Origin of the sequence: Polyangium fumosum (assembly GCF_005144585.1) — a bacterium.
In the GTDB taxonomy this organism is placed as follows: Bacteria; Myxococcota_A; Polyangia; order Polyangiales; family Polyangiaceae; genus Polyangium; species Polyangium fumosum.
The window spans coordinates 1-57,671 of record NZ_SSMQ01000004.1; the positions used below are offsets into that span (position 1 = coordinate 1).

Annotated in this window: 43 protein-coding genes; 22 read left to right on the top strand and 21 right to left on the bottom strand. The window is 70.1% G+C overall.

Annotated elements, in window-relative coordinates:
- From E8A74_RS53780 to E8A74_RS05190, 6 genes are all read left to right on the top strand, one after another.
- Positions 1 to 2,631: lamin tail domain-containing protein (locus tag E8A74_RS53780; RefSeq protein WP_211365293.1), on the top strand; the 2,631-nt coding region annotated here is incomplete at its 5' end.
- Positions 2,632 to 2,763: 132 nt separating this feature from the next.
- Complete coding sequence (locus tag E8A74_RS05170; protein ID WP_170228870.1) at positions 2,764 to 3,780, top strand: formylglycine-generating enzyme family protein; 1,017 nt, start codon at positions 2,764 to 2,766, stop codon at positions 3,778 to 3,780.
- A complete protein-coding gene (locus tag E8A74_RS05175) occupies positions 3,765 to 4,568 on the top strand; it encodes a formylglycine-generating enzyme family protein (protein ID WP_136927800.1) in 804 nt (267 codons plus the stop codon). Before E8A74_RS05170 ends, E8A74_RS05175 begins: the two co-directional genes overlap by 16 nt.
- Positions 4,565 to 5,551 (top strand): hypothetical protein, encoded by a 987-nt coding sequence (locus tag E8A74_RS05180; RefSeq protein WP_136927801.1) that lies wholly within the window; start codon positions 4,565 to 4,567, stop codon positions 5,549 to 5,551. The genes E8A74_RS05175 and E8A74_RS05180 overlap by 4 nt, the downstream gene beginning before the upstream one ends.
- An 82-nt stretch (positions 5,552 to 5,633) precedes the next feature.
- Positions 5,634 to 6,773: an SUMF1/EgtB/PvdO family nonheme iron enzyme gene (locus E8A74_RS05185; protein ID WP_136927802.1), complete on the top strand. Its 1,140-nt coding sequence runs from the start codon at positions 5,634 to 5,636 to the stop codon at positions 6,771 to 6,773.
- Between the two features lie 27 nt (positions 6,774 to 6,800).
- Positions 6,801 to 7,490, top strand: coding sequence for an SDR family oxidoreductase (locus E8A74_RS05190; RefSeq protein ID WP_136927803.1), 690 nt, complete (start codon positions 6,801 to 6,803; stop codon positions 7,488 to 7,490).
- Here E8A74_RS05190 and E8A74_RS05195 read toward each other — a convergent pair whose 3' ends face one another.
- The 4 genes from E8A74_RS05195 to E8A74_RS05210 all read right to left on the bottom strand — a co-directional run bounded on the left by E8A74_RS05195 (position 7,491) and on the right by E8A74_RS05210 (position 13,637).
- Complete coding sequence (locus E8A74_RS05195) at positions 7,491 to 10,457, bottom strand: hypothetical protein (RefSeq protein ID WP_136927804.1); 2,967 nt, start codon at positions 10,455 to 10,457, stop codon at positions 7,491 to 7,493.
- Between the two features lie 19 nt (positions 10,458 to 10,476).
- Positions 10,477 to 11,118: a S1 family peptidase gene (locus tag E8A74_RS05200; protein WP_170228871.1), complete on the bottom strand. Its 642-nt coding sequence runs from the start codon at positions 11,116 to 11,118 to the stop codon at positions 10,477 to 10,479.
- Positions 11,119 to 11,249: 131 nt separating this feature from the next.
- Positions 11,250 to 12,815, bottom strand: a complete 1,566-nt coding sequence (locus tag E8A74_RS05205; RefSeq protein WP_170228872.1) for a glycoside hydrolase family 1 protein — start codon at positions 12,813 to 12,815, stop codon at positions 11,250 to 11,252.
- 84 nt (positions 12,816 to 12,899) lie between these two features.
- The gene (locus E8A74_RS05210; protein WP_136927807.1) at positions 12,900 to 13,637 is read right to left on the bottom strand and encodes an SDR family oxidoreductase; all 738 of its coding nucleotides are present in this window, start codon (positions 13,635 to 13,637) and stop codon (positions 12,900 to 12,902) included.
- Between the two features lie 156 nt (positions 13,638 to 13,793).
- On the opposite strand from E8A74_RS05210, the gene E8A74_RS05215 reads away from it, so the two are divergent.
- Entirely contained in the window at positions 13,794 to 14,126 is a 333-nt protein-coding gene (locus E8A74_RS05215; protein ID WP_136927808.1) for an FKBP-type peptidyl-prolyl cis-trans isomerase, read from the top strand.
- Positions 14,127 to 14,138: 12 nt separating this feature from the next.
- Here E8A74_RS05215 and E8A74_RS05220 read toward each other — a convergent pair whose 3' ends face one another.
- The 3 genes from E8A74_RS05220 to E8A74_RS05230 are packed head-to-tail and all read right to left on the bottom strand — an operon-like array spanning position 14,139 to position 22,234.
- Complete coding sequence (locus E8A74_RS05220; RefSeq protein ID WP_136927809.1) at positions 14,139 to 18,680, bottom strand: nSTAND1 domain-containing NTPase; 4,542 nt, start codon at positions 18,678 to 18,680, stop codon at positions 14,139 to 14,141.
- Positions 18,681 to 18,729: 49 nt separating this feature from the next.
- Positions 18,730 to 18,972, bottom strand: coding sequence for a hypothetical protein (locus E8A74_RS05225; protein WP_136927810.1), 243 nt, complete (start codon positions 18,970 to 18,972; stop codon positions 18,730 to 18,732).
- 31 nt (positions 18,973 to 19,003) lie between these two features.
- On the bottom strand, positions 19,004 to 22,234 hold the full coding sequence (locus E8A74_RS05230; RefSeq protein ID WP_170228873.1) for a serine/threonine-protein kinase: 3,231 nt from the start codon (positions 22,232 to 22,234) through the stop codon (positions 19,004 to 19,006).
- Between the two features lie 333 nt (positions 22,235 to 22,567).
- On the opposite strand from E8A74_RS05230, the gene E8A74_RS05235 reads away from it, so the two are divergent.
- The 6 genes from E8A74_RS05235 to E8A74_RS05260 all read left to right on the top strand — a co-directional run bounded on the left by E8A74_RS05235 (position 22,568) and on the right by E8A74_RS05260 (position 29,221).
- Entirely contained in the window at positions 22,568 to 22,879 is a 312-nt protein-coding gene (locus E8A74_RS05235; protein WP_136927812.1) for a hypothetical protein, read from the top strand.
- A complete protein-coding gene (locus E8A74_RS05240) occupies positions 22,876 to 24,141 on the top strand; it encodes a hypothetical protein (RefSeq protein WP_136927813.1) in 1,266 nt (421 codons plus the stop codon). Before E8A74_RS05235 ends, E8A74_RS05240 begins: the two co-directional genes overlap by 4 nt.
- Before the next feature lie 34 nt (positions 24,142 to 24,175).
- Positions 24,176 to 26,494: a hypothetical protein gene (locus E8A74_RS05245; protein ID WP_136927814.1), complete on the top strand. Its 2,319-nt coding sequence runs from the start codon at positions 24,176 to 24,178 to the stop codon at positions 26,492 to 26,494.
- Positions 26,495 to 26,557: 63 nt separating this feature from the next.
- Positions 26,558 to 27,826, top strand: a complete 1,269-nt coding sequence (locus E8A74_RS05250; RefSeq protein ID WP_136927815.1) for a serine/threonine-protein kinase — start codon at positions 26,558 to 26,560, stop codon at positions 27,824 to 27,826.
- An 88-nt stretch (positions 27,827 to 27,914) separates the two neighbouring features.
- A complete protein-coding gene (locus E8A74_RS05255) occupies positions 27,915 to 28,838 on the top strand; it encodes a hypothetical protein (RefSeq protein WP_136927816.1) in 924 nt (307 codons plus the stop codon).
- Positions 28,838 to 29,221 (top strand): hypothetical protein, encoded by a 384-nt coding sequence (locus E8A74_RS05260; protein ID WP_136927817.1) that lies wholly within the window; start codon positions 28,838 to 28,840, stop codon positions 29,219 to 29,221. Before E8A74_RS05255 ends, E8A74_RS05260 begins: the two co-directional genes overlap by 1 nt.
- Positions 29,222 to 29,517: 296 nt before the next feature.
- Here E8A74_RS05260 and E8A74_RS05265 read toward each other — a convergent pair whose 3' ends face one another.
- The 4 genes from E8A74_RS05265 to E8A74_RS05280 form a co-directional block, all read right to left on the bottom strand.
- On the bottom strand, positions 29,518 to 29,967 hold the full coding sequence (locus E8A74_RS05265) for an ExbD/TolR family protein (RefSeq protein WP_136927818.1): 450 nt from the start codon (positions 29,965 to 29,967) through the stop codon (positions 29,518 to 29,520).
- Between the two features lie 20 nt (positions 29,968 to 29,987).
- The gene (locus tag E8A74_RS05270; protein WP_136927819.1) at positions 29,988 to 30,401 is read right to left on the bottom strand and encodes an ExbD/TolR family protein; all 414 of its coding nucleotides are present in this window, start codon (positions 30,399 to 30,401) and stop codon (positions 29,988 to 29,990) included.
- Between the two features lie 87 nt (positions 30,402 to 30,488).
- The gene (locus tag E8A74_RS05275; protein WP_136927820.1) at positions 30,489 to 31,202 is read right to left on the bottom strand and encodes a MotA/TolQ/ExbB proton channel family protein; all 714 of its coding nucleotides are present in this window, start codon (positions 31,200 to 31,202) and stop codon (positions 30,489 to 30,491) included.
- A gap of 93 nt (positions 31,203 to 31,295) precedes the next feature.
- Positions 31,296 to 32,060 (bottom strand): energy transducer TonB, encoded by a 765-nt coding sequence (locus E8A74_RS05280; protein ID WP_136927821.1) that lies wholly within the window; start codon positions 32,058 to 32,060, stop codon positions 31,296 to 31,298.
- Between the two features lie 461 nt (positions 32,061 to 32,521).
- Between E8A74_RS05280 and E8A74_RS05285 the strand changes: the two genes are divergently transcribed.
- Positions 32,522 to 35,773: a TonB-dependent receptor gene (locus tag E8A74_RS05285; RefSeq protein WP_232379384.1), complete on the top strand. Its 3,252-nt coding sequence runs from the start codon at positions 32,522 to 32,524 to the stop codon at positions 35,771 to 35,773.
- Positions 35,774 to 35,799: 26 nt separating this feature from the next.
- Positions 35,800 to 36,687, top strand: coding sequence for a hypothetical protein (locus E8A74_RS05290; RefSeq protein ID WP_136927823.1), 888 nt, complete (start codon positions 35,800 to 35,802; stop codon positions 36,685 to 36,687).
- A 97-nt stretch (positions 36,688 to 36,784) separates the two neighbouring features.
- Here the strand turns inward: E8A74_RS05290 and E8A74_RS05295 are convergent, their stop codons facing one another.
- Positions 36,785 to 38,263: a thioredoxin family protein gene (locus tag E8A74_RS05295; RefSeq protein WP_136927824.1), complete on the bottom strand. Its 1,479-nt coding sequence runs from the start codon at positions 38,261 to 38,263 to the stop codon at positions 36,785 to 36,787.
- Positions 38,264 to 38,350: 87 nt separating this feature from the next.
- On the opposite strand from E8A74_RS05295, the gene E8A74_RS05300 reads away from it, so the two are divergent.
- Positions 38,351 to 39,040: a hypothetical protein gene (locus E8A74_RS05300; RefSeq protein ID WP_136927825.1), complete on the top strand. Its 690-nt coding sequence runs from the start codon at positions 38,351 to 38,353 to the stop codon at positions 39,038 to 39,040.
- Between the two features lie 19 nt (positions 39,041 to 39,059).
- On the top strand, positions 39,060 to 39,461 hold the full coding sequence (locus E8A74_RS05305) for a hypothetical protein (RefSeq protein ID WP_136927826.1): 402 nt from the start codon (positions 39,060 to 39,062) through the stop codon (positions 39,459 to 39,461).
- On the opposite strand, the gene E8A74_RS05310 is transcribed toward E8A74_RS05305, so the two are convergent.
- The 3 genes from E8A74_RS05310 to E8A74_RS05320 all read right to left on the bottom strand — a co-directional run bounded on the left by E8A74_RS05310 (position 39,451) and on the right by E8A74_RS05320 (position 42,416).
- Complete coding sequence (locus E8A74_RS05310) at positions 39,451 to 40,698, bottom strand: hypothetical protein (protein ID WP_136927827.1); 1,248 nt, start codon at positions 40,696 to 40,698, stop codon at positions 39,451 to 39,453. The genes E8A74_RS05305 and E8A74_RS05310 overlap by 11 nt on opposite strands.
- A gap of 70 nt (positions 40,699 to 40,768) precedes the next feature.
- Complete coding sequence (locus E8A74_RS05315; RefSeq protein WP_136928004.1) at positions 40,769 to 41,866, bottom strand: matrixin family metalloprotease; 1,098 nt, start codon at positions 41,864 to 41,866, stop codon at positions 40,769 to 40,771.
- Between the two features lies 1 nt (position 41,867).
- Complete coding sequence (locus E8A74_RS05320) at positions 41,868 to 42,416, bottom strand: hypothetical protein (RefSeq protein WP_136927828.1); 549 nt, start codon at positions 42,414 to 42,416, stop codon at positions 41,868 to 41,870.
- A gap of 239 nt (positions 42,417 to 42,655) precedes the next feature.
- Between E8A74_RS05320 and E8A74_RS51930 the strand changes: the two genes are divergently transcribed.
- Positions 42,656 to 43,423: a hypothetical protein gene (locus E8A74_RS51930; RefSeq protein WP_170228869.1), complete on the top strand. Its 768-nt coding sequence runs from the start codon at positions 42,656 to 42,658 to the stop codon at positions 43,421 to 43,423.
- 240 nt (positions 43,424 to 43,663) lie between these two features.
- On the top strand, positions 43,664 to 44,521 hold the full coding sequence (locus E8A74_RS05330) for a hypothetical protein (RefSeq protein ID WP_136972204.1): 858 nt from the start codon (positions 43,664 to 43,666) through the stop codon (positions 44,519 to 44,521).
- Between the two features lie 149 nt (positions 44,522 to 44,670).
- Here E8A74_RS05330 and E8A74_RS05335 read toward each other — a convergent pair whose 3' ends face one another.
- Entirely contained in the window at positions 44,671 to 46,278 is a 1,608-nt protein-coding gene (locus E8A74_RS05335; protein WP_136927830.1) for a hypothetical protein, read from the bottom strand.
- Positions 46,279 to 46,281: 3 nt separating this feature from the next.
- The gene (gene uvrA / locus E8A74_RS05340; RefSeq protein WP_136927831.1) at positions 46,282 to 51,666 is read right to left on the bottom strand and encodes an excinuclease ABC subunit UvrA; all 5,385 of its coding nucleotides are present in this window, start codon (positions 51,664 to 51,666) and stop codon (positions 46,282 to 46,284) included.
- Between the two features lie 213 nt (positions 51,667 to 51,879).
- On the opposite strand from uvrA, the gene smpB reads away from it, so the two are divergent.
- The 3 genes from smpB to E8A74_RS05355 all read left to right on the top strand — a co-directional run bounded on the left by smpB (position 51,880) and on the right by E8A74_RS05355 (position 54,388).
- Positions 51,880 to 52,356, top strand: a complete 477-nt coding sequence (gene smpB / locus E8A74_RS05345) for an SsrA-binding protein SmpB (RefSeq protein ID WP_136927832.1) — start codon at positions 51,880 to 51,882, stop codon at positions 52,354 to 52,356.
- 11 nt (positions 52,357 to 52,367) lie between these two features.
- The gene (locus tag E8A74_RS05350; protein WP_232379385.1) at positions 52,368 to 52,646 is read left to right on the top strand and encodes a hypothetical protein; all 279 of its coding nucleotides are present in this window, start codon (positions 52,368 to 52,370) and stop codon (positions 52,644 to 52,646) included.
- A gap of 218 nt (positions 52,647 to 52,864) precedes the next feature.
- Positions 52,865 to 54,388, top strand: coding sequence for a DUF362 domain-containing protein (locus tag E8A74_RS05355; protein ID WP_136927834.1), 1,524 nt, complete (start codon positions 52,865 to 52,867; stop codon positions 54,386 to 54,388).
- On the opposite strand, the gene E8A74_RS05360 is transcribed toward E8A74_RS05355, so the two are convergent.
- The 4 genes from E8A74_RS05360 to E8A74_RS05375 are packed head-to-tail and all read right to left on the bottom strand — an operon-like array spanning position 54,366 to position 57,482.
- Positions 54,366 to 54,911, bottom strand: coding sequence for a hypothetical protein (locus E8A74_RS05360; RefSeq protein ID WP_136927835.1), 546 nt, complete (start codon positions 54,909 to 54,911; stop codon positions 54,366 to 54,368). The genes E8A74_RS05355 and E8A74_RS05360 overlap by 23 nt on opposite strands.
- Positions 54,908 to 55,612, bottom strand: a complete 705-nt coding sequence (locus E8A74_RS05365; RefSeq protein ID WP_136927836.1) for a hypothetical protein — start codon at positions 55,610 to 55,612, stop codon at positions 54,908 to 54,910. Before E8A74_RS05365 ends, E8A74_RS05360 begins: the two co-directional genes overlap by 4 nt.
- Positions 55,613 to 55,638: 26 nt before the next feature.
- Complete coding sequence (locus E8A74_RS05370) at positions 55,639 to 56,832, bottom strand: ATP-binding cassette domain-containing protein (RefSeq protein WP_136927837.1); 1,194 nt, start codon at positions 56,830 to 56,832, stop codon at positions 55,639 to 55,641.
- A complete protein-coding gene (locus E8A74_RS05375; protein WP_136927838.1) occupies positions 56,829 to 57,482 on the bottom strand; it encodes a hypothetical protein in 654 nt (217 codons plus the stop codon). The genes E8A74_RS05370 and E8A74_RS05375 overlap by 4 nt, the downstream gene beginning before the upstream one ends.
- Between the last annotated feature and the right edge of the window lie 189 nt (positions 57,483 to 57,671).

A 57,671-nucleotide genomic window follows, 5' to 3' on the forward strand; every position in this document is an offset into this window, starting at 1 on the left:
GCCGGCGGCATGGGCGGCATGGGCGGCGGCGGCATGGGCGGCGCCGGCGGCATGGGCGGCGCCGGCGGCGGCACCCCGGAGTGTACCGTTCCTGCGAATTGCCCTCCCACGGGGAACGAATGCTTGATCGCCACCTGCGACGCGGGGACGTGCGGCACGGCGTTCGTGAACACCGGCACGGAGGTCGCGACCCAGCAAGACGGCAATTGCAAGGTCGATCAATGTGACGGCGCCGGGAATGTGGTCAGCGTCAACGACGACGCCGACCTGCCCGACGACAACAACGAGTGCACGAGCGATTCCTGCGCGAATGGCGCGCCGACCTACATGAACGTGATGGCGGGCGCGGCGTGCGGCGCCGGCATGAACCTGTTCTGCGACGGAATGGGCGCGTGTGTCGGATGTGTGACGGCGGCCGATTGCCAGGGCCAGGACTCGGTCTGCCAGACCCGCACCTGCACGGCCGGCGTTTGCGGCGTCAACAACGCCTCGCAGGGCACGGCCGCGGGGGATCCGACGGACGGCGATTGCAAGCGGGATGTCTGCGACGGCAATGGAAACATCGTCCCCGTGGACGACGCCACGGACCTGCCGGCCGAGGACAACGACGCATGCACCGTGGCGGCGTGTGATCCGACGAATGGGCCGGTGCAGAGCCCGATCAACATCAACGACAACGACCCTTGCACGGCCGACGCGTGCGACCCGGCGACCGGCGTCTCCAACACGCCCGTCCCCATCGACGACAACAACGCCTGCACGGCTGACGCATGTGATCCGGCGACCGGCGTCTCCAACACGCCCGTCCCCATCGACGACAACAACGCTTGCACGGCCGACGCGTGTGACCCGGCGGCCGGCGTCTCCCACACGAATCTGCCGGCGGGCACGGACTGCGGCAATGGCAACCAGTGCAATGGCATGGGCCAGTGCGTCGGCTGTACGACGGCCGCGGATTGCCCCGGCCAGATCACCGAGTGCGGCGCGCCGGTTTGCAATGCCGGCGTCTGCGGCATGACGTTCGCGCCTCCCGGCACGCCGCTCGCGACGCAGATGCCCGGCGATTGCAATGCGTCCGTGTGCGACGGCATGGGCGGGACGACAACGGCGCAGGACAACGCCGACCTGCCGGACGATGGGAACCAGTGCACACTCGACGTCTGCAACAACGGCATACCGTCGAACCCGCCCGTACCCGTGGGTACGGCGTGCAACCAGAATGGCGGCACGCAATGCGACGCCGCGGGGGTGTGCGTCGCGCCGGTGGCGCCGACGGTCACGGCGACGACGCCGGCGGACGGGGCGCTCGACGTGCCGGTGGGCTCGACGATCGCCGTCATGTTCAGCACCGCGATGAACCCGGCCACGCTGACGGCGACGACGGTGACCGGGGCCTGCACGGGGTCGATCCAGATCTCGACGGACGATTTCGCCACGTGCCTCGGATTCGCGGCGGCCGCGCCGACGATGAGCATGGGCAACACCGTCGCGACGCTCGTGCCGGCGCCGGCCCTTTCGTACTTCTCGGCGTACAAGATCCGCGTGACGACGGGCGCGCAGAATGCAGCGGGCACGCCGCTCGCTGCTGCGTACACGACGCCGGACGGGTTCTTGACGGCGGAGCCGGTGAATTCGTGTGTGGGCTCGGTTGTGATTAGCCAGGTGTACGGCGGCGGTGGAAACTCGGGCGCTCAGTATACCCACGATTTCGTCGAGCTGCACAACCGCGGAGCGACGCCCGTGAACATCACGGGGTGGAGCTTGCAATACGCAAACGCGACGGGAAGCTCGTGGAGCAACCAGTTGCTGGCGCTCAATGGGACGATCGCGGCAGGCGGGTATTTCCTGGTGCAGCTCGCCGGCGGAGCGACCGGCGCGCCCCTTCCCTCCCCGGATCAGACGGGCACCAACATCAACCTGTCCGGCACGACCGGGAAGCTGGCGCTCGTGAGCAACACGACTGCGCTTTCGGGGAACTGCCCGCTCGGCGGGGCCGTCGTGGACTTCATCGGGTTCGGTCCGACCGCGAACTGCTCGGAGACCGCCGTAGCTCAGGTTCTGTCGAATACGCTCGCAGCGCAACGCAATGGCGCTGGCTGCACGGACACGGGTGACAACTCGACCGACTTCACGACGGCCGCGCCCGCGCCTCGCAACGCCGCGACGGCCGTGCTCGTTTGTGGTTGCCCCATCGTGGGGACGGTGAACGAGTCGGCCGATCCGACGGAAATCGATTATTGCGTCGTCCAGTACCCGGCGAGCACCGCCCCGCACGCCGGCCAGATGACCGAGACCATTTACGGTCGTGTCTTCGACGCCGGCCTCACGGAGGCAGCCGGCGCGAACGCCACCATCGTGGCCGAGCTCGGGTATGGACCGGCGAACGTGAACCCGACGACGCAGAGCGGGTATACGTTCGTCCCGGCGACGTTCAACATCCAGGTGGACAACAACGACGAGTACCAGGCCTCGTTCACGGCGCCTGCGACGGCCGGCACGTACCATTACGTCTATCGCTTCAGCCACAACGCCGGGTCGAGCTGGACCTATTGTGACCTCAATGGCGCCGGCTCGAACGCCGGTCTCACCTTCGAGGTCACCGAGCTGCCCATCCTCAGCGTCATCCCCTGACGTCCCTCCCCTCCCCGAGGAAGGCCCGCGCGGGCCTTCCTCCTCACTTCCTCCCGGGCAAGCCCTTCTCGCCGCGTCCCTGATGGGGTATCCATCGGGCTTGCCCCTATGCTTTTGCAGCGCGAGGGAACGATGCGCCGAGACCTTTTACGTCGTGCCCTGATCCTGGGCTTCGCCACCCTGCCCTTCGCCGTCGTGGCGAGCCAGACCGCCGCGGGGTGCGGCGCGAGCGAGCCCCCCGATGTCATCGGACAACCCACCACGTCGTCCTCCACGACCGGCACAGGCGGCACGGGTGGCAGCGGCGGCAACGGAGGCAACGGCGGCGCGAGCTCGTCCTCCTCAGGCTCGGGCGCGGGTGGCGCGGGCACGGGCGGGGGCAGCGGCGGCATGGGCGCGGCCGGCGGCGCGGGGGGCATGGGCGGCGCCACGAGCTCCAGCAGCAGCGGGATGTTCATCGACGACGCGGGCGCGAAGGCATGCCCCTCCATCACGAACACGGCGGCCATGGTCGCCGTGCCGGGGTGGGACGGGAAGGCTTATTGCATCGACGCCACCGAGGTGACGAACGCACAATATGCGACCTGGCTCGAGAGTAGCCCGAGCGTCGCGAACCAGAGCGCGACGTGCGCGTCGAACCTCTCGTTCACGCCCTCCACCGGCGCCCCGCCGAAGAACGATTATCCGGTCGGGTCCGTCGACTGGTGTGACGCCTTCGCGTATTGCAAGGGCGTGGGCAAGCGGCTCTGCGGCCGCATCGGCGGCGGCCCCGCGCCTTATTACGCGCACGACGACGCCTCGCGCAACCAGTGGTTCAGCGCGTGCAGCCACGGCGACACGCAAGCGTTTCCTTATGGTCCGGCGTACGACGCGAATGCCTGCAACGTGAAGGACGCGGCCTATGGCGCGGTCCTGCCCGTGGGCACGCTCGCGAGCTGCGGCGGCGGGTTCGACGGGCTCGTCGACATGAGCGGCAACGTATGGGAATGGGAGGACTCGTGTGTCCCCGCGGACGGCGGCGTGGATGTCTGCCGTCGCCGCGGCGGATCGTTCTCGAGCTCGGCGGACAACGTCGATTGTGATGTCGCGAGTTCGCGGCCGCGGGACGCCGCAGAGGCGAACACGGGCTTCCGATGCTGCGCCGATTGATCCGCGCCGCCGCGGCGCTCGGGCTCGTCGCCGCGGCCCTTGGCTGCGAGGGCGGAACGCAGGCGAGCGGCGGGGCGACGGGCACGTTCGTCGACGACGCGGGCGCCTTGACGTGCCCGGACGCCCCCGGGACGCCGCCCATGATCGCGCTCGGCGGATGGGACGGCCGGGCGTATTGCATCGACACGATCGAGGTGACGAACGCGCAGTATGCCGCGTGGCTGGAGATGTCTCCGGACACGAGCGGGCAGCGCCCCGATTGCGCCGAGAATATGACGTTCGTGCCCTCGTCGGGGGCGCCGCCGAAGAACGATTATCCCGTGGTGAACGTCGACTTCTGCGACGCGGTCGCTTTCTGCGCGGCCTTCGGCAAGCACCTCTGCGGGCGCATGACCGGCGGGCCCACACCTTATTTCGGGCACGACGATCCCGCGCAGAGCCAGTGGTACAGCGCCTGCACGCACGGCGGCGAGACGCCCTTTCCTTACGGCTCGACCTACGATCCGAATGCGTGCAATGGCGCCGATGCGAAGTACGGGGCGCCCCTCGTCGCGTTCGTGCTCCCGGGCTGCGGCGGCGGTTCGGAGGGGATCGTCGACATGAGCGGCAACGTGTGGGAATGGGAAGACGCGTGTATGCAGGGCGATGGGGGCGTCCCCGAGTGCCGGCGGCGCGGCGGATCGTTTTCGAGCTCGGCGAAATACATGGGCTGCGACGCGAGGAGCTCTCGGCCCATCCACGTCGCCGAGGACAACACGGGTTTCCGTTGCTGTGCAGGGGGCACATGAACCGGGCCGCCCTTCCGATCCTCCTCGCCTGCATCGCCGGGTGTGGCGGCGGCGGAGGGAGCCTGCCGCCTCGCGCGGGGGCCACGCAACCCGCGCCATCCCCCGCGGCGCAGGGCGATCCGACGGGACCGAGCGACGCGCACGACGACGAAAGGTCCGCCTGGCGGCCCGGCCGATTCATGACGCAGGCCGTCGGGCTCGTGACGGGCGCCGCGCAACGATTCGAACGGCAATCACGCTTCGGCTTCGACGAGGACGCCTCCTGCGTGCTCGGCGCCTTCCTCGAAAATGGCCGCGAGGTGTCGGTCACGCGCCCGCTCCGGGGCGGGGTGCGTTACGTGATCCTCGGCGGAGGCTCGGACGGCGTCGAGGATCTCGACCTCGCCGTGGAGAGCCCCGAGGGCAAGGTGATCGCGGCCGATACGATGGACGACGCGTCGCCCGTCGTCGAGCTCACACCGCCCGTGGACGGCAAATACCGCATTCGCCTGGCGAACGCGAGAAAAGGCGAAGGCGGCGGGTTTGGCGTCGTCGCCGTCATGCGGGAGGGAGGCCAATCGATCTCGGTGCGTCGTTTCGTCGACTCATTCGGCCAGACCCTCTCGAATGCGGCGCGGGCCTCGCACCTCGTCGCGCGGAAGATGGAGGGCTCGCAGGGCCTCGCGTTCCACGCCGACGGCGAGTGGTCGTTCTTCGGGACGATCCTCGCCGAGGAGGAGGGCATCCAGACGGGCGGGCTCGAGCTCGAAGCGCCGCTCAGCGTGGTCCTCGCCGGCGCCGATGGTCGGACCGATGACATCGATCTGGAGGTCCTCGACGTGACGACGAACGAGATCGCCGGCCGCGACGAGGCCGAGGACGCCTCGCCCGTCGTCGCGCTCAAACCCACGAAAGGGCACACGTACAAGGTCTCGGTGACGAACGTGAAGGGCCGCGGGCCCTCGCTCGTGGCGATGCTCCTCCTCGACCTCGACGTCCCGTGACGAGCGGCGCGGCTCGGGGTATAGCTTGCCCCGCCGTGGCGCCGGGAAGACGACCGCGCCGCCCACGCGTCTGACGTGCCGCATGCCGCCTCTGCTCGTTTCTTTGATCCGCCGCGCCGCCCCGGCGCTCCTCGCCTCGGCCCTTGCCGCGTGCTCGTCCCCCGAGACCAGCGAGAACGACGTCGCCCCAGGCGCCTCGTCGCTCCCCTCCCCGTCCGCTTCGGCCGCCGCGCCTGCGCCGAGCGTCAAGGAGCCCGAGCCACCCGCGCCGAAGGTCTTCGCGCCCCTGCCGCCGCTGCCGGACGAAGAGCTCTATCCGGATACGATTGAGGAGCAACGCGAGGCGCTCTTCCGGCGCATGGTATCGATGCTCCACGTCACGGACGAGCAAATGGCCGCGGTGCGCGCCATTTTCGAGCGCTCGCCGGTGCTCGGCCAGGGCAACCCCAAGGTCACGAAACACCCGATGACGCGCAAGGAATGCCGCGAGGCGCGGAACACGGCCGGGGGGTTCGAGCAGGACGAACCGGCCTGCGGCGCGCCGTTCATGACGCCCATCTACGACGCGCTCGCGGGCGAAAAGGAGGCGGACGCGCGGGTCTGCATCGATCGGTACGAATTCCCTGGCATCCCGTGCGAGCACCCGGTCACGGGCCCGACCGCAAAGGAGGCGGCCGAGCTCTGCGCGGCGATCGGCAAGCGGCTCTGCGACGCCCACGAATGGGAGGGCGCGTGTGCCGGGGCCGTCCACGCGCCGGAGCAGGAGTATTCGTTCGGCAAGGCGCGCAAAGAATCGAAGGATCTGCACAACCGAGATCGAGAGATCGTCTGGGCGTACGGCCGCGGGAAGGACCATTCGAAGTGCGCGACGAAGAGCCGCAAGACGAAAGGGTGCACGTCGAGCGGATGGAAGCGTTGCGGGACGAACACGTTCCCGGCCGGCTCGTTCCCGGAGTGCAAGAGCCCGTTCGGCGTGTACGATCAGCATGGAAACGTGGCTGAGCACATGAACTTACCGCTCCGCCCCGAGGAGATGACGAGCCACGGGGGCACGGGACAGACCGAGATGAAAGGGAGCTGGTTCATCTTCTCGGACTTCGAGGCCCACCCGGACGATTGCCGGTGGCGCGCGCCCGACTGGCACGGGACCCGCGTGACGGATCCCAACAGCCACGGCAATTACCATCTCGGTTTCCGTTGCTGCAAATCGGTCGGGAAATGACCGAGCGGCCGTGCTATACCCCACAACATGCGCATCGTGATCACTGGAGCGAACCGAGGCATCGGCCTCGAGCTCGCCCGTAGGTATCTGGAGCGGGGCGACCACGTGGACGCCGGCGTCCGAAACCCCGAAGCCGCCCGCGAGCTCGCCGCGCTCGGAAAGGACGCGGGCGGGCGGCTGCGCGTCTTCGCCTGCGATGTCGCGGACGATACGAGCGTGCGCGCCTTCGCCGCCGCGATCGGCGACGTGGCGGTGGACGTGCTCCTCAACAACGCGGGCGTCATGGGCAAATGGCTCTCGCTCGCGGACCTCGATTTCGCGGACGTGACGCGGACCTTCGATACGAACGCCGTGGGGTCGCTGCGCGTCGCGTCGGCGCTGCTCCCGCACCTCCGGCGGAGCTCGGTGCGCAAGGTCGTGAACGTGTCGAGCCGCATGGGCTCCATCGCGGAGAACACGGACGGCGGGGCGTACGCTTATCGCATGTCGAAGGCGGCGCTGAACATGGCGACCAAGTCGATGTCCATCGACCTCCGCGGCGAGGATTTCACGGTGATCTCGCTCCACCCGGACTGGGTGAAGACCGATATGGGCGGGCCAGGCGCGCCGACGTCCGTCGAGGAAGCGGGCGCCGGCATCGTCACGCTCATCGATCGCCTCTCCCGCGCCGATTCGGGCGGCTTCTTCCATTTCCGCGGCGAGACGATTTCCTGGTGATCACGGCGCGGCCGCGCCCGTGAACAGATCCAAGAGCGTGACGTCCACGCTCGCCGCGACGCCGAATTGCAAGGCGTGCGCGCCCGGCATGCTGAGCCCGGACTCCCACGCGCGGAGCCCGGGTCGGAAGACGCCATACACGCCGAGGTTGAAGGGGCTGTCGAACAGGCCCGCGCGCAGGTACACGCCGGGCGCGAGCAACGTGAGGACCTGCGCCCCGGGCAAACGGCCGTCCTGCGCGACGTCATATTGCAGGTAGGCCGCCGGTTCGATCAACGAGACGAACGCGCCGAGGTTGGAATCGCCGCGCCCGGTCGCGAAATCGAGGCCGATCGGCATGGTCAGGGTCGGCGCGACGAAGTGGGGCACGCTCCCGCGCTCGGTGGTGGTTCCGTAGGTGCCGAAGCGCAGCTCGCCACCGACGAACATGCCGGGGAACGCGCCGAGCGAAATCGTGGTGACGCCGGGGAGGTTTTTCCGTCGCCAGCCGCCGATGGGCATGGCGGCCGCGTCGAGGGCCGCGGCGATCCGCGCAGGATCGGACTCGAACGCGAGGGTCGCGAAGAGGCCGCTGTGGCGCGCAAGGGCGTCGAGGGGGCGGCACGGCCCTTTCCCCGCGGCGCAGAGCTTCTTGCATTCCTCGTCCCGGCACATGCGCTCGAGGTCGGCGCGCGCGGCCGCGACGACCCGCGCGACGACCCTGCCCCAGTCCTCGGCGAGCGCCGCCTCGAGGGTCTCGAGGCTCGCCGCGAGGCGCAAGAGCTCGGCCCGCGCCGCGGCGAAGATCGGCGTGATCTCGCCGGGCGAGCAGGTCGCGGCCTTGCAGAGGCCCGGGAACGAGACGGCCTCGGAGAGCTGCTCGCCGGCCGCGACGAAGGCGACGGCGAGATCGAGCGACGCGCGGGCGAGCACGACGGCGGCGCGCTGGAGCGCGAAAGATTGAGTTTGGCTGGCCAATCGTGAGGTGTCGCGGGCGTAGGCTTCGAGGGCCCGCACGATCTCGCCGATCTTCTTCCCGTCGACGTCGACGCCGATCTGGAGGGCCGGCGGGCTCACGAGCTTGGGATCGAGCGGCGCGCGGAGCGCCTCGGCGGCGGCGCGGTAGGCCTCGAACGCCGTGAGCACGGCGCTCCAGCGGGTGCCGATCTCGGCCGCGGGAAACCGCACGAAATTCGACCACCGCACGATCGTCGAGAGTTTTTCGAGGGGCGCTGTGGCTTCGAGCGTCGCAAGGAGCGCGGCATCGACGTCCCCCGTGACGGCCGGTTTTTTCTGGTGGCATACGCGGGATCCGGTCGCGTCGGGGCGGTCGGAGAATGCGGGGCAATCGTTCCGGGAAAAACCCCGGCCGACGAGGGTGAAACACGCGGGGGACGTGGTGAGCGCGGCGAGCAGGAGCGCCTCGGTCTCCTCGGCCCGGCCGGGGCGGGTTTGGCGGACGAGCTCGCCGTACTCCTGAAAGACATGCGGGAGGGAAGCGGCGCACGCCGCGACTTCGAGGCGCTGGCTGAAGAGGCGCCGGGGCCCGCCGCGGAGGACTCGATACCCGTTCGCGCCGTCGAGCTCGTCGCCGAAATGGGAGAGGCTGAGGGCCGCATTCGCGCCGGTCGAGAGGTCCGAGACGAGCTTCGACGCAGCCCCGCGCAGCCGCACTTCCGCGCCGCAAGCGAGCCGCCTCTGGACGCGGGTCTCGCAGGTGAAACGATCGGCGTCGGTGGCCTCGCAAATCACCGGCGCGGAGGCGTCCTCGGCGCACGTGAAGAGGGTGCCGCCGAGATTCACATCTGCCCACAACGAGGCGCCGACGCCGAGGCCGAGCGCGACGCCGGGCCAGCGCTTCACGTCGGAGGCGACGGCGCCCCGGAGCGCGCCGAGCAAGCTCTCGCCGCCGCCATATTGCGCGAAATCGAGGCGGCGCGTGGAGAGCGCGCAGGTCGTGGGCAACCAGAAACCACGAATCTCGCGGTACGAATCCCCCGGCGCGCCGGAGGGCGTCATCGCAGGGCCACAAGCGTCCTCGTGCAATCGCTCGAGGAACCACACGAGCGCCTCGCGCCGGGCCCGATCCCCGACGAAGCTCGCGAGCGCGCGGACGCCGACGTCGAGCGTGGCGGCCGTGAACGCTGCCACTTCGAGGCCGGTATGCTGCACGGTGAAGACCCGCGTCGCCGCCGCGGGGACGTCCAGGAGGGGGAATTGGCGGGCGAGGAGCGGATCGGCCTCGCCGATCTCGGCGAGGGAAAGCACGGTCCGATCCGCGAGGACGACCCGGATCGGATCGAATTTGCGTGCCACATATCGGGCGACGGCCTCGACACTACGTTGATCCGCGATCACGGCCGCATTCGCGAGGGCGGGCGCCGAAAAGACGCAAAGGTTCACGGGCGACGCCGCCGTGTCCCCCCCGGCGCAAAGCTCGGCGCAAAGGTCGGTGCGCAGGCCCGCGAGGCTCCGCGCGGGCTCGTCGAGCCTGCCCGCGACGTCCTTCCGCGCGGCCTCTTCGATGACCTTCCGCTCGCGTTTCACCGCCTCCAAAGCCGCGATCGTTCGCCCGTCGAGGGGCTTCGCGACGAGATCTTGTTCGAGCTTTTTTTGCCGCGCTTCGACGGCCTCGATTCCTTTTCGCTCGGCCACGAGGCGCGCCGCGGCCTTTTCGAGCGCGGCCTTGGGATCGTCGCCCGCCGGTGCCGCGCAGGAAGCCCGCAAGGCGCGGGCGAGTGATGTGAGTGATTCGACGCGGCCGACGTGGACCTGAATCGGATCCCCCGCATCGCCCGGAGGCGCCGTCGCCGTCGCGGCGGGGGTCGTCACGGGCGGCGCAATCGGCGCCAGGGTCGGGGACGGCGCAGGCTGATCCGAGGGGACGACGACGGGCGTGACCTGTCCGGCGCTCGCGTCTCGGAGCAAGACCAAGCCCAAAAGCGCGAGCCCGAATCCGACGATTGAAGGTTTGGTCCTCGTCCTCATGGCGTCTCTTTGCAAGCAATCAAGCACAGCCCATCGCGGCTTCCATGCTGGCGAGCACCGACGGGGCGGCGAGGGTTTGGGCCCGGCCACCTCCGTTCGGGGAAGGCCCGAGGTAAATGCCGACGACCGCGGTGGGCGGGCCCTCGCCGACGACCGCGACGACGGGTCCGCCGCTCATGCCGATGCGGCCCTGGCGATCGAGCAAGACCTTGCCCTCGCTCGGCCGCGCCCGCGCCGGCACGACCGCAGGCGGGCGCGGCGCCTCGTTCCCGAGCGGATACCCCCAGATCTGGCCCGCCACGGGCGCGTCGAGCGTGGCCATGCGCAGTTCGCTCGTGCACCGCGCGTTCACGCGGACGATGGCCACGTCGTCGGCTGCGACGCTGCCCGACGGATACGCGACGGCGACGGCCTCGAGCTCGACCCAGCGCCCGCCGGCGAGGACGCGGATCGAGACCTCCGCGGGCACCGCGCCGTCCGCGAGCGCGACGACATGCCGGGCCGTGACGATCGACGAGAGCCAGTCCGCGATGAAGAACCCGGTCCCCGGCGCCGCCCAGGTCTTGCCGAAACGCGCGCGGATCCGGACGACGGGGCGGTCGAGGCAAGGCTCGGCCGGATCCGCGGCGGCGACCCGGAGCTTCTGCGCGACGAGGCTCACGGGCCTCGCTCCCGAACGCAGGCGCCTTCGTGAGGGGGGGTGCGGGGCGAGGCGTGGAGCACGCCTCATCTTAACGCGCCTCGCTGCGGAAAGCGCGTTTGCTGTGAACAGCGTGGGTGGTGGCCCGGCCTTCATCGCGGGGCCGGATAGGCCACGAGGAGCTCGGGCGGGATCCGGCGCTCCTCGGCGATGAGGCCATAGGTCTCGGCCGTCTTGCGCGGCGTGCGGTTCTTCTGCGGATCGTCCGCGTCGACCGCATAAAGACCGAAGCGCCGGCTCATGCCGTGATTCCACTCGTAATCGTCGACGAGGCTCCAGAAGAAGTAGCCGCGCAGGTCGATCCCTTCTTGCACCGCGCGGCTCGCCCAGGCGAGGTGTCGGACGAGGAAGCTCGGGCCCGCGTCCTCGTCGTCGAGAGGGTGAGCGAGCCCATTTCCCGTGATATAGAGAGGCAAACCATACGTTCGATAAGCGAGCGCCAGCATCTCGTAGAGGCCCCGCGGATCCTCTTCGCCCGCGCGCACGTCGAGCGGATCGAACGTGCCGAGCGGCGTGAACGCCTGCAACATGGGGCCGCTCGAGCCCCGCACCGTGGCGCGTGTTCCATAATTGACGCCGAGCCAATCCATGCGGCCCTCCAGATCGGCGCGCTTCGCGCTCTTGCCCGCGAGATCCGCGTCGAGCTCCCCTTTCGCGACCGCGTCGAGGTAGGCCAGATTGTACAGGTAAAACATGTTCTCGGCCGCCTTCACGTCGAGCGAGCTCGCCGGATCGGCCGGGGACGCCGGGGTCATTGCATAAACGAGGCCGACGTCGGCAGGGCTCCCGTCGCCGTCGGCGTCGTCCGCGTCGTTCGCCTTCACTTCGTCGTACATGCGCGCGTGCGCCTCGACGAGCGCGACGAACACCTCCTTGGCGGCGCTCGACGGCTGCGACACCGCCGGCGGATGGCTGCGCTCGGCGCTCGGAGCGAGGTAGCCCGCGAGGAGGACGGTGAAGGGCTCGTCCAGCGTGGCCCAGCGATCGACGTCCGCGCCGAACTCGCGCGCGACGAACCCCGCATACTTCGCGATCTCCGCGACCGTTCGCTCCCGATCGAGCCATCCCCGCGGCGAACACGCGGCGAGGTCCAGGTGGCACCCGACGCCGTCATGAATCCACGCAGGGAGCGTCCCGTGATGCAGGGTGACGACCGGGGACATGCCACGCACACGGAGCCCATTCAACATCGTATGGTAATGTGCGAGCGCCGCCTCGTTCGCGACGGATCGCAATGCTTCGTACCCGCTGAGGCCGTCGGTCGCCTCGGGAAAGATGCGGCTCCACTCGATGCTGAAGCGGAATGCCCCATTGTGGAGTTCCCCCCGCGCTCGATCGAGATCCATCTCGTGGAGCTCCCAGAAGCCCGGGCCGACGACAGCGGGGTCCTGCCCGGACAGGTATGCCATCGGCGAGATCGTCGTCGCGGGGGAGGTGACAAACGCATACCAATCGGATCCGTTATCGACGCAACCGTCGAGGCCGGGCGTCGGGCAGCCCATGTCGGCCTGGAACCCGCCGATCGCGGTCCCGAAGAGAAATCCCTCGGGAAACGAGAGATCCTCGGCCACCTCGGGGACCTCGGTCACCGGAGGGTCCTCCCCGCACGCGGCCAGCAAACACATCATCGATATGGCGAGGCGGACATCGGTTCTCATGAAGGCGAAACCTAACATGAAACGGAAAAACCGCTGGGTGAGGGAATTCGGAAAAACAGCGTATGATCCAGCCCCGACGAACCCTCACACAATCGAACGTCCACCGTCCACGGCGAGCACCTGGCCCGTCACGAAGTGGTTTTTCGCAAAAAACAGCACCGCGCGCGCCACGTCCGCAGGATCGCCGATCCGCCCGAGCGGGATCTTCCTGCGCAGCCGCTCGCGTCGCTCGTCGTCGACGTCGTCCGGCGGGAGGACCGTGCCCGGCGAAACCACGTTCACGCGCACATCGGGCGCGAGCGCGAGGGAGAGGCCCTGCATGGTCGAGACGAGCGCGGCCTTCGAGATCGAATAAGGGATGTAATGCTTGAACGGCCGATCGGCGCTGACGCAGCCGATCGCCACGACGGATCCCCGCGCGGCCCGGAGCTCCGCCGCGAGCGCGAGCGTGAGCAGATAAGGCGCCTTCGCGTTCAAGGCCATCGCCCGATCCCAGGCGCCCGCGTCGAGCTCGTCGGGAGAGACCCGCTCGAAATTGGCAGCGTTGTGCACGAGGAGGTCGAGTTTGCCCGCGCCGAACCGGCGCGCCCGCGCGGCGAGGCTGCTCACGCCCGTTCGATCCGAGAGATCCGCCCGGCAAAGCTCGACGCGCGCGCCCCGCGAAAGGAAGTGCTCCCGCGCCTCGCGCGCGCGCTCCTCGCTCGCCGCATAATGAATGAGGACGTCGTATCCGTCGTCGACGAGCGCCTCCACGATCGTCCGCCCCACACGCACCGCGCCCCCCGTGACGAGCGCGATACGCCCGTGCTGCTGCTCGCTCATACGACGATCCTACCGTGCCCGCGGGCCCGCCGCGCGCCCGGAGTCGCGCGAGGTCGGAAAAAGACACCACGTTCGTCGCAACGCGCGCTCGATTCGCTTGACGAGCGCCCCGCCGATCGGTCGAATACCGGCCGACCCCGGGAGAGGAGAATCGACATGGAGACCGCTGAACTCAAAATCGAGCTGCTCCGCGAAGGAAACGGCGCAGTGGCCCAGGCTGGAAACACGGTCCATGTGCACTACGTGGGCACACTCACGGACGGGAAGAAGTTCGACAGCTCCCGCGACCGGGGCAGCCCCTTCAAGTTCCAGCTCGGCGCCGGGAAGGTGATCAAGGGCTGGGACCAGGGCGTGGCCGGGATGAAGGTGGGCGAGATGCGGAAGCTGACGATCCCGGGGCACCTGGCCTACGGGGAGCGCGGGTACCCGGGGCTCATCCCGCCGAACGCGACGCTCGTCTTCGAGGTCGAGCTGATCAGCGTGTCCTGAAGCAAGAGGCGTTCACTGCTGCAGGCCGAGCCGGCCGTGATCGACGCGTAGATTCGAAAGGGTCCGCGCGACCGCGTCCGCCAGAGGCCGGCCCCGGGGGATGACCTCGCCTTCCACGTCCCCCGGACGATCAAACGACCACACGAGCACCGATCCCGCCGCATCCCAGGGCACGAACCGCGTGCGCCCCCGGAGCGGCATGCTGCCCACGATCTCGCGGCGCGCGACGTCGAGCGCCACGACGCGATCGGCCGAGAGGAGGAGCATGGAGCGGCCGTCGGGCGCGACGGAGACGTCCTCCCACACGGTCGCGCCCGAAGCTTCGAGCAGGCGCTCGGGGCCACGCGCGCGAAGGACGACAACGCCCGAATCGTCGGCGTACACGAGCTCGCCTGGCAGAGGGCCGTCGCCGAGGGCCGTCGCGCGCGGGCTCGCATACCCGAGGACCTGAACCGCAGACGTCGCCTCGTCGATCCGCGCGAGCGCGCCGGAGCTCAGCGCGATCCACAAGCCCGCGCCGATCCCGCCGCGCGCCGCGCTCGGGCGCACGTCGTACACGTAGCCGTCCGCCGAGGCGATGACGCGGGGCGCAGCAGGCGCAGCGCCGTCGAGGGGCGTCGCCACGAGCGCGCCGTCGAGGCGCTGCGTGAAGAGCGTGCGGCAAGCCTCGTCGACGGCGAGGACGAGGCCCGGCTCGCGCGAGACCTTGCCGATGGTGGCGCCGCTGCGGGCGTCGAACACGTGCCACGCCTCGCCCTCGGGCGCCCACGCGGCGACACGGCCGTCCTGGCAACGGCGGAGGAGGTTGCCCTTGCGGCCGAGCTCGCGTTTGCCGTTGGTCACGCGGTAGAAGCGGACTTCGTCGTCGATCTGGAACGTGATGACGTCGCTCTTCTCGCGGACCACGGCGCGCACCGAGCTCGTCGACGAGGGCGCAGGGCCGTCGCCGCCGCGGAAGCGCACGAGCGGCGCGATCGCGCCGCCAGCGGAGAGGAGGACGAGGTCGCCCGTGACGACGTGGCCGCTCTCCAGGCGATGGCCGCCGAGGAGATCACGCGGGCCGATGGGGACACGCGCGAACGCAGGGACCTCGTCGGGCGAGGTGATGGGCGCGGGGCGCTTGGGGCGCGGCGCGGGTGAGCACGGGGAGCCTTGGGGCAGCGCGTCGCCGGGCGCGCGGCGGCCGGGGCGGAGGTAGTGGAATCCGCCGACGATCGCCTTGTCGGGGCCGGTGGGGTCCGTGCCGCACACGGCGAGATCGAGGCCACCTTCGTCCCAGCGGAGGAACGAGGGCGCCTCCACGCTGGGGCCGCGGAAGAGCGGCGTGTCGGGACGCGCCGGATCGAGGATCTCGAAGGCGCCATGCTCGGCGAGGGCGAGCAAAGGCTCCCGCGGGCCGAAGCGAGCGAGCACGGCCGCGCTCGTCGGTTTGATCTCCGTGAGGCTGCCGTCGCCCGGCCGCCAGACCACGAGCTTCGATCCGGACGCGGCCGCGACGAGGGAGCCGTCGGGAGAGACGTCGAGCACGATGCCCTGGAACGGGTGCGTGTCGACGTCGCCCGAGCGGCGGAGATCCCAGCGGAGGAGGCCGTTTTCCGAGGCACACGCGAGCACGGGCGCCGCATCCGCGACCTCGAGCGCGCCCGTGCAACGACGCGGCGCGATGGCCGCGAGCATGACCTCGCCGTCGGGACGAAGGCGGAAGATCCGCACCTCGCCGGTGACCGATCGCGTCGCGAGCGCCGTGTCGAAGGGGAGCGGGACACGCTCGACGAACGGCGCTTCATGCGGGCGCACGACGAGCGTGCGCGGGTGCAGCTCCGAGGAGCCGGGCGTGTCCGGGTGGTCGGTCGGCGCGGCGTTGTAGAAGGGGTCGTACCGGAGATCGACGACGACGAGGCGCGTGGATCCCTGCGTCGCGACGAGCCACCGATCGTCCCAGGGGAACGAGGGGTTCGTCGAAGGTTCGAGCGTGAGGAACTGGGCGCGCGGAAGGCCCGTGCCCGCGCGGAGCAGATCGAGCGGGAGGGCCGGATCCTCCGCGCCGAACTCGATGGCCTCGGCGATCCAGGCCGCGCGATGGTACGGGTCGTCGACGCGCCGTGATCGGAAGAGGACCTCGGCGACGTACGCGCGCTCCTCGGCCTCGACGCGCGCCCGCTCGGCGCGCGCTTGCCGCTCGTCGATCGCGCGCTTTCCCACGACAGCGAACGCGAGCAAGGCGAAGAGGAGCACGATCGACGCGCCCTTCCGCATCGTTCGCCGCCGCGCGAGGCGATGGCTCTCGGCCACGAGCTGACGTTCGAGCGTGGTCAGCGACGCGCGCGTCCACGCGGGCCTGCGGAGGACCTCCTCGAAGAGCGAGCCAGTCAGCAAAAAATCGGGGTGCGCGGCCGCCCGATCCCAGGCGGTCGCCGCCTCGCGGAGCCGTTCGAGCAAGACGAGCCGCTCGGCGTCGCGGCTGCGGACCTGCTCGATCCGCGGGAGCACAGCGATCGAAGGGTGCGAGAGCTCGACACGGCCGTCACGCCGCCGGAGGAGGCCCTCGCGTTCGAGGCGCGTGAGCACGCGCCGCACGAGCGCCGTGTCCTCGCCGAGGACCGAGACGAGCTCCTCCTCGTCCCAGCGGACGGGCTTGTGATCGGTCGTCGAGAGCCGCAACACGGCCTCGATCGCGACCTCGCGCTGCGCGTCGTCGAGCGAGACGAGGAGGTGTTCGGCGTGCATCGCGAGCGCGCCGACGAGCCCGCCGAGCGCGCGCCATTTCTCCACGGAGAGCACGCGGCCCGCGCGCGCGCCTGCCTCCGGGGCACATTTGTCCCACAACGCAGCGAGCGCGAGCGCGACGAGCGGCAGCCGATCATCCGCGCCGCGGAGCTCACGCTGCACGTCGGCGACGATCGCATCCGCGCCGATCCTCCGGGCGCCCGCGATCCGCGCCGGCCCCGTGACGATGTCGTGCACGGCCGCGGCCGGCGGCGGCCCCACGAAGCGGAGCGCGGCGCGCAGGGACGCAAACGGCGCTGCGGGATCCGCGAGGCCCGCGGCGTGTTGTTCGCCGAGCGCGCAGAGCACGCGCAGCCCCGGCCGCTCGCCGCCCTCCGCGAGATCCGCGAGGAGCCGAGCGAGCCGCGTGTTCGTGCCTTCCGGCGCGGAGAGGGCCTCTTCGAGCGGATCGACGAGGAGCACGAGCCCCACGGGCGAGCTCGCCGCGTGCTGCGTGATCTCCGCCGAGGACGCGCCCACGAGCGCCGGGTCGACAGCGCCGAGCGCCGCGTCGAGCGCGTGATCGGGATCCTCGCCGGGACGAACGGCCACGGCGATCCAGTCGTCCTTGCCGTCGACCGCGGCGCGCGCGAGGTGGGGGACGAGGCCGGCCCACGCGAGCGACGATTTCCCAGCTCCGCGCGGCCCGTACAGCACCACGACGGGCTCGAACGCGAGCTCGCGGCCGAGGCGCGCGACGTCGTCGTCCCGGCCGAAGAGCTGCCCCTCGGCCTCCTTCGGCAGCGGCAAAAGGCCTGCGTACGGCGGATCCATCACGCCGAACGGCCGCTCCCACGCCTCGTCGAAGAGCGCCGCGAGTTTGCCCGCGGTGACCCCTCGTTGCAGCGGATCCACGGACAGGAGGCGCACGAGCAGCGCCACGAGCCCGCGCGGCAGACCGGCCGGATCGGCCGAGAGATCCCGCAGACGGCCGCGGAGCGTCGCGTCACGCAGATCGGACCACCACGCGCTCATCGCAGCCGCATCGGAGACCTCCATCGGCTCGTCGGCGACGTCCTCGTACGGCATGCGCCCCGTCGCGAGCTTCACGATCGTCGCGGCGAGGGCGTACGCGTCGGCCGCGGGCGTGGGCTCGGCGAGCTCGAGGATCTCGGGCGCCATGTACCCCGGCGTGCCCACGACGGCGCGCCCCGAGCTCTGCGCGCGCGTCGGGTGCGACGATCGCTCGTCCTGCGCCGCGACGAACGCCGCCGTCTCGAGCCCCGCGGCGTCCCCGCCCCCGAAGGCCGGCGGCGTGATCTCGGGCGCCTTCGATCCGGCCCGCCGCGAGATGCCGAAGTCGAGCACCTTGAGCGCGCCGTCGTTCGAGACGAACAGGTTCGCCGGCTTCAGATCCAGGTGCACGACGCCACGCCCGTGGATCACGTCGAGCGCCGCGGCCGTCGCGCGGGCCCAGCCGAGCACGCGCCGCCAGGGCACGCGCTTTCGATCGCGCAGCACGTCCGCGAGGTTCTTGCCCTCGAGCAGCTCCATCGCGACGAACGGGATCGCCTCGGGCGCCCGAAGCACGCCCGCCGCGTAGATCGTCACGAGGGAGGGATGCCGAAACGAGGCGAGGAGCTTCGCCTCTTCGGCCCAGTGCGCGGCGTCGTACGCCGTTCGCTGCAAAAGCTTCAGCGCGACCGTGCGCAGCGGCACGCCGTCCGGCAGGAGCTCCTCGGCCCGCCAGACGTCGCCAAACCCGCCACGACCGAGCCGCTCGAGGAGCAAGAACCGGCCGTCGAGGAGCTCCCCCGACGCGTAGTCCCGCGGCGCTTTGGCGCTCATGCGCCGACGAGGCTATCACGACCGCCCGCGAAGGCGTCGCGCGGCGCGGCTACGAGGCGGCCTTCCCCCGCGCGAATTGCTCGGCGTGGGCCATGGCGACCTCGGCCTCCTCGAAGAGCTCGTCCGGCGGCTGCACCTCCTTGCCGTCTCGCTCCGCTTCCCAGCGGAAGCCTCGCCGCTCTCCCGGGGCCTCGGGCTTCCACGTGAGCTTGAGCTTGTAGCCGTTCAGCTCGGCCACGTACGTCCCGTCGTGCTCCAGCTGCCAGATCGAAACCGTCGCGTGAAGATGCATCTCTCCCTCGTCCACGTCCCGCGCCTGTCCCTCAAGAAGATCGCTCCATCACGATCCGCAAGAGGGGCGGGAGCCTTCGCACGTCGCCCGGCACCTTGATGGAGGGGCCGCCGACCACCGAGCTCATGAGGCACGTCCCGGCGCGCGGCAGGTGTTCCATCCAGTACACGTCGAACTTGTCCTCGTGCGCGACGCGCCGCAAGAAAGGTTCAAGCGGCAGCACGAGCCCCTCGCGCCACCGCGCCAGGTACGTCACGTTCGCGAGCCGCATCGGGCTGTTCAGCCCGAGCCGCCGCCGCGTGCCCGTGTTGAACGGGCCCGTATGGTCGATGAACTCGACGGTCTGCAGATCGCCGTACAGATCCGGCTCCGTCTTCTCGACCGTGACGAGCGTCCATGCGCAGAGCGGCCGCAGCGCCCGGAGGAGCGTGCGCGTCATCTGCTCGAACTCGGGCAGATCGGCCGCAGCGCGGGCCTCGTTGTAGTGGCCGTGCGCGAAGCTGTTGCGCTCGACCTGCATCAGGTTCGAGAGCGTCTCGAACGTCTGGTTCTGCGAGAGCCGCACGCCGAGCACGTCACGCACGAGCGCGCCGATCGGATCGTCGCGCCCTTCAAAACCCTTCGCCGCGGCCCGCGCGATCTCGCGCCAGGTCCCGAGCGCGAAGCCGTCGCGCGAGCCGTGCCGCTTGTAGAGCTCGACCATCACGTCGAACCCCGGCGCGACCTCGCTGCCGCCCTCGGCCGGCCGCCGCGCGAAGTACGCCGAGAGCAGCACGGTCGCGATGAACCGCCACGTGCCTTCGAGCACATCGAAGAGCATCTTCACGCGCTCGATCCCGCTCGACGCGGCGATCGCCGCGTGCACGCGCCCCGAGATCGGATAGGGCAGGCCGCCGCTCAACGCCGAGAGCACCCCGTGCGGATCGGCGCACTCGCGCGCGAGCTCCTGCGCCCGCGTCTGCACGTCGCCGTGCAACACCTCCCACGAGAGCGTGCGCGGCAGCTCCACCTTGCCGTCGAGGATCGGCGGCCGCGCGTGCCAGTCGCACTGCACCGCGCTGCCGAGCGCGACCGCATCGACCTTCCGCGTCACGCACGCCGCCACCACGCCCGGCGCCATCGGCGCGACGATCGCGGCTTGCCCCGCGTGCGTCGCCGCCACGGCCGCGAGCTCCTTCTCCAGCGCCGCCACCACGTGCGGCCCCACCGCGTCGAGCGCCTTCTGCTCCTCGATCGCGAAGAGCAGCGTCGTCCGCTTCGTGTCGATCGACGCGCCGAGCACCTCTTGCACGCTCGACACCCGCGCGCCCGGCACGCTCGAACGCAGCGCCGCGACCGCCTGCCCCGACGTCTCCGAGAACGCGCTCATCGCGTGCAGCGCGAGCTCGAGTTCGCGCCCCGCGTCGCTCCCGTCGCCGGAGAGCGTCCAGTACCCGCAGGCGAACGACCGACCGTCGACCGCCGTGCGCGCCGACGCGACCCACGCGCGCCCCTTCTCCGCGACCTCCGCGGCCTCGCCGGCCACGAGGACCACGGCCGTCTCCTCGACGAGCCCCACCGCGACGCCCGGCGACGCGCGATGGATCGCCACCGCCGCGAGCGCCCCCGCCGGATACTCCGCGCCGCCCGCGCGCGCCGCCGACGGCTGCGCCTTCACGAGCAGGAGCGCGCCGCCGCGCTTGCGCTGCAGGAACGACGCGATCTCCTGTTCGAGCCCCGCGCGTCCGAGCAGGCCCGTCGTCGCGTCCACGGTCCCCGCGGGCACGGTCGGCGTCACGTAGCGCCGATCCACCATCGTCGCCCGCATGCCTCCGACCTGCACGAACGTCCCGTGCACCAGCGCCGCTTCTTCCCCTCGCGCGAGCGCGTGCGCGCCGACCTGCACCGGCACGCTGCACTCGGTGCGCCGCCGCAACCACCAGCGCACGCCGTCGTGCCGCAGCGTCGCGGCGAGGCGCGAGGCCACGTCCGGGTAGACGAGCTCGTTGCGCTCGTCGCCCACGCGCTCGACGCGCCCGAGCCGCAGCACGCCCACCGGCGAAAGCCGCAGCTCGAACAAGCCCCCGTCCCGCGTCTCCACGCGCAGCCGATCGGGCGCGTTCACCTCGCCGCGCCAGAGCGAAAACGCGGGCGACGCGCTCAGCCACAACGTCGCGCCTCCCACGGTGTACGTGCGCAGCTCCGCGCCCGGCGCCTCCGCGCCGCTGTCGCTCTTCTCGCGAGGCGCCTCGACGTCGCCCGGCGCGGTCGGTCCCGGCCGAGGGTTCATCGGCGTATCCGCGTCGAGCGTCGGGAGCGACGGGCGTGCCGGCGCCGCCTCGACGCGCATCGAGCCGGGGCCTTGCGAGCGCTCGAGATCCGGCACGGCCTCGAGCAAGGCCGTGAGAAACTCCTCGGCCGCGGGAAACCTCTCGCCCCGATCGCGCGCCATCGCGCGCCGCACCACGCGCCCGAGCGGCTCCGGCAGCCCTGGCACGAGCGACCCGAGATCGGGCGGATCCCGATGGCAGATGGCGATGACGAGCCGCGCGAACGTCGGCTCCGAGAACGGCGGCGCGCCGGCGAGCGCCTCGTACAGGATCGCGCCCATCGACCAGATGTCCGTGCGCGGATCGATGTCATCGAGCGCCTCGATCTGCTCGGGCGACATGTAGAACGGCGTCCCCACCGGCGTCCCGACCCGCGTCAGCGGATCCTGCGCGGACAGGCTCGACGCGGCCACGAGCTCCGCCTCGCTGCCGAGCACCTTCGAGAGACCGAAATCGACGATCTTGACGTGCGTCTTTCCGTCATCGGCGTCGACGAGGAAGACGTTCTGCGGCTTCAGATCCCGATGCACCACGCCGGCCGTGTGCGCGCGCCGGAGCCCCCGCAGCGCCTGGGCCGCGATCGCCGCCGCTTGTGGCACGCTCATCCGGCCGAGACGCCGCAGGCGCGTCGCGAGATCCTCGCCTTGCAAGAGCTCCATCACGAGGAACGGCTCGCCTGCCTCCGTCTCTCCCGTGTCGAAGATCTGCACGATGTGCGCGCTCTCGATCGCCGACACCGCGCGCGCCTCGCGGTGGAAGCGCGCCCGCACCGATGCATCCGCGCCTGCCGGCGTGCGGAGGAACTTCAGGGCGACGCGCTTGCCGATCGCGACGTTCTGCGCCTCGTAGACGCTCCCCATCCCGCCGCGCCCGATCAGGCGCAGGACCCTGTACTTCCCGGCGGCAAGCGTGCCGATTCGAGGGTCCGTCCCGCTGCTCTCCGCGCCCGTCACACGTAGGCCCGTCCCTGCGCGGCTCCGTGCCGCCACTCTGTATCGGGCCACCATCGCCCGGAGAGGTCAACGGTCATTCACCACCGCCCGCGATCGGGCCGACGATCTCCCGGGATCTGCGGGGCGTCCGTGAAGCTTTCCGGCACCTCTCCGTCTGACGCCAGCGCTCGCCGGGGGGCGGAAATGGCCTTGGGTGTGCGAGCGTTCGTGGGGCGCCGAACGAGACACCGCTTCCCGGCATCTCCCTTGCGGAACCGGGCGTCGGGTCCGGTATTCTCGCGGTCAAGGCGGCGAGAAGGGAACGCGCACGCCGCACACGCTGTCAGGAGCCGTATGGGAGACACGCACAAGGATTTGGTCTTCTCGATCCCCCTGCCCGGAGGTCGTGTCGCGCGGGTGCCGATCGACGTGCTCGAGCAATACGTCGACCCGACCGCCCGGCTCGCGCACGGCGCCGAGGCCGAGGAAGAAGACGTGACCGCGCACTCGATGTCGGTCGACCCCACGACCGGCGCCAGCGTCTGGCACACCGACTGGGAACTCGGGCAATGCGATTACAAGGACGAGAACGGCTATCCGCAGTCCGCCTACGCATGGCACCGCCACCCCCTCGGCAACGAGTACACCGAAATCTACCAGAAGTGACCTCGACCCCTCGCTCCCCCGAGCCTCGCCGACCAGGGCGCCTGCTGCGCGCGGCGCTCGGCGCTTCTTTCCTCGTCCCGCTCGTGTTTCCTGCCTGCCTCACGCCGGGGTATCCGCTGGCCCCGAGCGGGCAGGTCGACATCCGCGTCCACGTCGCGGGCTCCCTCTTCGCGGCCGACACGCTCGACGAAGCCGGAACGCCCGTCCTTCCTCGCCAGCAGCCCTTCGAGACCGGCGTCACCTTGTTCCTCGCGGAGGGCGGCGCGCCGGCGTACGGCGGGTTCGTCACGGTACGCGTCGACCCGCCCGAGGCCCTCGTGCTCGGGCCTTACCCGAAGGAGTCCGACCCCACCTGCCAGGAGATCGAAGGCGCGTTTCGATGCACCGCGTCGAGCGAAGGGTACGCGCGCTTCGTCGTCTCCTCGCAGAGCGACTGGTCCGGCAGCGCGTCGATCATCGTGAGCTGGGCCGAGCAGATGAAGGAAGAGGACATCCAGATCCTGCCGGCCGGCCTGCCCGACTCCGCCACGAACTTCACGATGCTCGTCGCCGGCCTCGACGAGTCGCTCGACGGCGCCCGCGTCCTGCCGACCTTCCTCGCGCTCAAGTGCACCGTCGGCCCGCTGCCCGATGATTTGGGCTCCAAGTGGCGGCCCGGCGCCATCCGCTCCCGCGAGGCGTTCGTCCGCGCCACGCCGCCCTCGAACGCGCCCGGCGTCGTGGAGAACGCGCCCGTCATCGTCGAGTCCCTCTTCAGCGAGGCCGCCCTCTCCACCACGTCCGACTGCGCCGAGCGCAAGACACGCCTGCGCGTCCTGCTCGGCTCGACCGGCGAGAGCGAGCGCTTCTTCCTCTGCTTCAGCGACATCGGCGGCGAGGCCGACTTCGCGGTCACCTCGGGCCAGAAGCAGCTCGATCCCGGCCCGACGGTCCTCGTCGATCCGGAGCCGCGCCTGCTCCGCGTCCGCGCGCTGCAGAGCGTCGTCGGCACCGGCCTCGGCGGCGAGGTCGATCTCTTCGAGGTCAGCGCCTTCGACGTGAACCGCGTCCGCATCGTCATGCCCGTGGATCTCCGCGTCGAGGGCAGCGAGTACCTCTCCATCGATCAGGCCAGCGTGACGCTCGACAAGGAGCCGAACCCCGCGACCACCCTCTCCGCCACGCCGAAGTACCCCGGCACAGCGCGGCTCCACGTCACGCCGCGGCTCCTCTCGAGCCCCGACTGCGCCTCCGATCCGATCAGCGTCGTCGAAGCGCCCTGACCCGCGCACCGCCTCCACCCGAGCGATGACCCCCATGCGACAAGCCCCCCTCGCCGCCTCTCGCGTCCCCGACGAAAGCGCCTCGCGTGCACGCCCTTCTCGCGCGTCGCTGCTCCGCCTCCTCGCGCTCTTCGGCGTCGCGGCATCGCTCTCGCTCGCGGGCCCCGTCGCCGCGCAGAGCGAGGACGACGACACGGGCGGCGGCGATGATTCCGACACACCCGAGCCCACGACGACACGCGTCAACACGCCCACGGGCTCGGCCCCGATGCCCGCGGATTTCAGCGGCAGCTTGCAGATCGTGCGGGGCCCGGCGACCGCGAACGGCGGCGCCACGCCGGGGACGGCGCCCGAGATCTTCCCCGAGGCGAGCCGCGTCTTCATGAGCGTCCGCGACACCGACCCCGTCCCGATCGAGACGGCGCGCCGCGGCGGCCCGTGGCTCTGCTCCACGGGGCAGTGCTCGACCACGCTCGGCGACGCCGGCCAGAGCCGCATCGGCGACGACATGCTCCGCTCGATCAAGCTCCAGACGCCGACGCTCCCCTTGCCGCTCACGATCTGGGGCCGCCTCGACGAGCAGGGCCGGCGCACGCTCGACTTCGACCCCGTCCTCCTCGGCCGCAGGGACTACCGCCACGTCTGCGCCTATCCGCCCGTCGCGCCGAACGACAAACCCGGGCCGCGCAAGGTCGAAAAGGCCCCGCTCTGCCGCGACGACGTCCCGGTCCCGCCCCTGCCCGACTCGGCCGAGGTCCTGCTCGGCATGCAGTGGCCCAAGCAGTCCGAGATGGCCGACTTCCGCTACCTCGCCATCGTCGATAGCTGCGGCAACGCCCGCGTCCAGCCCTTCCAGCGCACCTTCACCGTCCCCGTCTTCGAGGTCGCCTCCGGCGGCTGCGGCAAGGCCGACGGCAAGGTCCTCCGCATCTTCCCGAGCGGCGGCTGGCTCCGCGTCACTGCGTTCAACCTCGACAACACCGCGGCCGGCACCGTCGTCAACGCCACGTACCGCGTCTCGGTCCCGCCGCTGGAGAACCTCGTCGAGTCGAACCCGGCGCGCATGCTCTTCCCCGATCCGCAGCTCGAGGACCTCAAGGTCGACTGCGGCCCCGCCATACGCAGATCCTCCGGCATGCCGTCCGCGCCGCCCGCGAGCCCGTCCGCGCCCCCGCCCGGCGTGATGGCCAAGCGGGCCGCCGCCGCGCCTCCGCCCGACGCCGCGCCGAAGGACGACGCCCCCGAGGACGCCACACCTCGCGCCCCGGAAGCCGCCGATCTCGCGCCGCGCGCTGCCCCGAAGCCCGGGGACAAACCCGCTGTCACGGCCGCCGCGAAAAAGCCTGCGCCGAAGGCGTCCCCCGTCGCGCCCAAGACCTCGCCGATGGGGCCGCCGCGCCCGTCGCTCCCGATGAAGGCCACCGCGCCCGCGGGCCCTGGGCCGCAGCCGCTCGCGCACATGTCGCTCGTCATCGCGCCCGAGCCGCTCCGGCAAGGGGTTTGTCGCGTCCGCCTCTCCGGCTCGACCAAGGGCCGCCTCGTCGCCCCGCTCGCGCTCTACGTCTCGCTCACGCGCACCGATCGCACCTCGAACGGCGCGCCGATCGAGCTGCTCAACGATCACAAGTGGATCGTCACGCCCAACTCGGCCGAGTTCCAGCTCCCGCCCCTCGCGGAGAACTTCGACGGCGACTCGCGCCTCCGGCTCGCGGTCTACAGCGATCCTTTGAACACCGACGGAAAGGTCGTCCTCGTCTCCGATGCCGCGCGCGTCGCGGCCTCCCTGCGATCGGGCGGCGAGGCCACCCCCGAAGCCGCGCGCAGGCTCATCGGCTCGGCCACCATCCACTCCGTCCCGCTCTGCGGCGAGTCGAACTTCGAGACCCTCGAAGCCGCCGGGAGCTGCCTCCGCGCCTACCTCACGATCCCGGCCATGCTGGCCACGCTCCAGATCACGCGCGCGCCCTGGCTCGAACGGCCCCTCGTCACGCGCAGCGTCCTCAGCGCCGTCGGCGTCGCCCTCGCCGTCGACAGCTACGATCCCGTCCGGCGCCGCGCCTTCCCCATCGCCGGCCAGCTCGGCGGCTCCATCCAGCAGCTCGGCGACGGCCGCGTCGGCCTCCTCGGCTACCTTGGCGTCGCCCCCACCATCCCGGTCCTCGGCGACGGCGGCAACACGACCTCCTTTGGCTTCCTCGCCGGCATCGGCCTCTCCTACATCACGAACGAGAGCGGCCCCGACGAGGGCCTCAAACCCGCGGCCTTCCTCTCCGTCGTCGTTCAGGTCGGACAGGCCACACCCCAGGTTTCGGGCTCCAGCCGGGCTGTGTTCGGCACTTACCAGGGGGAGTGATAAGCTCGTGGACCAGGGCCGCCGCCCCTCCCCGCACCCCGACCCAAGCTTCGCCAGCACCACGTGAACGAAGGAGACCTCGTCGCCGGACGGTACCGACTCCTCCGCCCCATCGGACGGGGCGCGATGGGCACCGTATGGGCCGGCCGACACGAGCTGCTCGGGCGTGACTTCGCCCTCAAGTTCGCGCGCCTGCCGCTCCGCGCAGGCCCCGAGACACGCGCGCGTTTCCTCCGCGAAGCGCAGGCCATCGGCCGCCTCCGCCATCCCAACGTCGTCGACGTCGCGGACTTCGGCGAGGTCGCCCCGGGCGGCGGCCTCTACCTCGCGATGGAGCTGCTCGAAGGCCAGTCGCTCGCCGCGCGCATCGAGGAGCAAGGCGCGCTCCGCCCCGCCGAGGCCGTCGCGATCGCAGCCGAGATCGCCCGCGGGCTCGCCGCCGCGCACGCCGCGGGCATCGTGCATCGCGACATCAAGCCCGAGAACATCTTTCTCGCCCGTGGGATGCGCGGCGGTTTGGTCCCCAAGCTCCTCGATTTCGGCATCAGCAAGCAGCAGCAAGCCGACGAGACCCCCTCCACGATGAACGGCGTGCCCTTCGGCACCCCCGCGTACATGAGCCCCGAGCAAGCCCTCGGCGAGCTCGACGTCGATCACCGCTCCGACGTGTGGTCACTCGGCGTCGTGCTGCACGAGATGCTCGCCGGCAAGCACCCGTTCGTCGCGCCAAACTACCAGGCGCTCATGACGAAGATCGCCGAGTCGCCCCCCACGCCGCTCGACACGTCGGTGCCCGAGGTCGTGCGCGGCATCGTGACGAAGTGCCTCCAGAAACATCCCGCCGATCGGTTCGCCGACGCCGACGCCCTCGCGACGGCGCTCGAAGACGCGCTCGGCAGGCTCGGTCCTTCGGGGGGCGTCGCGATCGAGCGCCCGCGCGCCTTGCCTTCGTTGCGCCCGCCCGCGAGCCCCGACGCCGTGCAAGCCTCGCCCTCGAAGCGTGGCCCCGCGCTCGGCGCCGCCGTCGTCGCGGCGGCCTTGCTCGCGGGCCTCGCCGCGGTCGCGCTCGGCGGAAAGCGCGACGCCGAGCCCCCGGCGCCCGCACCTCCTCCGACCGTGCCCAAGGCCGAGGCCCTCCCCACGCCGCAACCCACCGCGCTCCCGACGGCGGCGCCGAGCGCTGCGCCCACGACCACGACCACGCATGCTCCTGGGACGCCGCGCAGCGCCAACACCGTGACGCACACGCCGCCTTCGGGATCGACCTCGGGAAAGGCCTCCGGACCTGCGGGGAAACGCCCCACGACGAACGTCAACGACCCGGGATTCTGAGGCCCACGCGATCCCGACCCGAGGCGAAGCGTGGTACCATCGTGGCCGAGGATCCGTTTTGCGTCGGTTTCACTCTCAGGCAGCCTGCGTGGGGATCGCCTTGCTCGCTGGCACCTCGTGGCCGACGCGTGTGGGGGCGGACGAAGCTCCCACGGCGGCCGAGCTGAAGGAGGCGCGCGAGCAGTTCACGCGGGGGCGGCAGCTCGAAGACGAGGGCAAGTTCGCCGAGGCGCTCGTGCTCTTCCAGCGCGTGGGTCACGTGAAGATGACCCCGCAGGTGCGCTTCCACCTCGCGCTTTGCCTGGAGCACCTCGGCAAGCTGGCCGAGGCGCTGGAGACGTTCCGGATCGCCGCCCGTGAAGCGACGCCCAGCGCGCCGAACGTCGTGATCGAAGCGAACCAGCACGTCGAAGCGCTCGAGAAACGCGTGCCGACGCTGACGATCGTGGTCGAGAACGCGAGCCCGGGGGACGAGATCTCGCTGGAGGGCCGGCGGCGGGTCACCGCGGGGTCCGCGCTTCGGATGGATCCCGGAGGGTACACCCTCACGTTGCGGCGGGACGGCGCGGTCGTGAGCGAGCAACGCGTCACGCTCGCAGAAGGCAAGAGCCTGCGGGTCGAGCTCTCGGCCACGGGGGGCGGGGGCGGCGGGTACGCGCCGGGCTCGATCCAGCGAACGCTCGGCTGGAGCGCGGTCGGCCTCTCGGCGGCGTCGCTCGTCACCATGGGCGTCTTCATCGGGCTGCGCGCGGATCGGCTCGCGCAGGTCGAGGCCGCTTGCCCGACGCACATCAACTGTGATCCCTCGGTCGCGCCGCTCGCGAACGAGGGCGCGACGTACGCGACGCTCGTCAACGTCTTCGCTGGGCTCACGGGGGCGGCGGCCGTCGCGGGCGTCGCGCTCTTGCTCACGGCGCCGGCGCCTGCTGCGACCGCGCCGCGCGCGGCCTTGCGTTTGACCCCCGTGTTCGCTCCGGGGATCACCTTTTTATCGGTCGAAGGGAGGTTCTGATGCTGCGAACGAGCCACGAGCGCTCTCGGCTGGTGTTCTTCTGCTGTCTGCTCCTCGGCCTCTCTGCGTGCACGTTCCCGGCCATCGATTATGCCGAGCCGGACGAGAGCGGCGGGGAAGGCCCTGCGTGCGCGGCCACGCCCAAATGTGCGAACGACGTCCAGAACTGCGCGAAGCAGGCCACGGGGCAGCGCAGCATGTGCGTGTCCCAGTGCGAAAAAGGCTGGCCGAGCGGGAGCAGCTTCGACGGGGATTGCTCGGCGTGCGAAACCGCGCACGACACGGCCCTGAACAACTGCGTCGCGCAATGCGAGACCTGCAGCGCGTCCGGCGGCTGCACGAACGCGCTCGACAGTTGCCGCGCGCTGCTCGGCTTTCCCTGAGCACGCGCCCCGCGCCCGCCCGCCTGCTGCGTCCGTGACGACCGCGTCAACCACGCGTGACGGCCGTGTGTCAAACCTTTTCCGCGCGACAATGAGCGAATTCGACCCCCAAGGCGCCGCGTCGGTCGCGGGGAATAGCCGTATGCACGGAATTATCCTGCAATGGATGGTTTGGCGAAGATGGTCGTTGCAATGACCACCCCTTGAATTGCGGGATTGGTGAAATAATCTCGAAAAAGAGAAAGCCCCGACGTGCACGGGGCACGTCGGGGCTCGTCGAACCACACGAAGACGCTTTACTTTTTCTCTTCGTCTTCGGGGGGCGTGGTCATCATGCCGAGCACCTTCGCGCCGGCCTGCTTGGCCCCGTCCAGCGCGGCGATGAGACGCGCGTAGTTCGCCTTGTCGTCGGCGATGAAGAAGACGATCTTGTCGTCCTCCTTCCGCCGCTCGAGCTTCGACTTCAGCTTGTCGACGTATTCTTCGTTCGTGACCTTGTCGTAGTTGATCTTGAAATCACCCTCGGTCCCGATACGAACCACGAGCTGATCGGGCGGCACTTCCGTGACCGTCTCGACCTTCTCCGTCTCGGGCACGCGTACGTCGAGGTTCTTCTCGAGCAGCGGCGTGACGACCATGAAGATGATCAACATCACGAGCACGACGTCGATGAGGGGCGTGACGTTGATGTCCGAGTTCGGCGGATTGGCGGGCTTGATCGCCACCCTTCTCGTCTTTCTGCTCATCTCGTTCGGCTCCGCTGGCTCTACTTCTGCTCTTCAACGCCGAGGGCCACGCTCTTCGCGCCTGCCTTCCGCGACAGCTCCATGACTTCGCGGACGTCGCCCACGGTCAGCGTCTGGTCGCCCTTGAGCAGGATCTTCCGCCCCGGCTTCTCTTCGAGGACCGCCTTCAACGCCGGCGTAAAGCCCTCTTTGTCGTACTCGCTGCTCTCGATGTAGATGTGCTTGTCCGTCGTCACCGAGAGGATGATCGGATCGCTGTCCTTGTTTTCCTCGTCGATCGACTTGGACTGGGGCAGCTTCACGTCCTTGCCGCGCTGGAGCATGGGCGTGATGACCATGAAGATGATCAGAAGAACAAGGACGACGTCGACGAGCGGCGTGACGTTGATGTCGTTCTTTACGCTGCCCTTCTTCGGGCCGACTGCCATTCCCATGAGAACACCTACTCCCTCTCAGGGGTCGCCCTCGCCTTTGCCGCGCGCGCCAGCAAAGGCGCGCCCGATCCACGAGGGCGGGCTTTTCTAGGCCGCGGCCTCGCTCTCCTCGCCCTCTTCTTCCTCCTCCTCACGCGGCCCCTCGGCGAGGCGACGCGCGACCAGATCGAGGAACTCGTTCGAGGACTCGGAGATGTCGACCGCACGCGCGTCGACCCAGCCGGCGAGGAAGTTGAACGCCATGACGGCGGGAATCGCGACGAGCAGACCGAAGGCCGTCGTGATGAGCGCCTCGGCGATACCGGCGGAGACCGTCCCGAGACCACCGGAGCCGCTCGCGGCCATCTTCTCGAAGGCGGTGACGATACCCATGACGGTACCGAGCAGACCGACGAACGGCGCCGTGGAGCCGACCGTCGCCAGCCAGCCGTGGCCACGCTTCAGGACCGCGAGCTCGCGGGCCTGCTGACGCTCGAGGGCGCGCGCGACGGACTCGAAGCAAAGGTCCTTGTCGCCGTGAACCGAGCCCTTGTAGGCCACGAGGCCCGAACGGATCGTGCGGCCGAGGTAGCCGATGTCCTTGCCGAACTTGGCGTCCGCCGCAGCGTCGAGATCGCCGTTCGCCAGGAGGGAGGCCATCTTCGCAGCGAACACCTTCGAGTCGGACATCGACTTGAAAGACATCACGAGCCTCTCGCCCAGGACGAGGAGGGACGTGAGGCTCATGACGCCCATCACGATCACGACCAGGCGGGCAAAAAGCCCCATTTCACGCCAAAGTCCACTCAGTGAAAAATCCATGGTTTCGGTCGCGCCTCCCTCGCGCGTTCTCTTGGTGACTCGAGTGTTCGGTGCTCTGGAGATCGCCCGCACTTCCGTGCGTGGCCCGTGTCTTCAGCGGGTGGGCATCACCAGGCGAATCGTAAAGGTGTAGTTGACCCTCTGCGCTTTGCCGTTGAACATGACCGGCGTATAGCGCTGCGAGGCGAGCGTCCGGAGAACGGCAGCGTCCATGTGGGGCAACCCCTTGATGATGGAGCAGCCCTCGACGCTCCCCGACTCCGTGATCACGCAGCGCGCAATCATGACGCCCTCCACACGCGCGGCCAGAGCCTCGGACGTGTGGCGAATCTCGGGGCCCGAGACCTTCGACGGGCGCGTCATTCCCGCCCCGAACGGAATCGTGACGTTCTGGGGAGGTGGAGGCGGAGGCGCCGGATTGCCGAGCACACCACCGACCACGCCACCGACCACGCCGCCGGGCACGCCGCCGGGCACGCCGCCGGGCACGCCGCCCTCTTCGCCCTCGCCCTCTTCTTCCTTGGCTTCGGGCTCGGGCTCCTTCTCCGGTGGCTTCTCGTCCGGCTTGGGCTCCTCTTTCGTCTCGACGATCGTGTCCGGCTTTTTCACCGGCTTCGGTTTCTCGATCGGCTTGACTTTTTTGCCCCCCGCCGGAGGCGGTGGAGGCGGCGGAGGTGGAGGCGGAGGCGCTGGGGCGACGAACGTCACCTCCGGCAGATCCGTCTTCTTCTCCACCGGTCTCGTCGTGATGTACAGGACGAGCGCGAAGATGAGGGCGTGGACTACCACCGACAGCACGGCGCCCGTGCCGAGGCGGCTCTTGGGGATGTTGTCGCGGCCTAGAACCGAGTCGAACATGAGCCTTGAGCCCTGATAGTCGAAATCGTCTGCCGGGGCGAGCCAAAGAAGACGGGGGCCCCGCAATTCTTGCGGTTGGGGGGGAAACGAATTCTAGAGAGCCCCCCAGCGCCGGGTCCGGGGATGGGTCGTTGCATGTCCTTCCCGGTTCCGAACGCCCCCCGAACGGGGCGTGACGGCGGCAAACCGCGGCGCGCACGAGGGTGCGTCGCGCCCATCCTCATGCGCGAAGGCACGTGCGCGGAGCTTGTCGAGGTGCGTCTCGGAACGTCCACGCCGGGGCTCGTCGGGGGGGTGTGTCCGGGCGTCTCACAGAAAGAGTTACGTGGAGCCCGCAGAAAGTGTTGTTGACGGTCACGGAACATGAGTATAGTCGGCCGCCTTTTCGACACTTGGCCCACTTCTGGAGGGATGGAGGGCTCGTGATATTCAGAGACAGACTAGGCCTGTTGGCCGCGATTGTGCCGTCAGTCGTCATGGTCGCCGGATCGGCGTATGCAGCCGACGGCGTGATCACCGGCCAGGTGCGTAACGCGGCTACGAAAGCACCCGTTGCGGACGTCGTCATCACGGTGACGTCCCCCGCGCTGCAGGGTGAGCAGATCGTCGTGACGGATGCGGGTGGTAACTTCCGCGTTCCGCAGTTGGCCCCCGGTGAGGGCTATACCGTTCGCGCAGACAAGGAGCAGTACAAGCCCTTCTCGCGCGGCGGTATCAAGCTCACCAGCGGCTCGACGATCCGCGTCAACCTGGAGCTTCTGCCGGAGAACATCCAGGCGGGCGAAGAGATCGTCGTCGTCGGCAAGCCGCCGGTCATCGACGTTGGCTCCTCGCGCGTCGCGGTAACCATCGACAGCGAGTTCACGCGCCGCGTGGCCGTGAACCCCCCTGCCGCCAAGGGCGGCGCGACGCGCTCCTTCGAGAGCCTCGCGGCCGTCGCGCCCGGCGCCAACGCCGACGCGTACGGCGTGTCCGTGAACGGCACGTCGTCGCCCGAGAACGGCTTCATCATCGACGGCGTCTCCGCGAACGACCCGGCGTTCGGCATCCTCGCGGTGCCGCTCTCGGCCGAGTTCGTGAAAGAGGTCAACGTCATCACGGCGGGTTACCTGCCGGAGTACGGCCGCAGCATCGGCGGCGTCATGGATGTCGTCACGAAGAGCGGCTCGAACGAGTTCCACGGCTCCGTCTTCGGGGCGATGACGCCCGGCGCGTTCGAGGGTCAGCGTACGCTGATTCCGCGCGCGGGGAACACGATCAACACGAATCCGACGCTCGGCTCGGTTCGTGACTTCGGCTTCGAGATCGGCGGCCCGATCCTGAAGGACAAGCTCTGGTTCTTCGCGGGCTTCAGCGTGGCGCTGCAGCGCTACCGCCTCGAGCGCGTTCTCAGCAGCCTGAACAACACGCTCGAAGACCGGACGATGCCGGATCCGATGAACCCGAACGGCCCGCAGATCCCGGGGCAGGACGGCGTCGTCGAAGTGTACCCGACGATCGACCCGGCGACCGGCTACCAGACGGCGAGCCCGCTCCGGGGCGTCAATCCGCAGATCTACTACGCCGATCAGCAGACGACGCAGTACATCGGCAAGCTGACCTGGAACATCAACCAGGACCACAACATCAGCGTGACGGTGTTCGGCGCGCCGTCGACGTCCGGCGGCAACGGCACGTTCGGCTTCGACGCGCAGGACGGCGGCGTGGCGGTCGGCAACCTGGTCGGCCCGTACAACTCGCTCGCGGGCACGGTCGACCAGTTCAACAACAGCGTCGTGCTCAAGAGCTCGTCGGCGTTCGCGAACAAGAAGTTCCTGGTCGATGTGACCCTCGGCTGGGTCTACAACAGCATCGCGCAGGGCGCGGCGGACGGGTCGAACGTCAACGACATCAACGACCCCACGAAGCTCGCGTACATGCCGGGCATGACGTGGCGCCGCACGACCGGCGGTGCGCACCCGATCACCGACTTCGAGGCGCTCCCGGCGTCGGCGCAGGCGCAATGCGATCCGACGGGCGACGGGCGCTTCGTCAGCAACTTCTGCCCCGTTGCGTCGTACCGGACCGGCGGTCCGGGCCTGATGAACATCGCCACGAGCAACCGCTACCAGGGCCGCGTGATCGCGACGGCGCTGCTCAGCGCGCTCGGGCAGCACGTCATCAAGGCCGGCGTGGACTTCGAGGTCCTCAACTACACGAACACGAAGGGCTACGGCGGTGGCGTGTTCTTCCGCGAGAGCACGAGCGGCAACTTCGTCGCGGACTTCCGTCGTTACGGGTTCCTGCAGAGCCCTGACAACCCGGTCAACCTCGACGTGTTCGAGGCGACCTCGACCTCGACGACGGTCGGCGGCTTCATCCAGGACTCGTGGAACATCCTCGATCGGGTCACGGTGAACCTCGGCGTCCGGTACGACGCGCAGGTCGTGACGGGCAACGACGGCAACGTCGGTATCGCGCTGCCGAACCAGTGGTCGCCGCGTATCGGCGCGATCTGGGATCCGACCCGCGAGGGCCGGGCCAAGATCACGGCGAACTTCGCCCGGTTCTACCAGGCGATCACGCTGAACATGGTCGATCGCTCGTTCCCGGGTGAGCTCGGTCTCCAGAAGAACCGCTCGCTCAACGCGCCGAACTTCAACCCGCCGAAGAACGGCGTCTGCAACCCGCTCGATCCGGTGCAGGCCCGCGGGCCGGAGTGCAACAGCATCGACAACCTGGCCACGGCGACCTTCGAGTACGACCCGAACCAGAAGTACCTCATCACCGGCTCCGATCGCGTCCCGGTCGATCCGGATCTCAAGCCGCAGTCGTCGGATCAAATCGTCGTCGGCGGCGAGTACGAGATCATCACGGACGCGCGCATCGGCGGCGCTTACACCCGCCAGTGGCTGAACTACGCCATGGAGGACATGAGCCGCGACGAGGCGTCGACGTACTTCATCGGAAACCCCGGGTACGGCATCGCGAAGGACTTCCCCAAGGCCAACCGCGACTACGACTCCTTCATGGTGTATTTCCAGAAGGCCTTCTCGAACCAGTGGCTCGCGCAGGTCAACTACACCGTCTCGTGGAACCGCGGTAACCTCGCGGGTCTGTTCCGGCCGGAGACGGGCCAGCTCGATCCGAACATCAACTCGGACTTCGACCTGGTCTCGATCCTCGCGAACCGGACCGGCGACCTGCCCGGTGACCGTCGCCACGTGATCAAGGTGTTCGGCGCCAAGGAGTTCCAGCTCCCGGCGAACGTCACGATCAACGTCGGCCTCGGCTACCTTGGCCGCAGCGGCACGCCGCTGAACGTCCTCGGCTCGCACGCGCTCTACGGCGACTCCGAGGTGTTCATCCTGCCCCGCGGCGACGGAGGCCGTACGCCCTGGGTCCACAGCATCGACACGAACGTGACGTTCGGCTACCGCTTCTCGAAGGACAGCGCGCTGACCGTCGGTGTCGACATCTTCAACCTGTTCAACTTCCAGCAGGCCACGGGCTTCGACCAGAGGTACACCCTGGCGGACGTCCTGCCGATCGCGGAAGGGTCCGAGGCGAACCTCCACGGGAAGAAGGGCGAGGCGCCGACGGATACGAGCAAGAAGCTGCTCTACTCCGACGGCCGGGACTTCGATCCGGCGGACGTCAACCCCAACTGGAAGAACCCGACCAGTTATCAGACGCCGCGGCAGATCCGCATCAACGCGCGCGTGACCTTCTGATGGTTGGAAGGGAAAGGAAGCTCACCATGAAGCACCGAATCCACAGTGTTCTGGTCGGCGCGATGGGGCTCGCCAGCGCGGCATTCTTCGCGTTCTCCGGGGCCTCTTGCTCGCAACCGACCATCCAATGCGTCGTCGGGCACGGACCGTACTTCGCGAAGTACCAGTTCGTCAGCGGTGACGAGGCATGCCTCGGCCTGAAGGGCGAAGACATCGGCCTGTCGACGTATCTCGCGCCCAACGCGGACAAGACGCTCGCCGATTACAACGCCCGCAGCATCGCGATCCAGTCGTCCAAGCTCGGGCTCCTCGCTCGCGACCGTGAGGGCGCGGGGTACGACATCGGGACGGACAAGCCGTACGCGTTCGGCGCGTACACGACCGATCCGGACGCGAACAACCTCTGCTACACGGGCGGCGCGAACGGCTCGGCGGCGATCGCGTCGGCGGACATGAACATCGAGGAGTTCGATACGGGCGAGGTGGATGACATGGGCAACCCTGTCATCCTCCCGGCCGAGCACCACCGGCAGGAGTGGAAGAACATCAAGGTGTACGTGACCGCCGCCGTGCCCGGCACGCAGGTCGTCGGCGAGATGCGCTACGAGGATGTGCTGGCCGGATGCTCGGCCGAGTACAAGTTCATCGCGCTCTTCCCGTCGGTGCCTTGCGACAAGGCCGTCCACACCGACGACGACAACAACCCGGACACCGACGCCGCCAACGACGACGCCAATCCGGACGAGGATGACACGCCGATGATCGTCCCGGACGAGGATGCCTGCCTGTCCGAGGCCGACCCGTCCAAGGGTCGCGTGTTCGGCTCCGGCATCAACCCGGACTTCCCGGTGCGTTGCGACCCGGAGACGCTGCACTGCATCCTCTCCGAGGATCCGCTCACCGGCAAGCCGTAGTCTCTCGTCCCCTTCCCCCTCCAGACACGCAACACGAGCCTCCCGCCGCGCTTCGCAGCACGGCGGGGGGCCTCGTTGTGCCCTTCCGACGCAGCGATTACCGCTTCGGCGGTGCGCTGCCCTCGCCGAGCGCCTCGGTGAGGCGGCGCCGCGCGTCTGCGAGCGAGGCTTCATTGCGTTGCCCCGGGCCGAGCGCCTCGTGCCCCGCGACCTCCTCGCGCAGCGTGGCGATCTGCCCCTTTCGATCGCCCATCTTGGCCTGCAGATCCGCGCGTTGCTTGAGGTACGCGAGCCGCCGCGGCCCATACGAGAGCGCCACGGCGCGGCCATTCGCCGCGAGCGCGGCGTCGAGCCGTCCCATCTTCGCGAGCGCGCTCGAGAGCCGCGCCGGCGGATCGTACGACTTCGGCATCTCGCGCTCGCGCTGCTCCAGCATCCGCACGGCTTCTTCGCCGCGACCGAGCGCCATGTACGAGATCGCCCGGCCGTAATCGTACGTCGCCGCGATCTCGGGCGACTTCGCCTCGGCCGCAGCCTTCTCCATGATCACGAGGCGTTTCTCGTGCGCCGCGCGCGCGCCGTCCGTGTCGCCGAGCTCGCTCTTCACGCCCGCGAGGATCGCGAGCGTGTCGGCGCGATCATCGACCGTGGACTCGGTCGGCGGCGACGCGACGAGCGCTTCGAGCTTCGTGATCGCCTTGCGCCGCGCGAGGTCCTGCGTGGAGCTCTTCGCGAGCCGGCTCGCGCAGCTCAAGAGAACGGCCGCGAAATCGGCGGGTGCGGCGGCGCCGCGAATCTCGTCCACGTGCTCGGCGCCGAATCGCGCGCATCCATCGACGTCCCCGCTCCCGGCGAGCGAGGAGAGCTTTCCGGCGAGCACGTCGTCGCGGCGAGGCCAGCGCGCGTCGACCTTCGCGAGCAGCTCGTCATAAAGCGCGAGCGCTTTGCGATGATCACCGGCCGCGCGCGCGGCGCTCGCCTGCGCCAGCGTGTAGAGCGGATCCGAGGGAGGCGCGGAGGCATCCATCACGCGCACCGCGTCCTCGACGAAGTTGCGCATCTCGCGCGCCGAGGCCGCGCCCGGCAAGTACGCGACGACGTCGCCTTTCGCGGGATCGATCACGAAGAACGTCGGCCAGAAGCTCATCTTGTATCGTTCGAGAAATGCGGCGCTCGAAGGGCGATCCGTGTCGATCGCCGCGAACACCACGCGATCGGCGAGCGGGCGGAGCGCTGGATCGACGAGCACGTAGTTCTTCATGCTGAGGCACGTGTGGCACCACGGCGCCCATGCATCGACGAAGAGCGCCTTCTTCTCGGCGCGCGCGCGCGCCATCGCGCCGTCGAGGTCGTCCTCGATGAACACGAGCGGCGGGGCGGGCGTGTCCTTTCCGGCGGACGCGCCTTCCGGCTTCGTGTGCTCGCCTGATTTCGCGCCGCCGTTCGTTCCGGCCGCGCCGTTCGTGGGGCCGACCTCGGCCGTGGTGGGTGCGTCGGGGCCGGGCGTCGGGGCGGCGCCGCATCCGGCGGTGAGGGCGACGAGGAGCGCGGGGAACAGGGAGCGAGGGCGGGCCATGCGGCCGAGTGTAGTGCCGAGCGGGCGCGTTCGCCCGAACGAGAGCGTGCTCGCCCCGGCGACGGATTGCGTTATGGTGGAGCCTTCATGAGCGAGCTCGAGGGCCGCTGCGGGAGTTGTGCGGCGTTCACGCGTCCGCGCGAGGATGCGCACCTCGGACGCGTGGGCGACTGCGCGCTCGAGGTGTATCCCTCGCCGATCCGGCAGACGTCGACGTGCGCGCGATACCGGCCGAAGGGCGCCGCGGCGCCGCCGCCGCCGCCGCGCGCGGCGGGCGAGCCTCGCAGGGCGCGCTCCTCGGCGATCGAGCCGCGGCGGCGCGACGCGGAGGCCACGCGGCCTTCGCCGTCCGGGACCACGCAGGGCGCGCGGGTCGTGAATGCGGGCCCCTCGTTGCCCAGGGAGATCGACATCGACATGGATATCGACGAGTTCAGGCGGGTCTTGCGGGAGGTGCTTTCGGAGGAGCTCGGCCTCGGCCGCTCGGAGATGGGCGCGCGCTGGCAAGGCGGCGAGATCGTCCTCAAGCCGGGCAAGGCCGGCACGGCGGAGAAGCGCATCCCGCTCGACACGTTCTTTCACAAAATAGTGATGGTCCGGGACAAACTCCGCGTGCTCGAGGCCAAGCTCAACGCGCACGACGGGCTGCCGGACGCGGACAAGGTGCAGCTCCAGGCGTACATCACGGCCTGTTATGGCTCGCTCACGACGTTCAACGTCCTCTTCGCGGATCGCGAGGATTGGTTCACCGGCGCGGGCAAGGACGGCGACGGCTGAAGGACATCGAGAGGGACGGATGAAACGCTTGGCTTCTTCGTTCTCATGTGTGCTGGTCCTCCTCGCGGGCGCTTGCGCGAGCGAGGTGGACCCTGCGGATTCGGAGCCGACGGGATACGCCGCGGGGGGCCCCTCGTGGAGCGGCCCGCTCGAAGCGCCCGTGCTCGAGGACGTGATCCCGATGTCGAAGGTCCTCCGTGTTCGCTGGAGCCTGGTTTCGCCCTGCGAAGAGGTCGAAGCCGAGCGGCGCACCGACGCGGAGACGTTCGCGCTCGCCTTCACCGCGGAGGGCACGGACACCGATCACGTCGACGAGGGCGCGAACGAGGATCAGGCCTACACGTACCGGCTGCGTTGCGTGCGCGGCGAGGAGACGTCGGCCTTCTCGAACACGCTCTCGGCGAACCCGTTCAGCGAGTGACCTCGTTCATCGCGGCGGCGGCCGGGACCTCCCCGGCAGCACGCTCGCGCGCGCGTTTGCGGGCGGAGGCGCGCGTCCCCGGGTGCGCCATGTCGCCGAGCGCGCGGCGGAGCGCCGCGGCCCAGTACGCGGCGAGCGCCGCGTCCTCCGTGAGGAAGACGTCCATCGGCCCGTGATCGCTGTTGATCTCCACGGCCACGAGGTCGTCGCGCCGAGGCGTCGACACGCCGCGGACCTCTTCCATCGCGATCGCCGCGCCGAGGCGCCCTTCCGGCAGCAGATCCACGGCCCCCGTGCGGCTCACCCACGGGGCGATGACGAACCGATCTCGGCCGGCCCAGAAGAGCGGCGCGGACAGGGCGCGGTAGCGAGCCCCGAAACGCGCCACGCTCACGAACGCGTACCCGGAGAGCGTCACGAGCGCGGCGGCCGACGCGAAGCCGATCGTCAGGTTACGATCCCCCGCGCGGAAGGCGCGCACCGCCTGGACCCACAGCGCGAGCGCGAGGGCAAGCAGGATCGAACCGAGGACGGTGTTGCGGCGGGCGTTCGTCCGCGGGCCCTGGTTCTCGTGATCCCGCAGCACGAGGCGCTCCCCTTCGAGGCGCAGGGCAAACCGCGCGAGCTTGCCGGCGGGGAGCACGGGCTCCTCGGGCTGGACATCCGGCGCGGCGGGCGCGGGCAGCGTGCCCTCGGCGGCTTCGAGTGGCGCGGCGAAGGCGCCGGCGAGCGGCGTCGCGGCCCGAACGACGCGGGCGCACGCGCGGTCTCCGTCGAGATCGACCGCGGCCGCGACGAGCAGGCGGCGCGGGGCGGCGCTTTTGTCCTCGCGTTCGAGCTCGACCCAGGCCGCGGCGAGGGTGCGGCGGTTCGTGCACGTGGTCGCGTCACAGCAGGGACGTTCCTCGGTGGTCACGACCAACCGGGCCACGCGGCCGGCGGTTGGGCGCTCCCCTTCGGCGAGGCGGAGCGGGGCGATGCGGACGTCGGCGCCGCCGAGGGTGCCGCGGATCCAGACGGGCGCCTCGGGTTCGGGTCCGTGGCGGCTCGACACGCTGCCGAGGGGCGGCGCGGCGCGCAGGAGGAAGGGCGCCGAGGGCGGGAGGCGTTCGAGGGCGGCGGCGGCCGCGCCGGGGGCCACGAGGGCGTCGAGGGCAGGCTCGGACGTCTCGGCGCCGAGGGCAGACAGCGCGCGCGATACGTCCGCATCGAGCTCCGTTCGGGGGTGGAGCGGCATGGCCGGCCAGCCATGCCAGGGATCGGGAGAGGCGTAAAGTGTTGGAATTGGTGGCGTTCGGGGAGGGGGCTCAGCGCCGGCGGCGCCGGCGGGTGATCGCGGCGAGGCCAAGGCCGAGGGCGGCGAGGGCGCCGACCTTGCCGTGCTTGGCCTCGACGGAGCAGCCGCAGCCGCCGGGGTCCTCGATCCGGGGCCCCTCGGGCTCCTCTTCGCCCCAGCCGCCGCCTGCGCCCGCGCCGCCGGGGCATTTGATGGGGCACGATTTCGAGCAGAGGTTGCAGAGGCAACCCGCATACGCCTCGTAGGCCTCGACGCCGTCCGGAAATTGCATCTTGCAGGCGTCGAGGCAGGCCTTGTAGTCGGCGGGGGTTTTGGCGACGGGACAGGACAGCTCGCAGTTGTAGATGCCGATGCACTGGCCATTGCAGCCCGTGGCGAGCGCCTTGCATTCGGTCTTCGCGGCGTTCACGCTGCACGCATTGCAGCTCGGGATGCCGGAGCCGGGGGGATAAAGTGTACAGACGCCGTCGATGTCGTCCTGCTCGATGCTGGCAATGGCATTGCCGCCATCGTAGAAGGGTTCCATCGTCGAGCCCGTGACGTCGGTATGGCCGAGGCCGAGGAAATGGCCTTGCTCGTGCGTGGCAATGGAGAGCGTATCGACGGGGCTACCGCCCATGCAATTGCCGTTCGGGTTCGTGGCGGAGTCGTACCAGCAGAATCCGACGTTGTTGAAGACGATGTCCGCGTCGGAGATGATCAAATTGCCGTCGCCGTCGGACGACCATACCGGCAGCGTGACGCCGATGACCGAGTCCACCGGTCCGAGCTCCAGCGGCCACGTGGCCGGCCGATTGATCCACATCAGGACGTTCTTGTTGTCGTTCGAATTCCACGTCCCGTCCGGCAGATCGCCGAGGAGCTGCGTCGCGAAATCGGTGCACTCGGGGGCCGCCCAGGAGCCGAACCCGTCGACGAGCCGCTGCTGCGCGGTCGCGGCAATCTCTGTCGGGAACGTGGACGCATTGACGTAGAACTTGACCGGCAAGATCCCCCATACCGGATACGGCGGGCCTTCGAGGCCCGTCCAGGCGCGCGCCTCGGTCGGCGCGGAGAGGATCCCGGCCGCAAATGCGGCGAGGAGGGCGGCCTTTCGGAGGGTCTTCATGTCACTTTCCTCCGGCGAGGCGGACCACGTCCGTCATGAGAGATTCGACCGCCTCGGGCTGCTCCACGTGGCCCGAGGGTTCGAGCTTCTTGCCGGCGTAACGGACGAGCTCGACGCCGTCGAGCTCGCGACGCGCCATTCCTTTGGCATCCACGTGGTACACGGAGAGCGCGAGCGCCGTGAAATACATTTTTCCTTTGTCGTCGCGACGCAGAAAGACCACCGCGTCCTCCCCCGCCTTGAGCGCGGCGTCACCGAGGACCTTCTGCGTCTTGCCCCGGTGTGTCCCGCCGAACTGCTGGACGACGACACGCCCCTCGGCTTTCCCCTTGAGGAGCTGCACCACGTCGAGCTCGGTGCGGGTCACGAGGCCCCGGCCATCCTCGGATTCGTCCGTGACCGCCTTCCTCACACGCACCCGGACCACGAGGTCCGAACGGTTGACGAGCTCTTCGCGCGAAAGGAAGAGCATGGTCGTCGCGTCCGCCACGGCGCTGACGCCGAGCAAGACGATGGCCGCGAGCGCGGCCAAATACTTTCTGAAGCTCATGAAGTGCCTCCTCGATCCGGGCCGCTTCGGCCTTTCGTTCCACCATGCCAAGCGTCGCTCGGCGTGTAAAGCGACCCCCACGCGCAGGGCCGTCCGTGTTCAGCGACGACCCAAATTTGATTTCCGACTGGAAAGCCAGCGCGCCCGGCGCGTCTCCGTCACGACGAAAATGGGTGGCGTTTCGAGCACCGCAGGCTACCTCCGGCGTGTACCTTTCGGGCCTCTCTGAGGAGTCATCCATGAAACGTGCTTCGTTGCGATCGTTCTGCCTCGCCTCCCTCTTCGTCGTGGGCACCACGATCGCCGCCTGCGGAACGGACACCACGGGACTGTTTGCCTCCGGCGGCCAAGGGGCCGGCGCCTCGGGCGGCGCAGGCGGGCAAGGCGGCGCGGGCAACGGCGGCGCGGGTCAAGGTGGCGCAGGCAACGGAGGCGCGGGGCAAGGTGGCGCAGGCAACGGAGGCTCGGGTCAAGGCGGCGCAGGCAACGGCGGCGCGGGGCAAGGTGGCGCAGGCAACGGCCCATCGAGTTCGTCGAGCAGCACGCAAAGCTCATCGTCCGGGCCGATGCCCCCGGTCGTCATGGTCGCATGTGGCGACGTGGCCTGTCCCGTGAGCGGCCAGAGCGCATGCTGCTGGGACGACAGCAACTACAACGACCCGCCCCAGGGCGAGTGCGTGAGCGGCCCGGACGACAACGACAACTGCGCCACGGAGTTCGGCGGCAACGGCCAACCTGGCTTCGAGTCGCGCATCGAATGCCAGCTCCCCGAGCACTGCCCCGCCGGCACGGTCTGCTGCGGCGACCTCACGCAGACGCAAGGCGGCAACTGGTATCCGCTCCTCCGTTGTGCCGCCACCTGTACGTACCCCCAGCAGCGCGTCCTCTGCGACCCGCAAGCCCCCGACACGGACTGCCCCGTCATCCAGACCGGACAGGGCCCGGTGCAGATGACCTGCCAGCCGAGCACGATCCTCCCGGACGGCTACAACATCTGCCGTCCCTGAGCCCGCCCGTGTGGACCCCCAGCGCGTGTCGAGTATGGAAACATCGCACATCCCCCAACGTGCACATCCATGCACGTGGCCCGGGGTGCGTTCGCGGGGGGGACCGCGAACTCGTGTTCACGGGACAAACCCGCGGCCCTCGCGCCGTGCGACGAACGGGGATATCCTAGGACCCGGAAGCGCCCGCTGGACCACGGAGCCAAGCGACCGCCTCCCTCTCGAGGAGCCCAGGAACCAGCCATGCAGAGTGGAAAGAGTCTGCGCTTGATGCCCGACCCGGCAGGCATCTCCGGCGATCCCGCGGCGGTGATCCCCCTGCTGGAGGAGATCGAAGCGCTGCCCGAGAGCGCCACCGGCGCGCTCGTCTTCGGCCCCCCGACGCAAGGCACGGTGCTCGTCGAGAACGGTCGAATCTGCTGGGCCGCGGCGTCCGGCATGGAACGTCGCCTCGCAGAGCTGCTCCGGGCCTACGCGGACGAACCCCCGGAGTCGAAGCGGATCGAGGACGTCTACAAGCGCTGCAAGCGCGACCAGATCCCAGTCGTCAAAGCCCTCGTCGACAGCGGGCTCGTATCCCTCGACGGCCTCAAAGAGGTGATCCGGCAGCACACGTCGGAGGCGCTGATCGCCCTCACACGCGAGCCGCTGCGGGAAGCGCCGAACTGGGCACCGCACAAGCACCAAGGATACGACGCGAAGTTCACGTTCGATCCATGCGAGCTCATCGTGAGCGTGGGCGGCGTCTTCCACCCGGATCTCGCAGGGCGCGCGCGCCTCGACTTCGACGGGCTCCTGCGCTCGGGCGTGTACGCCGTGTCGTTCGCGCGCGCGCCGCAATCGAACACGCCGGTACCGATCTACCGCTCCCCGGGCGCATACTTCACGCTCCGCCAGGTGATGTCGCTCGGCCGGTGGGCGTTCTCCGCGCTCGACGTCTGCAACGCCTACAGCGCACGGGCGAGGATCGCAGCCACCCTCGTCGAGCCAGGCGAGTACCTCGTGGCCTGGCAGTCGCGCGGCGTCGTGAGCGTGGCGCAGTGCGAAGACTCGATGAGCTTCGCGTTCATCGTGGGCAAACGCGCACGCGCAACTTCCTGACGCGCAGCTTCTCGACGAATAGCGCCGGGGTTTCACCCCGGACCCGACGAGGGGTTGTCCACCCCTCGACCCGGACCAGGGCACGGCCCTGGACCGCAGGTGCATCGACCGCGATGCGGTCGATGCAAGGGTGCGTCGGCAACCCCCTCTCAGGGTGAAGGTTCCAGTTCCAATTCGAGCTCGGGTGGAACGGGCTGCGGTGGCAACGGAACCGAGACGCGCACGCCGTCATGCACCGGGACGACGACCGGCAAGGCCGCTCGCTGGGAAGGTGCGTCGCGCTCGGCGACGGTGCGCGCAGCGACGACGCGTTGCGGCGACAGCGAGTCGTTGAAGAGACAAACGTCGAGGGCCGCGGACGTCGGCTTGATGTCACACGCGACGACCGGACGCGCGGCACGCGTAATCCGCGCGAGGACGCTCTCCTCATCGGAGCTCGACGGGCCCAGCGAGGCGAGCACGTCGAGGGCGCGCGGATCCCGATGGTACGCGAGCATCTTCGCCGCATGGATGCGCACCACACGCTGGCGCGCGCGCGAGAGTTCGAAGAACGCATCCGGGGACGCAGGCTCGCGGCCCGCTTCGAGGAGGCCAAGGCGCGGCGGATCGATGCGCATCTCGGTGCCCGGCGCCTTGAGGTGCCACTTGATCGCGCGGCCCGGGGCGAGCGGCCTTCCCCAGTAGAGCCCACGATCGGTGGCGCCCACACGGCGGTTCTGATCATCGCGGCGAGCAAACGTGACGAGAACGCTGACGTCACGCAGTTGCTTCCCCCCATTGTTCACGACCGAAAGATCGAAGTCGTACCCACGTCGCTCTGAAGGAACCACGCGGCCGGAGCCATCTTCAGGTCGCGACGCGAGCAAGACTTCGAGCACCGGGAGCCCCTCGTTCCACAAAGGAGACGCGGCACGCGCGCACACACAACGAGGGAGGCGTTGTTCGCCGGAAGATGCGTCCACGGGAGAAGGCGCGGGAAACGCGGAGCCGAGGCCTGGAACGAGGAGCGGCACGTGCGGCGCGACGGCCGCGGGCTCGGGGGGTTTGCCGTAACGCTGGAAGAACGAGATGCCGAGCACGGAGAGCGCGGCCACGAGCGCGACGAGGAGCGGCGCGCGCGCCCACGCAGGGAGCGACGCCTCGGGGACGGGCGGCGCGGGCGGCGGGGCGAAGGGTGCGGTCGCGACAGGGACGAACCCGAGGCGCTGGCAAAGCGCGACCTCGAACGTCTCCGCGAGGCGATCGGAGCCGGGCCCGCCCCAGGTGGCGAACCGAAGGAGCTCCCGCAAAAGGAACCAACATCCCGCCGCAACGACGACCCCCACCGCGAGCCGACCAAGCCAGCCCGTCACGAGCGGAGCAGGAGAAGCGAGCGCTGCGAGCAGGCCGAGCGGTCCGGGCAGCATCACGACGGCGAGCGCCGCGCGCCTCCGCGCCTCGTACGCGCGGGCGAGGGCCTCGCGTGGATCGTACGTGAAGCGCGCGAGCGTGAAGCGCGTGTAAGGCGCGGCGATCGAGGGATCGAGCGCGAGGCAGAGCGCGCGGCCACGCCGCACGAGGCCACGGATCGCCGTGTACGGCACGCGCATCTCCACGGCCTCCGCGACGCTGCCCGGCACGAAGCCGCTACGAAAGCCGGCCGCGCGCACGAGCTCGATCTCGAGGACGTCGGGCAAGAGCGTCAAGCGGACGGCGCCCACCGCGTTCGCACCTTCGGCCGCGAGGGCGAGGGCTCCAACGGTGAACGTACCTGCCATGCGTCAAGCCTCCGCCGCAAGGGCCATGTCCGACGCGGGCCTCTCGAAGAGCGCGCGGAGGACACGCCCCGTCGCGGTCGCGCGTCGCGCAACGACCTCGGGAGATCCTTCGGCCACGACACGACCGCCGCCCTTGCCGCCTTCGGGTCCGAGCTCGATCACGTGATCGGCGGCCGCGATCACGGCGGGGTGATGCTCGATGATCAGGAGCGAGTGCCCGCGCTGCACGAGGCGATCGAGGACGGCCACGAGGCGCGCGACGTCGGAGAGGTGCAGACCCGTGGTGGGCTCGTCGAGCACGTAGAGCGTGGGCTTGGCGCGCGTGCCGCTGCAAAGCTCGTCTGCCAGCTTGAGGCGTTGCGCTTCGCCGCCCGAGAGCGTGTGCGAGCCCTGGCCGAGCCGCAGATACCCCACGCCGAGATCACACATCGTGGCGAGCGGCTCGCGGATCTTCGGGTGCGCCGCGAAGAGCTCGGCCGCCTCCTCGGCCGTACGGAGCAGGACATCGCCGATCGACATGCCGAGGTAACGTACGTCGAGCGTGGCCGGCTCGAAACGTGTTCCGCCGCAAGCCTCGCAGGTCGTCACGACGTCGGGCAAGAAAGACATCTCGTGCGAGATGACCCCCTGCCCTTCGCACACCTCGCAACGACCGCCCTTCGCCGTGTTGAACGAGAACCGCGCGGGATCGTAGCCGCGCATCTTCGCGTCGGGCGTCGCGGCGAAGAGCTTGCGGACCTCGTCCCATACGCCGAGGAAGGTGGCGGGGATGGAGCGCGGCGTGCGGCCGATGGGAGATTGATCCACGGCGACGGCGCGCGCGAGCGAGGGCGGCAGGTGGAGCGCATCGTGCGGACCGGGATCGGGCCCCGCGAGGCCGAGGGCGCGCCGCACCGCCGGGTAGAGCACGTGCCGAACGAGCGTGCTCTTGCCGGATCCGGAGACACCGGCGACGACGGTCATGCGTCCGAGCGGAACACGCAGCGCGTCCACGCGGAGGTTGTGCGCGCGCGCGCCCTCGATCTCCAGGAACGCGTCGGCAGGGCCGAGCCGCACGCGGGCCGAGGCGAGCGCGCGCTCGCCGGAGAGCGCCTTCGCAGTGGGCGAGTTTGCCGTGCGTAACACCTCCGACGGCGTTCCTTGGGCCACGATGCGACCGCCGCCGCGACCCCCCGTGGGACCGAGATCGATGAGGTAATCGGCAGCGCGGATGGTGTCCGCGTCGTGCTCGACCATGAGCACGGTGCTGCCCATCCCGGCGAGCTTGCGCAGGTTGTCGAGCAGCCGATGCGTGTCGCGCGGGTGCAGGCCGATCGTGGGTTCGTCGAGCACGTAGAGCGCGCCTGTGAGCCCGCTGCCGAGCTGCGCTGCGAGCCGGAGCCGCTGCATCTCGCCGCCGGAGAGCGTGGCGGCGCGGCGATCGAGCGCGAGGTAGCCGAGCCCGACCTCCTCGACGAACGCGAGCCGCCGCGCGAGCTCGCGGTGCGGCGCCTCTGCGATGAGCGCGCGCTCTCCGTCGAAGCGGAGCGTCTTCGCCCAGCGCACGGCCTCGGACACCGAGCGCGCAGTCGCCTCGTGGTACCGGTCCCCCGCGAGGCGCACCGAGCGCGGGACGGGCGCGAGCCGCGAGCCGCCGCATGCCGTGCACGGCTCGTTCGAGGCATCCGTGGGATCGGCGTCCTCGCTCCCACCGAGCACGCCCGTCCCCTCGCAGGCCTCGCAGCGGCCTTGCTTGGTGTTGAACGAGAACCAGCGCGGATCGAGCTCGGGGACGCCCGCGCCGCAGCGAGGGCAGGTGCGCGTGGTGGAGAGCAGCTCTTCCTGGCCACGCGTATTGACGAGCTTGAGCGAGCCCTTGCCGAAGGTGAGCGCGCGGTCGAACGTGGCGCGATCAAGCGCGTCGAGCTTGCCCTCGTGCATCACGAGATCGATCGAGTGCTCGCGCCGTTTGTCGAGGCGCGGCGGATCATCGGTGCTCGCCCGCGCGCCGTCGACGATCGCGTCCGTGATGCCCGCGCGCGCCGCCGCCGTGAAGACGTCGAGGTACGTGCCCTTGCGCGCGACGACCGCGGGCGCGAGCAACGTGCGCGCGCCCCGCGTGGCGAGCAGCGCGCGGTACACCTCGTCGGGCGCGCGAGCGGTGATGGGGACGTCGCACGTCGGGCAGTGCGGCTCGCCCACCTTGGCGAAGAGGAGCCGCAGGTAGTGGGCGATCTCCGTGACGGTCGCGACCGTCGAGTTCGATCCCGAGCGCGTCGTGCGCTGTTCGAGCGCGATCGCAGGCGGCACGCCCGTCACGCGATCGACATCGGGGCGCGGCATCGACGGGAGGAACTGGCGCGCATACGGCGTGAGCGTCTCCAGGAAGCGCCGCTGCCCCTCGGCGAACACGACGTCGAACGCGAGCGTGCTCTTGCCCGATCCGCTCGGCCCCGTGACGACGACGATCTGGCCGTGCGGGATCGACGTGCAGACCTCGGCGAGGTTGTGCTCGCGCGCGTGGACGATCTCGATCGCCGACGGCGCGGGCGGATAGGCCGGTGTTGCGCGGCGCGACGCGTCTCCGTTTGCCTTGCCCTTTCGCCGCGACGACGAGGGCGGCGACGAGGGTCTCGCGAGGTGCGCTGCGAGCGCGTGTCCCGTGCGCGTGTTCGTGCGCGCGACCTCCTCGGCTGTCCCCTCGGCGACGATCTGCCCGCCGTCGCTGCCCGCACCGGGCCCGAGATCCACGACCCAGTCGGCGGCCGCGATCACGTCGAGATCGTGATCAACGACGATGACGCTCCCGCCGCCGCGCACGAGATCCCGCAGGGCCTGGTTGAGCAGCAGCACCTCCTCCGCGTGCAGGCCCGCGCTCGGCTCGTCGAGCAGAAAAAGCGCGCCCGCCGTCCGTTCGCCGAGGGCGCGCGCGAGCTTGAGCCGCTGCGCCTCACCGCCGGAGAGCGTCGAGAGGGGCTGGCCCAGCGTGAGGTACCCGAGACCAAGGCGCGCGAGCGGCCCGAGCGCGCGCACGATCGCAGGCTCGCGCGCGAAGACCTCGAGCGCCTCGTCGATCGACAACGCGAGCACGTCGGCCACGGAGCGCCCGTCGAGCTTGACCTGGAGCACCTCGTCACGAAATCGTTTTCCCTGACAAACGGGGCACGTCAACGAAACGTCGGCGAGGAACTGCATCTCGATCGTCTCGGCGCCCTCTCCCGCGCACGACTCGCAGCGCCCGAGCGCCACGTTGAACGAGAAGTGCCCCGCCGTGAGCTGCCGCGCCGCGGCCTCGGGCTCCGCGGCGAACTTCTGGCGGATGCGGTTCCACGCGCCCGTGTACGTCGCGGGGTTGCCGCGGGAGGTACGCCCGAGCGGCGCTTGATCGACGAGCGTGACGACCTTGATCCCGCTCGTGCCTTCGATCTTCTTGTGCGCGCCCGCGGGCTCGATGTCCTTGTAGCCGCGTGCCCGCGCGAGGGCGCGGTAGAGCACGTCCTCCACGAGCGTGCTCTTGCCCGAGCCGCTCGCGCCCGTCACGCACACGACCTGCCCGAGCGGCATGCGCACGCTGACGTCCTTCAAATTGTTCGCGCGCGCGTCCACGATGGAGATCGATCCGCGTGGCGCAGTCCGCTCGTCCGCCGAAGCGACGCTCGCCGCGCCGCGCGCGAGGGCGCGCCCCGTCGGCAGATCGCCGCGCCGCGCGAGTTCCGCCGGCGCGCCGTCGAACACCACGCGCCCGCCTTGTTTGCCCGCGCCGGGCCCGAGCTCGACCACGCGATCCGAGGCCCGGATCACGAGCGGCTCGTGCTCGATGACGACCACCACGTTGCCGCGCGCCGCGAGCTCGCGCATCGCCTCGATGAGCGGCGGCACGTCGCTCGGATGCAGCCCCACCGTCGGCTCGTCGAGCACGAAGAGCGCGCCCGTCAGCGACGTCCCGAGCGCGCCCGTCAGCGTCACGCGTTGCGCCTCGCCGCCCGAGAGCGTCCGTGCTTGTCGATCGAGCGTCAGGTACCCGAGTCCCACGCGCTCCAGGTACGAGAGCCGCTGCGCGAGCTCCTTCCGCGCGATCTCGCCCTGCCCCGTCGTCGCCTTCAACCGATCCAGGAGCGCGCGCGCCTCGCGCAATTCGAGCCCGTGCCAGCTCGCGAGATCGAGCCCGCCCACGCGGTAGAGCAAGGACTCGGGCGACAAGCGCTTGCCGTCGCACGTCGCGCACGGATCGTAGGAGCGGTACCGCGCGAGCAACACGCGGATGTGCATCTTGTACGTGCGCGTCTCCAGCCACTTGAACCACGCGCGCACGCCCGGGTACTTGCCGCCGTGGAAGCTGCCCTCGCCGTCGAGCACCTGCGCGCGCTGCGCCTCCGTGAACTCCTTCCACGGCACGTCGAGCGGGATGCCCTTCTTCTCGCAGAACTTCCGCAGGACCTTCCGCTCCCACGACGTGCTCGACCCCGTCCACGGCCGGATCGCGCCGCCTTCGAGGGTCTTCTCCTCGTCGGGGATGACCTTGCCCCAGTCGACGCCGATCGTCCGGCCAAACCCCCGGCATCCCGGGCACGCGCCGATCGGCGACTGGTACGAGAACAGGCCCGGCCGCGCGGCGTCGAAGCTCCGCGCGCATGACGGGCAGGCGAGCCCACGCGGCACGAGCACACGCCGCCCGGTCCCACTCGTGCCCGACGCGCCCACGTACAAGGCCACGCCGCCCTCGGCCCGCTGCCACGCCTCCTCGATGGCCGAGCCGAGGCGCCGCGCGTCGCGCGCCCCGATCTTCACGCGATCGACGATCACCTCGACCCCACCGCCTGCGCCGAGCGCGTCGCTCGGGCCGACCTCGTCGATGTCGCGCACCTCGCCGCGCACGAGCAGACGCCGATAGCCCGCTTCGAGCAGCGTCTCGCGCACGTCGAGCAGCTCCTCGGTGCCGGCCACGGGCACACGGTACGTCACGAGCGCGGTCGCGCCGTCGTGGCTCTCGACGGCCTTCGACGCGGCCGTCACCGCGTCGACGCGTGTCGCCGGGATCTGGCACGTCGGGCACACGGGCGTCGCCTCGCGGGCGAACACGGCCGACAGGTACGGCTCGAGGTCGGCCATCGTGGCCACCGTGGAGCGCGAGCTCTTCACGGGGGCGCGGCGATCGACCGCCACGCCCGCGGCGACCGGATCGAGCTCGTCGATGGGCGGCCGTTCGAGCCGCTCCAGGAACTGCCGCGCGTAGGGGCTGAAGCTCTCGACGAAACGCCGTTGCCCCTCCGAGTAGAGCGTATCGAGCGCGAGGGAGGATTTTCCGGCGCCGGACACGCCCGTGAAGCAAACGAGCTGCCCGGGCACGAGCTCGAGGTCGATCCCCTGGAGGTTGTGGGTACGCGCGCCGCGGATGCGGATGGGTTGCATGGCTTCGCTCTCTGCGGTGAGGGGTAATGCGGAGACGACTCGGACCGAGGCGCGGGCGTACTAGCACGGCGCGCGAGTTTGTCGCGGAACGGATGCTCGTCGACCTATGGACGCAGGACGCACGGCGCGCTAGCCCTAACCGTGCGCCTGCCTGGAGAGCGGCTCTTCGGGCGGCGCTCGGCCGTAGCGACAGCGATCAAGGGTGTCAACGACGTGAGCGGGAAAGAAGCGAGCGACGAGAAGCTCATCGTGCGAAACCGGAGGGCCGGCTTCGAGTACGAGCTCGGCGAGCGCTTCGAAGCCGGGTTGGTGCTCATCGGCAGCGAGGTCAAGATGCTGCGCGACGGCAAGGCGGACCTCTCCGACGCGTGGTGCACGATCACGAACGGCGAGGCGTTCCTGCACGGCATGTTGATCCCGGAGATGCCGGGCGCCGCGTTCGGGCACGTCGCGAAACGGACGCGCAAGCTCCTCTTGCACGACACGGAGATCGATCAGATCCGCAAGGCCGTGGAGCGCGAGGGCATGACGGTCGCCGCCACACGGCTCTACTTCAAGAAGGGCCGCGCGAAGGTCGAGCTCGCGCTGGCGAAGGGCAAGAAGCAGGCGGACAAACGCGAGACGGTCAAGCAACGCGAGGCCGAACGGGAAGCCCGCGCCGCGATGGGCCGAGGCCGCCGAGGGGAGTGAACATGCCGCACATGAAGCTCCAGAGAGGTGGCTCGGCCGATCTCGTGGCCCTCGACGGCGATCGGGTGAGCCTTCGATCGACCGAAGCCTTCGCGCCCGGAGCGCCGCTCGCCGGCCACCTGGAGACGACCTCGCTCGTGCGCGTGAAGGTGCATCGCAGCCGAAAGCAGGGCGACGCCTTCCTGGTCGAAGGCCGCCTCGTCGACGCGACACGACGCCTTCGCGAAGAACTCTCCGCCCTGCTCGTTTCGTCGGCCGGCGGGAGCTCAGGCGACGCAGGTTCGCCGTAAACGTCGCCGCCCCCTCCTGGATCCACGCCGTCGCCATGCGCCTCGGGTCGGGGTTTTTCGCGCCCACCACGCGGATGTATTCCAGACCCATGAACAAATGTAAAGCCACTTGACGCCCGAACGTGAACGGCGCCGAAATGTCTGGCGTTTTTCGGGCCTTGTGCCCCTCGGCTGCCGGCATTGCCCGAGCCGACGGGCCCCCCTAGGCTGGGGAAGACATGAAAATCGCGTCGCGCCCCCGGGTCATCATTCGCCGTTGCCCCACCTACGACGCCGAGCAGATCCGCCGGATCGTTCGGGAGGGGCTCGAGGAGCTCGATCTCCGGCCGCACGGCCGCACGCTGGTCAAGCCGAACTGCGTGGCGTCGGGCCCGTCGTTCCCGCACGCGTACACGCGGCCTGAGTTCTTGGAGGGCGTGCTGCGCGCCTTGCAAGACCGGAGCGACGGCCGCGTCCGCGAGCTCGCCCTGGGCGAGCGTTGCGGCATCACCCTCCCCACGCGCACGACGTTCGAGGGCGCGGAGTACTACCCGATGCTCAAGCGCACAGGCGTGAAGCACTACCACTTCGAGGAGGAGCCGCAGGTCGAGATCCGGCTCACCCACAAGGAGCGGCTGCGCGACTACGTCTTCACGCCCGAGCCCGTCGCGAAGGCCGACTTCTTCGTCAACTGCCCCAAGTTCAAGAGCCACCCCTGGACCACCGTGACGTTCTCCATGAAGAACTACATCGGCATCCAGGACGATCGGCACCGCCTCATCGACCACGACCACCGACTCGACGAGAAGATCGCGGACCTGCAGTACATCGTTCAGCCGCAGTTCATCGCGATCGACGCGATCGTGGCCGGCGAAGGCCGGATGCTCACGCCCATCCCGCGCAAGCTCGGGCTCGTCATCATGGGCAACTCGCAGGCCGCGTTCGACGCGCTCTGCTGCAACATCATCGGCGTCGATCCGTACACGGTCGACCACCTCCGCCTCGCCTCCGAGCGTGGCTTCGGCTCGCTTGATCTCAGCTCGTTGGACATCAGCGGCGACGTGACGCTCGAAGAAGCGCAGGCGATGGCCAAGGGCTTCAAGGTGGGCCTCGTGCGCGTCGAGAAGTACTTCGAGGGCTCGCACATCACGGCGTACGCCGGCCCGCCGCCGGAGCCGGAGCGCACGGACTACTGCTGGGGCGGCTGTCCGGGCGCGCTCGAGGAGGCCATCGAGATCCTTCGGCTCTACGACGAGCAGTGCGACGAGAAGATGCCGCGCATGCACATCGTCTTCGGGGCCTACGAAGGGAAGATCGACGCGAAGCCGGGCGAGCGTGTCGTGTTCATCGGCGACTGCGCGACGTGGTCCGGGGACCTCCACGGCCGCCTCGTGCGCGTCGAGAGCCTCTACAAAGACCGCGCGGAGAAGGACCCGTACCACGCCAAGCACGACGACATCTTCGCGAAGATGGTGCACGTGATGCGCAAGTTCGCGACCACCGATCCGACCGAACCGCTGCGCCTCGAAGGCTGCCCCGTCAGCGTGGCCGAGCAGGTGCTCACGCTCGTCGAGCTCGGCAAGACGAAGAACCCGTACCTCTCGCCCTCGGAGGCCGTGCGCTTCAGCAAGGGCTACCTCGGCTGGCAAGGCAAGGCGCTCATGAAGCGCATCTCGGGCAAGCCCTACCAGATCCACGGCCCCTGCGAGCGCGGGCAAGCTGCGCCCGAGGTCTCTCCGCCTACGCTTCCGGACGCAGAATAACGTCGAACAACACCTCGACGTCGTCGCGAACACGGAACGCGCCGAGCGGCCCCTTCACCTCGCGAAGGCCGAGCCGCTTCATCGACAGCTCCGCGCGCCCCGAGACACGCGTGCGTTCCGCTTCCTCCGTCACGCGGAGCGAGACCGGCAGCGAGATCCGACCGCTCGAAACCTCGACCGTGACGTCCGCGCGCTCCCGTGACGTGCCCGTCGCGCGGACGCGCACCTCCTTCGTCCCCGGGAACACCTCGTCGCGGATCTTCCGCTCGATGTCCGATCGATCCGAGGTCGAGAGCGCCGACGTGTCGACGCGCTCACCATGAAGTGTCCCCACGACCTGCAGCGCGGCGACCGGCACGACGAGCTCCGCGGAAAACCCCTCGCCTTCGAGCGTCGCGCGGCCGCTGAGCGCGGAGGCCGCGAGTTCGAGATCGTGCGCCAAGCGCGCCAGCATCCCGCTGGCGCGGGTGTGAACGAGAAGCTTGGAGGACGAACGATCGACGATCAGCACGGATGCACTCACTCGCGACACCTCAGCGCGGCGGCCACGGGGAGCAGCGTCGCCATGAGCAGGAGAGCCACGGAGCTCTGCGGTTGGGACAGCCCGAGCGGGCCCTCACCGCCGAGCAAGCCGCGTCCATGCGCGCGCGGCAGGAGCGCCGCAAAGAGGCCCGCGCCGCTGCCGAAGAGGAAGTCGAGGACGAGCGCCCCGAGGCGACCCCGGCCCCGTTCGAGGAACGTCGCGCCAAACGCGAACCAGCCGGCATAGGCCGCGCCGACGAGGCCGCCGATCCAGCCGCTCGTGAAGGCATCCCGCGCGAACGGCGGCGCCGCGGCCGACTGCGCGGACACAACCGCGACGACGGCGAGCAGCGCGCCGCTCACGGCCGAAGCGAGCACGAGCGAAACACCGATCCCGAGCGCGACGTCGCGACGCGAAGCGCCGTACCGCGCGAGGGGCCAGGCGGCGTCACGCAGCTTCACGCGATCACACGCGCGCGCGGCGAGCGCGAAGCAGAAGAGCGGGACGACGAGGCGAAACGTCGCGGCGAGGGAACGATCGACCGCGCCTGCGGTGGTCACGCGGCGCTCGATGATCCCGCCGGCGAACGCGAGCGCGAGCGCGAGGATCGTGGTGAGCACGACGCCACGCCCCGCGAGCCTGCGCGCGCCCATCGCAACCCCGAGCGAAACGCCCCCGAAGGCGCCTGCGCCACGAGGCAACGTGGCCTCTGGTCGATGCTGCGACGTCATGTGCCTCCCCGTGGCTCGCCTGGCTCTCCCGGCGCCTCGTCGTGCGTGACGGCAGGCGCCTCCGCGGCCGGCGCCTCGTTCGGCACGGCCGAAGGCGCTGGCGGCGCGACGGGCGCGAGCGCACCTGGCACCCGCGCGCTCCTCGCCGCCGGAAGCACGACCGGTGGCCTCGGCGCGAGCCCCGCGGCGCGGCGGAACGTGAGCAACGCCTCGGCCGCGGCGCGCACCTGGACGATGCCGGGCGACGCCGGCGCGATGGCTTCGATGACGACGCCGGCCTCGACCGCTGCGTCCGTGAGCGCGAGCGCGCAAGCGTCGAGGTCGGCCCCGGACAAACGCAGCTCCGCGGCGCGTGGATACGGCCCCGCAGCCTCGCTCCACGCGACCGCCCGCACCTCCGCGCGATCGGCGAGCAAACGAGCGAGCATGCGCACCGGCGCTCGTTCGCCCGCTTCGTCCGCGGGACGCACCCACGCGATAAGCGCGGGCTCGCCGCCGGGCATGGGCTCCGCGGCATCGGCCTCTCCGAGCACGAGCCCTTTGTGCAGCACGAGGACACGATCCCCGAGCGCACGCGCATCCGCGGGTGAGGACGTCGTCACGACGACACACGCGCCGCCGAGCGCGAGCTCGCGGATCCGCTCGCGCACGAGGCCGAGCAGATTGAGCGCGACGTCGGAGAGCGGCTCGTGCAGCACAACGAGCAGCGGCGACGGCGTGGAGAGCGCGAGCGCGAGCTCCACTGCGCGCGCCTCGGCGAACGAGAGCGATCGCGGCTCCCGGCGCGCGAGATGACCGAGGCCGAAGGGATCAAGCACGTCGCCGACGCGTGTCGTCGCCTCGCCACGCGCCTTCCGCGAGAGCGCGACGGACGCCTCGACCGTGCGCGCATCCGGCAGCGCGGGCTCCGCGGCGAGCGCGCCGATCCGGGCCCGCAGCAAAGGCGAACGCGCCGGGGCCTGTCCTTCGACCAGGACACGTCCCTGTAAGGGCGCGCGTGCTCCCGAGATCACCTCGGAGAGCGCGAGCGTCCCATCCTCGGGTGCACCCACGACCGCAAACACCCCCGCGCCGAGCGCGAGGCTCACGCCGGTCAAGCTCCCGCGTGAAGCGCCGCGCGGCGCCGCGGCGTCACGCGCATGGACGGCTTCGAGCACGAGCCGTGGCGGCGACGGACGCGGCATCGTCATGTGCCGGCTCCGCCGCCGGCGTCGACGAGAAGCGAGAGGAGCGCGGAGAGCGCGCCCGGGATCGAGTACGAGCCGCGCCCCGCGAGCTCCGCGAGCATCCACGGCACGATCACGATCGCCGCGAGCAGGACCCTGCCACGGCGCCCGCCCATACGCGCGGCAAACGTGGCGATCGTCCCGAGCGTGGCCCCAGCGATCACCGAGAACACGGACAGCCCGAGCGCGAACACGATCCTGCGCATCGCCATCGCGCCAGAGCTCGACAGCGCGACCGTCACGAGCGCGAGCCCGACGAGCGGCAGGCCGATCGCCCTCGTGATCTGCACCATCGACGCGAACCACCGCACCACGTGGAGGCTCTGCGCGTGCACGCCGTGTGTCGCCGCGAGCGCCTCGATCCCGGCCTCGCGATCCTCGGCGGTCCGATCGCTCGCTGCCGCGAGCGTCGTCGGAGCCGCGGCGAGCAGCGTGATCGACGCGGCCCCGAGGCCGACGAGCCCTTCGAGCGGCGCGCGCGTTCCTTCTGTCGCGCGGAGCACGATCGCGAGGACCGCGAACGACGCGCCGAGCAACACGCCGCAGGCGAACCCGATCCGTGAGAGCGTCGTGCGGCCGAGGCGCGCGCGGGACAACGCCACCGCGGCGAGCAAACGCCTCCTCCGACGCCCGCGAGGCGGCCCGGGAGAACGGCGCGCGGCAAGCGCACCGCTGAGGCTCGGGGGAGTCGATGTCGTCACGATGGTTACGAGGGTGAACGCGAGGATCCGCATCCCCGCTGCCCTTTCGCGCGGGCGGCGGCAAGGATATCCTGTGCGCAGTCCTGTGCTTGACCTGAAAAT

What these genes read in the sequence shown, in the direction of transcription:
- E8A74_RS05170 (WP_170228870.1), top strand. Translation starts at nt 2,764, where the DNA reads ATGCGCCGAGACCTTTTACGTCGTGCCCTGATCCTGGGCTTCGCCACC.
- E8A74_RS05175 (WP_136927800.1), top strand. Translation starts at nt 3,765, where the DNA reads ATGCTGCGCCGATTGATCCGCGCCGCCGCGGCGCTCGGGCTCGTCGCC.
- E8A74_RS05180 (WP_136927801.1), top strand. Translation starts at nt 4,565, where the DNA reads ATGAACCGGGCCGCCCTTCCGATCCTCCTCGCCTGCATCGCCGGGTGT.
- E8A74_RS05185 (WP_136927802.1), top strand. Translation starts at nt 5,634, where the DNA reads ATGCCGCCTCTGCTCGTTTCTTTGATCCGCCGCGCCGCCCCGGCGCTC.
- E8A74_RS05190 (WP_136927803.1), top strand. Translation starts at nt 6,801, where the DNA reads ATGCGCATCGTGATCACTGGAGCGAACCGAGGCATCGGCCTCGAGCTC.
- E8A74_RS05195 (WP_136927804.1), bottom strand. Translation starts at nt 10,457, where the DNA reads ATGAGGACGAGGACCAAACCTTCAATCGTCGGATTCGGGCTCGCGCTT.
- E8A74_RS05205 (WP_170228872.1), bottom strand. Translation starts at nt 12,815, where the DNA reads ATGAGAACCGATGTCCGCCTCGCCATATCGATGATGTGTTTGCTGGCC.
- E8A74_RS05210 (WP_136927807.1), bottom strand. Translation starts at nt 13,637, where the DNA reads ATGAGCGAGCAGCAGCACGGGCGTATCGCGCTCGTCACGGGGGGCGCG.
- E8A74_RS05215 (WP_136927808.1), top strand. Translation starts at nt 13,794, where the DNA reads ATGGAGACCGCTGAACTCAAAATCGAGCTGCTCCGCGAAGGAAACGGC.
- E8A74_RS05220 (WP_136927809.1), bottom strand. Translation starts at nt 18,680, where the DNA reads ATGAGCGCCAAAGCGCCGCGGGACTACGCGTCGGGGGAGCTCCTCGAC.
- E8A74_RS05225 (WP_136927810.1), bottom strand. Translation starts at nt 18,972, where the DNA reads ATGCATCTTCACGCGACGGTTTCGATCTGGCAGCTGGAGCACGACGGG.
- E8A74_RS05235 (WP_136927812.1), top strand. Translation starts at nt 22,568, where the DNA reads ATGGGAGACACGCACAAGGATTTGGTCTTCTCGATCCCCCTGCCCGGA.
- E8A74_RS05245 (WP_136927814.1), top strand. Translation starts at nt 24,176, where the DNA reads ATGCGACAAGCCCCCCTCGCCGCCTCTCGCGTCCCCGACGAAAGCGCC.
- E8A74_RS05260 (WP_136927817.1), top strand. Translation starts at nt 28,838, where the DNA reads ATGCTGCGAACGAGCCACGAGCGCTCTCGGCTGGTGTTCTTCTGCTGT.
- E8A74_RS05265 (WP_136927818.1), bottom strand. Translation starts at nt 29,967, where the DNA reads ATGAGCAGAAAGACGAGAAGGGTGGCGATCAAGCCCGCCAATCCGCCG.
- E8A74_RS05270 (WP_136927819.1), bottom strand. Translation starts at nt 30,401, where the DNA reads ATGGGAATGGCAGTCGGCCCGAAGAAGGGCAGCGTAAAGAACGACATC.
- E8A74_RS05275 (WP_136927820.1), bottom strand. Translation starts at nt 31,202, where the DNA reads ATGGATTTTTCACTGAGTGGACTTTGGCGTGAAATGGGGCTTTTTGCC.
- E8A74_RS05280 (WP_136927821.1), bottom strand. Translation starts at nt 32,060, where the DNA reads ATGTTCGACTCGGTTCTAGGCCGCGACAACATCCCCAAGAGCCGCCTC.
- E8A74_RS05290 (WP_136927823.1), top strand. Translation starts at nt 35,800, where the DNA reads ATGAAGCACCGAATCCACAGTGTTCTGGTCGGCGCGATGGGGCTCGCC.
- E8A74_RS05295 (WP_136927824.1), bottom strand. Translation starts at nt 38,263, where the DNA reads ATGGCCCGCCCTCGCTCCCTGTTCCCCGCGCTCCTCGTCGCCCTCACC.
- E8A74_RS05300 (WP_136927825.1), top strand. Translation starts at nt 38,351, where the DNA reads ATGAGCGAGCTCGAGGGCCGCTGCGGGAGTTGTGCGGCGTTCACGCGT.
- E8A74_RS05305 (WP_136927826.1), top strand. Translation starts at nt 39,060, where the DNA reads ATGAAACGCTTGGCTTCTTCGTTCTCATGTGTGCTGGTCCTCCTCGCG.
- E8A74_RS05310 (WP_136927827.1), bottom strand. Translation starts at nt 40,698, where the DNA reads ATGCCGCTCCACCCCCGAACGGAGCTCGATGCGGACGTATCGCGCGCG.
- E8A74_RS05315 (WP_136928004.1), bottom strand. Translation starts at nt 41,866, where the DNA reads ATGAAGACCCTCCGAAAGGCCGCCCTCCTCGCCGCATTTGCGGCCGGG.
- E8A74_RS05320 (WP_136927828.1), bottom strand. Translation starts at nt 42,416, where the DNA reads ATGAGCTTCAGAAAGTATTTGGCCGCGCTCGCGGCCATCGTCTTGCTC.
- E8A74_RS51930 (WP_170228869.1), top strand. Translation starts at nt 42,656, where the DNA reads ATGAAACGTGCTTCGTTGCGATCGTTCTGCCTCGCCTCCCTCTTCGTC.
- E8A74_RS05330 (WP_136972204.1), top strand. Translation starts at nt 43,664, where the DNA reads ATGCAGAGTGGAAAGAGTCTGCGCTTGATGCCCGACCCGGCAGGCATC.
- E8A74_RS05335 (WP_136927830.1), bottom strand. Translation starts at nt 46,278, where the DNA reads ATGGCAGGTACGTTCACCGTTGGAGCCCTCGCCCTCGCGGCCGAAGGT.
- uvrA (WP_136927831.1), bottom strand. Translation starts at nt 51,666, where the DNA reads ATGCAACCCATCCGCATCCGCGGCGCGCGTACCCACAACCTCCAGGGG.
- E8A74_RS05350 (WP_232379385.1), top strand. Translation starts at nt 52,368, where the DNA reads ATGAAGCTCCAGAGAGGTGGCTCGGCCGATCTCGTGGCCCTCGACGGC.
- E8A74_RS05355 (WP_136927834.1), top strand. Translation starts at nt 52,865, where the DNA reads ATGAAAATCGCGTCGCGCCCCCGGGTCATCATTCGCCGTTGCCCCACC.
- E8A74_RS05370 (WP_136927837.1), bottom strand. Translation starts at nt 56,832, where the DNA reads ATGACGATGCCGCGTCCGTCGCCGCCACGGCTCGTGCTCGAAGCCGTC.